General features: G+C 71.5%; 47 protein-coding genes and 1 pseudogene. 25 read left to right on the top strand and 23 right to left on the bottom strand.

Translation table 11 applies throughout. The features are described from left to right. Positions 1–52 precede the first annotated feature (52 nt). The gene (locus ACHUEU_RS12310; RefSeq protein ID WP_394216417.1) at positions 53–817 is read left to right on the top strand and encodes an SDR family NAD(P)-dependent oxidoreductase; all 765 of its coding nucleotides are present in this window, start codon (positions 53–55) and stop codon (positions 815–817) included. 35 nt (positions 818–852) lie between these two features. On the opposite strand, the gene ACHUEU_RS12305 is transcribed toward ACHUEU_RS12310, so the two are convergent. After that, positions 853–2,148, bottom strand: coding sequence for an alpha-L-fucosidase (locus ACHUEU_RS12305; RefSeq protein WP_394216456.1), 1,296 nt, complete (start codon positions 2,146–2,148; stop codon positions 853–855). On the opposite strand from ACHUEU_RS12305, the pseudogene ACHUEU_RS12300 reads away from it, so the two are divergent. From ACHUEU_RS12300 to ACHUEU_RS12290, 3 genes and pseudogenes are all read left to right on the top strand, one after another. Continuing rightward, positions 2,075–2,611 (top strand): annotated as a pseudogene (locus ACHUEU_RS12300) (cation:proton antiporter domain-containing protein); the annotation flags it as partial. The gene ACHUEU_RS12305 and the pseudogene ACHUEU_RS12300 sit on opposite strands and share 74 nt — an antisense overlap. A gap of 62 nt (positions 2,612–2,673) precedes the next feature. Then, positions 2,674–2,853, top strand: a complete 180-nt coding sequence (locus tag ACHUEU_RS12295; RefSeq protein WP_394216416.1) for a hypothetical protein — start codon at positions 2,674–2,676, stop codon at positions 2,851–2,853. After that, positions 2,844–3,824, top strand: a complete 981-nt coding sequence (locus ACHUEU_RS12290; protein ID WP_394216415.1) for an NAD-binding protein — start codon at positions 2,844–2,846, stop codon at positions 3,822–3,824. Before ACHUEU_RS12295 ends, ACHUEU_RS12290 begins: the two co-directional genes overlap by 10 nt. A gap of 43 nt (positions 3,825–3,867) precedes the next feature. Here ACHUEU_RS12290 and ACHUEU_RS12285 read toward each other — a convergent pair whose 3' ends face one another. From ACHUEU_RS12285 to ACHUEU_RS12205, 17 genes are all read right to left on the bottom strand, one after another. Further along, a complete protein-coding gene (locus tag ACHUEU_RS12285; RefSeq protein ID WP_394216414.1) occupies positions 3,868–5,037 on the bottom strand; it encodes a serine hydrolase domain-containing protein in 1,170 nt (389 codons plus the stop codon). A 45-nt stretch (positions 5,038–5,082) separates the two neighbouring features. Then, positions 5,083–5,535: a thioesterase family protein gene (locus tag ACHUEU_RS12280; protein ID WP_394216413.1), complete on the bottom strand. Its 453-nt coding sequence runs from the start codon at positions 5,533–5,535 to the stop codon at positions 5,083–5,085. Then, on the bottom strand, positions 5,532–6,524 hold the full coding sequence (locus ACHUEU_RS12275; RefSeq protein ID WP_394216412.1) for a 3-hydroxyacyl-CoA dehydrogenase NAD-binding domain-containing protein: 993 nt from the start codon (positions 6,522–6,524) through the stop codon (positions 5,532–5,534). Before ACHUEU_RS12275 ends, ACHUEU_RS12280 begins: the two co-directional genes overlap by 4 nt. After that, positions 6,521–7,426, bottom strand: coding sequence for a beta-keto acid cleavage family enzyme (locus ACHUEU_RS12270; RefSeq protein WP_394216411.1), 906 nt, complete (start codon positions 7,424–7,426; stop codon positions 6,521–6,523). Before ACHUEU_RS12270 ends, ACHUEU_RS12275 begins: the two co-directional genes overlap by 4 nt. Before the next feature lie 59 nt (positions 7,427–7,485). Next, positions 7,486–8,394, bottom strand: a complete 909-nt coding sequence (locus ACHUEU_RS12265) for a TetR family transcriptional regulator C-terminal domain-containing protein (RefSeq protein ID WP_394216410.1) — start codon at positions 8,392–8,394, stop codon at positions 7,486–7,488. 74 nt (positions 8,395–8,468) lie between these two features. Continuing rightward, positions 8,469–10,253, bottom strand: a complete 1,785-nt coding sequence (locus ACHUEU_RS12260) for an ABC transporter ATP-binding protein (RefSeq protein WP_394216409.1) — start codon at positions 10,251–10,253, stop codon at positions 8,469–8,471. Next, positions 10,253–11,212, bottom strand: a complete 960-nt coding sequence (locus tag ACHUEU_RS12255) for an ABC transporter permease (RefSeq protein WP_463454940.1) — start codon at positions 11,210–11,212, stop codon at positions 10,253–10,255. Before ACHUEU_RS12255 ends, ACHUEU_RS12260 begins: the two co-directional genes overlap by 1 nt. Beyond that, a complete protein-coding gene (locus tag ACHUEU_RS12250; protein WP_394216408.1) occupies positions 11,212–12,171 on the bottom strand; it encodes an ABC transporter permease in 960 nt (319 codons plus the stop codon). The genes ACHUEU_RS12255 and ACHUEU_RS12250 overlap by 1 nt, the downstream gene beginning before the upstream one ends. Further along, the gene (locus ACHUEU_RS12245; RefSeq protein ID WP_394216407.1) at positions 12,168–13,676 is read right to left on the bottom strand and encodes an ABC transporter substrate-binding protein; all 1,509 of its coding nucleotides are present in this window, start codon (positions 13,674–13,676) and stop codon (positions 12,168–12,170) included. The genes ACHUEU_RS12250 and ACHUEU_RS12245 overlap by 4 nt, the downstream gene beginning before the upstream one ends. 550 nt (positions 13,677–14,226) lie before the next feature. Then, the gene (locus tag ACHUEU_RS12240) at positions 14,227–14,472 is read right to left on the bottom strand and encodes a sulfurtransferase TusA family protein (RefSeq protein ID WP_394216406.1); all 246 of its coding nucleotides are present in this window, start codon (positions 14,470–14,472) and stop codon (positions 14,227–14,229) included. 110 nt (positions 14,473–14,582) lie between these two features. Beyond that, positions 14,583–15,662 (bottom strand): YeeE/YedE family protein, encoded by a 1,080-nt coding sequence (locus ACHUEU_RS12235; protein ID WP_394216405.1) that lies wholly within the window; start codon positions 15,660–15,662, stop codon positions 14,583–14,585. Between the two features lie 127 nt (positions 15,663–15,789). After that, positions 15,790–16,872: an ADP-ribosylglycohydrolase family protein gene (locus ACHUEU_RS12230; protein WP_394216404.1), complete on the bottom strand. Its 1,083-nt coding sequence runs from the start codon at positions 16,870–16,872 to the stop codon at positions 15,790–15,792. A 36-nt stretch (positions 16,873–16,908) separates the two neighbouring features. After that, positions 16,909–17,226 carry a hypothetical protein gene (locus tag ACHUEU_RS12225; protein WP_394216403.1) on the bottom strand — a complete coding sequence of 106 codons (318 nt, stop codon included), beginning with the start codon at positions 17,224–17,226 and terminating at the stop codon, positions 16,909–16,911. 167 nt (positions 17,227–17,393) lie between these two features. After that, entirely contained in the window at positions 17,394–19,433 is a 2,040-nt protein-coding gene (locus tag ACHUEU_RS12220) for a heavy metal translocating P-type ATPase (protein ID WP_394216402.1), read from the bottom strand. Beyond that, positions 19,430–19,804, bottom strand: coding sequence for a Cd(II)/Pb(II)-sensing metalloregulatory transcriptional regulator CmtR (gene cmtR / locus ACHUEU_RS12215; RefSeq protein ID WP_394216401.1), 375 nt, complete (start codon positions 19,802–19,804; stop codon positions 19,430–19,432). The genes ACHUEU_RS12220 and cmtR overlap by 4 nt, the downstream gene beginning before the upstream one ends. Positions 19,805–20,056: 252 nt before the next feature. Then, positions 20,057–21,088 carry a proline racemase family protein gene (locus ACHUEU_RS12210; protein ID WP_394216400.1) on the bottom strand — a complete coding sequence of 344 codons (1,032 nt, stop codon included), beginning with the start codon at positions 21,086–21,088 and terminating at the stop codon, positions 20,057–20,059. Then, the gene (locus ACHUEU_RS12205; protein WP_394216399.1) at positions 21,078–22,187 is read right to left on the bottom strand and encodes an alcohol dehydrogenase family protein; all 1,110 of its coding nucleotides are present in this window, start codon (positions 22,185–22,187) and stop codon (positions 21,078–21,080) included. Before ACHUEU_RS12205 ends, ACHUEU_RS12210 begins: the two co-directional genes overlap by 11 nt. A gap of 257 nt (positions 22,188–22,444) precedes the next feature. On the opposite strand from ACHUEU_RS12205, the gene ACHUEU_RS12200 reads away from it, so the two are divergent. From ACHUEU_RS12200 to ACHUEU_RS12185, 4 genes are all read left to right on the top strand, one after another. Continuing rightward, positions 22,445–23,440, top strand: coding sequence for a LacI family DNA-binding transcriptional regulator (locus tag ACHUEU_RS12200; protein WP_394216398.1), 996 nt, complete (start codon positions 22,445–22,447; stop codon positions 23,438–23,440). Positions 23,441–23,615: 175 nt separating this feature from the next. Further along, a complete protein-coding gene (locus ACHUEU_RS12195) occupies positions 23,616–25,040 on the top strand; it encodes a glycoside hydrolase family 5 protein (RefSeq protein ID WP_394216397.1) in 1,425 nt (474 codons plus the stop codon). 59 nt (positions 25,041–25,099) lie between these two features. Next, positions 25,100–26,500, top strand: a complete 1,401-nt coding sequence (locus tag ACHUEU_RS12190; protein WP_394216396.1) for an MFS transporter — start codon at positions 25,100–25,102, stop codon at positions 26,498–26,500. A 190-nt stretch (positions 26,501–26,690) separates the two neighbouring features. Continuing rightward, complete coding sequence (locus tag ACHUEU_RS12185; RefSeq protein WP_394216395.1) at positions 26,691–27,941, top strand: MFS transporter; 1,251 nt, start codon at positions 26,691–26,693, stop codon at positions 27,939–27,941. 35 nt (positions 27,942–27,976) lie between these two features. Here ACHUEU_RS12185 and ACHUEU_RS12180 read toward each other — a convergent pair whose 3' ends face one another. Continuing rightward, positions 27,977–28,450, bottom strand: coding sequence for a hypothetical protein (locus tag ACHUEU_RS12180; protein ID WP_394216394.1), 474 nt, complete (start codon positions 28,448–28,450; stop codon positions 27,977–27,979). 302 nt (positions 28,451–28,752) lie between these two features. Between ACHUEU_RS12180 and ACHUEU_RS12175 the strand changes: the two genes are divergently transcribed. The 16 genes from ACHUEU_RS12175 to ACHUEU_RS12100 all read left to right on the top strand — a co-directional run bounded on the left by ACHUEU_RS12175 (position 28,753) and on the right by ACHUEU_RS12100 (position 49,693). Further along, positions 28,753–29,421: a TetR/AcrR family transcriptional regulator gene (locus ACHUEU_RS12175; protein WP_394216393.1), complete on the top strand. Its 669-nt coding sequence runs from the start codon at positions 28,753–28,755 to the stop codon at positions 29,419–29,421. Between the two features lie 32 nt (positions 29,422–29,453). After that, entirely contained in the window at positions 29,454–30,596 is a 1,143-nt protein-coding gene (locus ACHUEU_RS12170) for an acyl-CoA dehydrogenase family protein (RefSeq protein ID WP_394216392.1), read from the top strand. A 65-nt stretch (positions 30,597–30,661) separates the two neighbouring features. After that, the gene (locus tag ACHUEU_RS12165) at positions 30,662–31,438 is read left to right on the top strand and encodes a glucose 1-dehydrogenase (protein WP_394216391.1); all 777 of its coding nucleotides are present in this window, start codon (positions 30,662–30,664) and stop codon (positions 31,436–31,438) included. Between the two features lie 50 nt (positions 31,439–31,488). Then, a complete protein-coding gene (locus ACHUEU_RS12160) occupies positions 31,489–32,283 on the top strand; it encodes an enoyl-CoA hydratase/isomerase family protein (protein WP_394216390.1) in 795 nt (264 codons plus the stop codon). 143 nt (positions 32,284–32,426) lie between these two features. Next, complete coding sequence (locus tag ACHUEU_RS12155; protein WP_394216389.1) at positions 32,427–33,671, top strand: alanine racemase; 1,245 nt, start codon at positions 32,427–32,429, stop codon at positions 33,669–33,671. A gap of 37 nt (positions 33,672–33,708) precedes the next feature. After that, on the top strand, positions 33,709–35,403 hold the full coding sequence (locus tag ACHUEU_RS12150) for an N-acyl-D-amino-acid deacylase family protein (protein WP_394216388.1): 1,695 nt from the start codon (positions 33,709–33,711) through the stop codon (positions 35,401–35,403). Next, a complete protein-coding gene (locus tag ACHUEU_RS12145; RefSeq protein WP_394216387.1) occupies positions 35,400–35,780 on the top strand; it encodes a RidA family protein in 381 nt (126 codons plus the stop codon). Before ACHUEU_RS12150 ends, ACHUEU_RS12145 begins: the two co-directional genes overlap by 4 nt. A 158-nt stretch (positions 35,781–35,938) precedes the next feature. After that, a complete protein-coding gene (locus tag ACHUEU_RS12140; protein ID WP_394216386.1) occupies positions 35,939–37,084 on the top strand; it encodes a type III polyketide synthase in 1,146 nt (381 codons plus the stop codon). Then, positions 37,009–37,794: a class I SAM-dependent methyltransferase gene (locus ACHUEU_RS12135; protein WP_394216385.1), complete on the top strand. Its 786-nt coding sequence runs from the start codon at positions 37,009–37,011 to the stop codon at positions 37,792–37,794. Before ACHUEU_RS12140 ends, ACHUEU_RS12135 begins: the two co-directional genes overlap by 76 nt. Next, on the top strand, positions 37,791–39,023 hold the full coding sequence (locus tag ACHUEU_RS12130) for an FAD-dependent oxidoreductase (protein WP_394216384.1): 1,233 nt from the start codon (positions 37,791–37,793) through the stop codon (positions 39,021–39,023). Before ACHUEU_RS12135 ends, ACHUEU_RS12130 begins: the two co-directional genes overlap by 4 nt. Before the next feature lie 65 nt (positions 39,024–39,088). After that, positions 39,089–40,609 carry a DUF3375 domain-containing protein gene (locus ACHUEU_RS12125; protein WP_394216383.1) on the top strand — a complete coding sequence of 507 codons (1,521 nt, stop codon included), beginning with the start codon at positions 39,089–39,091 and terminating at the stop codon, positions 40,607–40,609. Beyond that, positions 40,602–41,291: a DUF4194 domain-containing protein gene (locus ACHUEU_RS12120; protein ID WP_394216382.1), complete on the top strand. Its 690-nt coding sequence runs from the start codon at positions 40,602–40,604 to the stop codon at positions 41,289–41,291. The genes ACHUEU_RS12125 and ACHUEU_RS12120 overlap by 8 nt, the downstream gene beginning before the upstream one ends. Beyond that, positions 41,288–44,731: an ATP-binding protein gene (locus ACHUEU_RS12115; RefSeq protein ID WP_394216381.1), complete on the top strand. Its 3,444-nt coding sequence runs from the start codon at positions 41,288–41,290 to the stop codon at positions 44,729–44,731. The genes ACHUEU_RS12120 and ACHUEU_RS12115 overlap by 4 nt, the downstream gene beginning before the upstream one ends. After that, positions 44,728–45,930, top strand: coding sequence for a Wadjet anti-phage system protein JetD domain-containing protein (locus ACHUEU_RS12110; RefSeq protein WP_394216380.1), 1,203 nt, complete (start codon positions 44,728–44,730; stop codon positions 45,928–45,930). Before ACHUEU_RS12115 ends, ACHUEU_RS12110 begins: the two co-directional genes overlap by 4 nt. A gap of 158 nt (positions 45,931–46,088) precedes the next feature. Continuing rightward, positions 46,089–47,315 (top strand): ATP-binding protein, encoded by a 1,227-nt coding sequence (locus ACHUEU_RS12105; RefSeq protein ID WP_394216379.1) that lies wholly within the window; start codon positions 46,089–46,091, stop codon positions 47,313–47,315. 59 nt (positions 47,316–47,374) lie between these two features. Beyond that, positions 47,375–49,693 carry an AAA family ATPase gene (locus ACHUEU_RS12100; protein ID WP_394216378.1) on the top strand — a complete coding sequence of 773 codons (2,319 nt, stop codon included), beginning with the start codon at positions 47,375–47,377 and terminating at the stop codon, positions 49,691–49,693. Positions 49,694–49,809: 116 nt separating this feature from the next. Here the strand turns inward: ACHUEU_RS12100 and ACHUEU_RS12095 are convergent, their stop codons facing one another. From ACHUEU_RS12095 to ACHUEU_RS12080, 4 genes are all read right to left on the bottom strand, one after another. Further along, the gene (locus ACHUEU_RS12095) at positions 49,810–51,255 is read right to left on the bottom strand and encodes an aldehyde dehydrogenase family protein (protein WP_394216377.1); all 1,446 of its coding nucleotides are present in this window, start codon (positions 51,253–51,255) and stop codon (positions 49,810–49,812) included. A 96-nt stretch (positions 51,256–51,351) separates the two neighbouring features. Further along, positions 51,352–52,872, bottom strand: a complete 1,521-nt coding sequence (locus ACHUEU_RS12090; protein WP_394216376.1) for an APC family permease — start codon at positions 52,870–52,872, stop codon at positions 51,352–51,354. Positions 52,873–52,975: 103 nt separating this feature from the next. Beyond that, positions 52,976–54,007, bottom strand: a complete 1,032-nt coding sequence (locus tag ACHUEU_RS12085; RefSeq protein ID WP_394216375.1) for an AraC-like ligand-binding domain-containing protein — start codon at positions 54,005–54,007, stop codon at positions 52,976–52,978. Between the two features lie 150 nt (positions 54,008–54,157). Then, entirely contained in the window at positions 54,158–54,754 is a 597-nt protein-coding gene (locus ACHUEU_RS12080; RefSeq protein ID WP_394216374.1) for a TetR/AcrR family transcriptional regulator, read from the bottom strand. A gap of 243 nt (positions 54,755–54,997) precedes the next feature. Here ACHUEU_RS12080 and ACHUEU_RS12075 point away from each other — a divergent pair, with 243 nt between their 5' ends. Further along, on the top strand, positions 54,998–56,965 hold the full coding sequence (locus tag ACHUEU_RS12075; RefSeq protein ID WP_394216373.1) for a primary-amine oxidase: 1,968 nt from the start codon (positions 54,998–55,000) through the stop codon (positions 56,963–56,965). The last annotated feature ends 142 nt before the right edge of the window (positions 56,966–57,107 follow it).

The following is a 57,107-nucleotide window of genomic DNA, read 5'->3' as shown; positions in this document are numbered from 1 at the left end:
TCGATCGTACACAGCGGCGGGGGCATGGCCCGGGGCCGCTAGGCTCACGGCCATGACGACGACCTCCCTGATCACCGGTGCCAGCTCCGGCCTGGGCGCCGAGTACGCCCGCCAGCTCACCCGCCGCGGCGACCGCCTCGTGCTCGTCGCCCGCAACACTGCCCGGCTCGAGGAGCTGGCCGCCGAGCTGGAGCAGGCGGGCGCGGGCGGCGTCGAGGTCCTCGGCGCGGACCTCTCCTCCCCCGGCGGCATCGCTGCGGTGGTGGACCGGCTCCACGACGCCGCGAACCCGATCGGCATCCTGATCAACAGCGCCGGCTTCGGGCTCCCGCTCGCCTTCGAGAACAACGACATCGAGGACGAGGCGCGCCACCTCCGCCTCCACACCGAGGTGCCCATGCGGCTCATGCACGCCGTGCTGCCCGGCATGCTGGAGCGCCGCTCCGGCACCATCCTCAACATCGCCTCCGCCGCGGCGGTCATGCCGCGCTCCACCTACGCGGCGGCCAAGTCCTGGCAGGTGATGTTCTCCCGCTGGGCGGGCAGCCACTACCGCTCCCGCGGCGTCACCGTCACCGCGGTCTGCCCCGGCTACACCCATACCGACTTCCATGCCCGCCTGGGCCTGGCCCAGGGCGAGGAGGGCATTCCCGACTGGCTGTGGCTGGAGGCGCCGCGGGTGGTCGAGGAGTCGCTGCGGGACGCGGCACGGGGCAAGACCGTCTCCGTGCCGAGCCGCCGCTACAAGGCGATCGTCGCCGCGGCGCGGCTCGCTCCGACCGGGCTGATGGCGAGGCTCGCCGCGCGGGGACGGTGAGCTGCGCGCGGTGCGGGGCCGCGGGGAGAGCGCCGTCAGCCGGCGCTGCCGGTACGGGCCGCGCTCACCGCGACCGGCACCGCTGCGTCGCCGCCCAGCCCGATCTCGACGCTGCTCGGCCAGTCGTACCCCCGCGGCAGCGCTGCCGCCTCGAGGGTCATCGCGCCCTGGGGTCCCGTGAGGAAGACGGTGCACCGCCCCTGCTTCTCCACCGCACGGGCCCAGCTCGCCCCGGGGATCTCCACGACGCCGAGCCCTCGCGATCCGGCCAGCTTCCCCTTGTGCTCCGCCATGAACCCGCCGAGGGTCTCGAGCACCTGCACCTGCAGCTCAGGCAGCGATCCGTCGGCCCGCGGGCCGACGTTCAGCAGCACCCGCCCGCCGTGCGAGACGGCGTCGACCACGTGCCGCACCGCCTGCGCGCCGCTCATGTAGTGGGAGGCGTCCTCGACCTGGTTGCAGCCGAACGACAGCCCGATGCCGCGGCAGTTCTCCCACGGCCGGCCCTCGGGGATCTGCCCGGCCTGGTACTCGGTGGTGGCGAAGTCCTGATGCGCTCCGCTGAAGCGGTCGTTGATCAGCCCCTCGGGACGCTCGCGGTAGAAGTGCTCGAGCAGCTCGCCGAGACCGCCCGGGGCGAAGTGGGCGTTGTCCTCCGGCCAGCCGATGTCGTTCCAGAGCACGTCCGGCTGATAGCGGTCGATGAGATCGCGCACGTGAGCGGCGCAGTACCTCCCGTACCCGTCATCCCGGGGCCGCTTCCGATCCTGCACGTCCTGGCCGCTGACGAGCGGCTCCGTCGGCCGCGCGTGCCAGTCCAGCCCTCCTGAGTAGTAGACGCCGAACCGCAGGCCGGCCCCGGTGGTCGCCGCCGCGAGCTCGCCGACGAGGTCCCGGCGCGGGCCGCGCCGCACGGTGTTGCGGTCCCCCGTGCCCGGAGCGTCCCAGAGGGTGATCCCGTCGTGATGCTTGGTGGTGGGCACGACGTAGTCGGCGCCCGCGCGGCGGAAGAGGTCCGCCCAGGCCACCGGGTCGAAGTCCGTGGTCTCCCACTGGTCCAGGAAATCGTCGTACGGGGCGCCGCCGTGGACCTGCGCGTGGTGCGCGGCGGCCGGGGCGCCCTCGATGCGGAGCGTGTTGAAGTACCACTCCGCATAGGGGTTGTGGGTGAACCACTCGAGGTCGTCCTCGACCGCGCCCAGCTCGGCCGTGGGCTCCGCCCAGGCCGGCACCGAGTACGCGCCCCAGTGCAGGAAGATGCCCAGCGGGGCATCGCGGAACCACGCGGGCAGACGCTGCGGGAGCGCCTCCCACCTCTCGGTGTCGGTCATCGGGTCGGTCATCGGGTCCAGCTTTCTCCGGGTCGGGAGGTCGGACACCTCCACGGGATACGCAAGAATGTGCCACATGGGCATCGTGGTGACGTACCTGGCGATGATCTTCGGCGGCGGGCTGATCGCGCGAGCGGTCAAGCTGCCGCCGCTGATCGGCTTCCTCGGCGCCGGATTCGCGCTGAACGCGCTCGGGGTGGAGCAGGTCGATGCGCTGTCGGTGCTCGCGGACATCGGGGTGACCCTGATGCTCTTCGCGATCGGGCTGCGGCTCGATCTGCGCAGCCTGCTCGGCAAGCACCTGTGGGTCACCGCCGGGGCGCACATGCTGCTGCTGACGGGCATCGGCACCCTGTTCCTGGCGGGGATGACCGCGCTGGGCATCCTCGGCCCCGAGTCGTGGCAGGTGCTCGCGACACTGGCCCTGGTGCTGTCGTTCTCGAGCACCATCTTCGTGGTGAAGATCCTGCAGGAGCGCGGCGACGAACAGGCTCTCTACGTCTCTACGGCAGCATCTGCATCGGCGTGCTCATCATGCAGGACATCGCGGCCGTCGTGGTCATCTCGATCTCCCGCGGGCAGGCCCCGAGCGTGTACTCGCTCGGCCTGCTGGTGCTCCTCCCGGCGCTGTACTGGGGGACGAGGAACTGGTACCGGCTCGGTCACGGCGACCTGGCGCACTGTTCGGCATCGCGATGGCACTGATCCCCGGGTACGCGCTCTTCGAGTGGTTGGGCCTGTCCGGCAGCCTCGGCGCCCTGGTCATGGGGCTCGTCCTCGCCCCGCATCCCGGTGCGGATCAGCTCTCGCACTCGCTGTTCACGGTGAAGGAGCTGCTGCTGGTGGGCTTCTTCGTCACCATCGGGTTCGCCGGCCTGCCCACCTGGCACAACGTCACCGTCGCGGCAGTGCTGCTGCTGCTCCTGCCCGTGCACGCCCTGGCGTACTGGGGGCTGCTGTGGCTGCTCGGGATGCGCAACCGCACCAGCGTGCTCTCGGCCCTGCTGCTGTCGAACTACTCCGAGTTCGCGCTGATCATCGCCGCGATGGGGGTCTCCGCCGGCTGGCTCTCGCCGCACTGGCTGCTGTCGCTGTCGCTCGCGGTCTCCGCGGGGTTCATCCTCTCCGCCATCGCGAACCCGCGCAGCGTGTCGCTGGCCTCCCGCTTCGCCCAGCGCCTGCCGGCGCGGCCCCCGCACAAGATCCATCCCGAGGACCGACCCATCGAGCTCGGGGAGGCGACCGCGATCGTGCTGGGCATGGGACGCGTCGGACACGCCACCTACCAGCAGCTCAGCGACGCCCACGGCTATACCGTGCTGGGGGTCGAGCACGATCCGCTGCGCGTGCACAAGCTGCGCGAGCTCGGTGTCAACGTCGTCGAGGGCGATGCCACCGACTACGACTTCTGGACCCGGCTGATGGGGTCCAGCACGGTGCGCATCGTGGTGCTGGCCATGCCCGCTCAGCACGCGAACATCGGTGCGCTGCGCGAACTGCGCAGCTTCGGCTACGGCCAGGTCACCGTGGCCGCGGTCGCGTCCTACCAGGAGGACGTCGAGGAGCTCCAGGACCTCGGACTCGACGCGGTCATCCGCCTGTACGAAGGCGCTGGGGAGACGCTCGCGGACCGTTCCGTCACCGCGGATCGCCAGGTCCGCACCACCGGGCGCTGAGCACCGGCCAGGCCGTTCCCCGCACCGTGCGGCGCCGTTGCGGTCACGCCACCTCCGCCAGCACCTCCAGCAGGTCCTTGACCCGTCGGTCCACGTCCTCGCTCTGCATCTCGTTGGGCAGGAAGGAGAAGGCGAGGTCCTGCTCGGGCCAGGCGCCGTGCAGCCCGCCACCGGCACCGGTGTGGCCGAAGGCGGGGCGCACCGGGCCGTAGGTGCCGATGGGGTCATCGAGCTCATAGCCGAGGCCGAAGCGCACCGGCCGGTCGTTGATCGTGTCCGTGCCCTGGGACCAGGTGCGGGTGGCGCGGGCCAGCGTGTCGGCCGGCAGGAGCGGCTCGTCGGCGGCGATGAGCAGGGAGTACAGCTTCGCCATCGCGTCGGCCGTGCCGATCCCGCCGCCGGCGGCGAGCTCCGCGGCGTGGTGGGCGCGGGTGTTGAACGGCGGGTTCTCGGCGGTCAGGCTGCTGCCGTACATCCGGTCCACGATCGCGCGCCGCTCCGGATCGTCCTGCAGATAGGTGGAGATCCGGTAGCCCGCGGCACGGAACACCGGGGCGACCCGCGCCTCCTCCGACTCCGGCAGTCCCAGATGGACATCGAGTCCGAAGGGCTCTGCCAGCTCGGTGCGCAGCAGTTCCCCGACCCCGGATCCGCTGACCCGGCGCAGCACCTCCGCCAGCAGGTAGCCGTAGGTCAGGGCGTGGTAGGCGACCTTCGTGCCCGGTTCCCACAGCGTCGGCTGGGCGGCGAGGCGCTCGGCCATCAGGTGGTTGTCGAGCCTCTCGGCGTCAGTGGCCGGGTCGGGGTCGACGTAGGGCAGGCCGACGGTGTGGTCCAGCAGGTGGTGGATCCGCACCTGCTCCTTGCCGGCCGCGGCGAACTCCGGCCAGTACTGCGCGACCGGGGCCTCGGGGTCCAGCTGCCCCCGGCCGATGAGGAGCGCGGTAAGGGTCGCGGTGAGTCCCTTGGTCCCCGAGAACAGCACCGCCATGGTGTCCGCGGTCCATGGCCGGCCCGGTGCCGCCTGTCCGCCATGCAGCTGCAGCAGCGGCTGCCCGGCGCGGTGGACGGAGAACGCCATCCCACCCCCGGAGGCGGCGAGGTGGCGACCGAAGATCTCGACGAGACGCTCGGCGATGTCGCCGGGCAGCCCGTCGCCGGCGCGGACGGTGACCGCGGACGGCTCACCGGCGGGAACGGTGGATGTGGGCATCGGGGAACTCCTCCTGCAGATATCGGACGGGGGGACGTGCATGGCTCAGACGCGGATCGCGCGTCCGACCCAGTCGGGCCGGGCAGGTCCCGCGGCCGCGACGTCGGCGATCCGGGTTCCGACCGGCTCGGGGAAGGGCGCGGACCGGGCCGGATCCCCGGCCACGTGCAGCGCCAGGATCTCCTCGGTCGCGACCAGCTCCCCGTCCACCCGCATCTCGTGCGCCAGGTGCAGCTTCTTGGCCGCGGAGCCCGCGATCGCGGTGGTCACCACCAGCTCCGCGCCGCGCGACACCTCCTGCAGGTACCGCACATGCGCCTCGACGGTGTACAGCGAGGAGCCGGCCCGCGCGCGCTCGGCGGTGCCCAGTCCGATCTGCTCCATCACCTCGTCGGTGGCGAAGCCGAACACGAGCACGTAGTACGCCTCGGAGAGGTGTCCGTTGTAGTCGATCCACTCCTCGCGCACCTCGGTGCGGTATACGGGCAGCGCACTCATGCCGCGGTGCCCCGGCGCAGCTGCTCGATCGCCTGGCGCACCGCGATGATCGCCTGGTCGCGCTGAGCGACGAGCTGGGGCACGGTGCGCCCGTCGGCCTCGTCATCGCAGCCTGCCACCACGGCGCCGCGCAGCTCGTCGGTCAGCTCCGGAGCCTCCAGCCGGGTCCAGGGGGACTTCAGCGAGGGCCCGAAGTGGTCGAGCATGTGGGCCATCCCGCCGGGCCCGCCGGCCAGGTGGAAGGTGAGCATCGGGCCCTGCAGGGGCCAGCGCAGGCCGGGACCGTCGGTGATCGAGCGGTCGATCTGCTCGACCGTCGCCTCACCGTTGTCCACCATGTGCAGCGCCTCCCGCCACAGCGCCTCCTGTAGACGGTTGGCGATGAAACCGGGCACCTCGTGGTCCATCGTGATCACGGACTTGCCCAGGTGCTCGTACCAGGCCGAGACCCAGTCGACGGCCGCGGGCGAGGTCTGCTCGCCGCCGACCACCTCGACCAGCGGGATCAGGTAGGGCGGGTTGAAGGGGTGGCCGACGACCAGCCGCTCGGGCGAGGCCGCATCCACCGCCATCTCCGTCATCGAGTACCCGGAGGTGGAGGAGGCGATGATGACGCCCGGGGCGGCGTGCGCATCGATGTCCGCCAGCAGCTGCTGCTTCATCTCCAGCACCTCGGGGCCGCTCTCCTGCACGAACTGGGCGCCGTCGAGCGCTTCGGCCAGACCCGTGTGGACGGAGATGGCGTGCTGATCGGCGCCCTCGGCCAGACCCAGCTGGGTCAGCGCGGGCCACGCGGCGTCGATCAGCGCACGGACCCGGTCCCCGGCCTCCGGCGAGGGGTCCCAGGCCCGGACCCGGTAGCCGCGGGAGAGGAAGTAGGCGGCCCAGCCGCCGCCGATGGTGCCGATGCCGACGCAGGCGATCGTGGTGACCTCGGCGACCTCGGGCGGTCGCGGATCGGGGGTGGGAGCAGCGGATGCAGTGGTCATGCGGAGAGAGCCTTCCGGTCGAGCTGGAGGATGTCGCGGGCCTCGTCGGGCGTGGCGACCTGGTCGCCGAGGGAGTCGATGATCTTCCCGGCCTCCTCGACGAGCTGAGCATTGGTGGCCTTGACGCCCTTGCGCAGGTAGAGGTTGTCCTCCAGCCCCACCCGGGCGTGCCCGCCCAGCAGCACCGACTGCGCCACCCAGCGCAGCTGGTCGCGGCCGATGGCGAAGGACGTCCACTGCGCCCCCTCCGGCAGCATGTGCACCATCGCATCCAGCAGGCCGGTGTCGACGGGGGCGCCGTAGGGGATCCCCATGCACAGCTGATACATCGGCGGCGGGGCGATCAGGCCCTCGGCCACCATGACGTTGGCGAACCACAGCTGCCCGGTATCGAAGATCTCCATCTCCGGCTTGACCCCGAGCTCCTTGATGCGGGCGGCGCCCTCACGGAGCATCTCCGGGGTGCTGACGTAGAGCTGGCTGCCCTCGCCGAAGTTCAGCGATCCGCAGTCCAGGGTGCAGATCTCCGGGCGCAGCTTCTCCACATGCGGCAGCCGGTCCAGGCCGCTGACCAGGTCGGTGCCCTCGAGCGTGCCCAGCTCCCGGGTGGGATCGCTGGGGTCGACCGTGAGGTCACCGCCCATGCCGGCGGTGAGGTTGATGACGGGATCGACGTCGCTCTCGCCGATCAGGCGCACCACCTCGCTGTACAGCTCCACGTCGCGCGAGCCCTGCGTGGTCTCGATGTCGCGCACATGAATGTGCACGACGGAGGCGCCGGCGCGGGCGGCGGCGATCGCGTCAGCGGCGATCTGCTCGGGGGTGACAGGTACGTGCTCGCTCTTGGCGGCGGTGTCGCCGGCGCCGGTGACGGCGCAGGTGAGGATGACCTTGCGGCTCATAGGGGGTCCCTTTCGTGGGGGTGGGTCCAGGTATTGGGTGGGTCGGGGTCTCGGGGTGGTCAAGGGCGGGCGACGACGAGGCGTTCGACGAAGCGATGGAGCTGGGAGGCCATCTGCTCGACGCTGATCGTGCCGACCAGCACCTTGATGCCGAGCCCGTCGATCAGGCTGGTCAACTGGGTGGTGAGGTCCTCGAGCGGCTCGGCGGCGAAGACCCCGGACTCCTGCCCCTCGCGCAGCACGTCGTGCACCGTGCGGTACCACCGCTGATAGGCGAAGGCGTGATTCTGCTGGGAGCCGGCGCCGACGGCGACCTCGGACCAGGCCTGCAGCCAGATCGCGAACTCCTGCGCCCGGGCGCCGTCGGCGGGCAGCTGCAGGCCGATGAGGTGCTCGAGCCGTTCGCACGGACCGGAGATCAGGTGCAGGGAGGCGACCTGCCGATCGAAGGCGAGCTTGACCGAGTAGCGCAGCGTCTCCTCGAACAGCTCGCGCTTGCCGGAGAAGTAGTGGTAGACCGCGGCGGTGCTGACCCCGGCCTCGGCGGCGATCTCGGAGATCTTCACCGCGTGCAGGCCGCGGGAGGCGAACAGCTCCCAGGCGGTCTCGACGATCGTCTGCCGCCTGCGCCCCTGCTCCGGAGCCTCACGCCCCCGCCGGGGCAGGCTCGCCGCGGTGGGGACCGCAGCCGGTCCGGAGGCCGAGTCCGAGCCGGAGACCAGCCAGTTCACGGTGACACCGCCGACGGTCGCGATCCGCACCAGCTCGGCCGGGCTGAAGCGGCGAGTGCCCTTCAGCGCCTTGGACAGCTTGGTCTCCTCGAGCTCGATGCGGCGGGCGAACTCGCGCTGGGCCAGACCGGACTCCTCGATGCAGGACCGGACCCGCCCGCGGACGGCCTCCGCGGAGGAGCTCGCGGCCTCCGCGGTGTCCACGGCGGCGGTCATCGGTGTAGGTGATGTCGACATGGTGCCTCCCACTGCGTCGTCGGCTGCTGGGGCGGGCCGTGGCCTCGCGGCCCGATGCCCTCCCCGTCCCGCCCTCAGAGGGTCGGGATGTTCTGCAGCAGCTCCTCGGTGTAACGGTGGTCCGGCGCGGTGAGCACCTGGTCCGTCGGTCCATCGTCGACGATCACGCCGTGGTCCAGCACGGCGACGCGCTCGGCCACGTGGCGGGCCAGGGCGATGTTGTGGGTCACGAAGAGCATCGACAGCCCCCGCTCCTGCCGCAGATGGCTGAGCAGGTCGATGATGCTGGCCTGCACCGAGACGTCCAGTGCCGAGGTGATCTCGTCGCACACCAGCACCTGCGGCATGTTCACCAGCGCCCGGGCGATGGCCGCGCGCTGGCGCTCACCGCCGGAGAGGTCTCCCGGCCGACGGTCGAAGAAGGACCTCCCCAGCCGCACCGAGTCCAGCGCCTCGCGGACCCGATCCCGGCGCTGGGACGCGTTGAGCTCGCCGGACATCTCCAGCGGCACGGCGAGCGACTGGCCCAGCGTGCGGCGCGGGTTCAGTGAGGAGAACGGGGACTGGAAGACGTACTGGATGCCCTGCCGCTGGGCGAGGCTGCGCCGGCGGGTGGACCGCGGCAGCTCCTCCTCCTGGTACCTGACAGAGCCCGACCAGTGGTCCAGCAGGCCGGCGATCGCCCGCGAGAGGGTGGTCTTGCCCGAGCCGGACTCCCCCAGCAGCAAGGTGCACTCGCCGGTGCGCAGGGTGAGGTCGACGCTGGTGAGCACCTGCTTCGTGCCGTAGGACAGCGAGACGTCACGCACTTCGAGCAGGGGATCGCCGGCGGTCGCCTCGGCGGCCGGGGCCGCCGCCGCATCCGCCTCGCGGGGGGTGGCGGTGGTGGCGGGCCGCTCGGCCTCTCCCGCCTCTGCGGCCTGGACGGCCTTGCGGCGCGCCTCGAACTCTCCGATGTTGTTCTTCCCGGCGAGGTCGGGGACGGCGGCGAGCAGGGTGCGGGTATAGCGGTGCTGCGGGGTGCCGAGCACGTCGGCCGTGGGGCCCTCCTCCACCAGTTCGCCCTGGAGCATGACCGCCACGCGGTCGGCGATCTCGGCGACCACCGCGAGGTCGTGGGTGATGTAGAGCCCGGCCACGCTGTTCTTGAGCGTCATCTCGCGGATGGTCTCGAGCACCACGGCCTGGGTGGACACGTCCAACCCGGTGGTCGGCTCGTCGAGCACCAGCACGTCGGGATACATCGCGAAGGCCATCGCGATGCCGATGCGCTGCTGCTGCCCGCCGGAGAGCTCATGGGGCCAGCGGCGCCGGTAGGCGTCGTCGTCCGGCAGTCCGACCTCCCGCAGCACGCCGCGCACGCGCTCGGTCCGCTCGGCGTCGTCGGCTCCGAACTCGTGGATCTTGAGCACCTCGCTGATCTGCTCGCCGACGCGCATGGCCGGGTTCAGCGACAGTGCCGGATCCTGCGGGATGTAGGACACGCGGGAGCCGCGCAGGCGCCGCAGCGCCTCCTCGCCCAGGTCGGTCATCACCGCAGCAGAGGTGTGGTTGGAGGGGTGGACGGTGACCATGCCGCCCGCATGCGTCAGCCCACGACGGAAACGGCCGAGCACGGCCAGTCCCACCGTGGTCTTGCCGGAGCCGGACTCTCCGACCAGCGCGAGCAGCTCGCCCTGGCGCAGGCGCAGATCGACTCCCTGGATGATCGGGCGAGAACCCGAGGTGGTCACGATCCGCAGGTCCTCGATCTCGAGGACGTCGCCGCCGCTCGCGACCGTGCTGTGCCAGGCCGAGCCCTCGACCATGGGCGCGCCGGTGGGTGTGAGGGTCTCCTGGACCCTGCGTGCTCTCGACATCACTTCTCCCCTACGTTCGTGCTCGCGGAGGCCCGCGCGATCGAATCGGCGATCAGGTTGGTCCCGATGGTCAGGACGGCGATCGCGAGGACCGGCAGCATCACGCCCCAGGGCTGCAGCGACAGCGCGATGCGGTTCTCGTTGATCATCAGGCCCCAGTCCGCGGCCGGCGGCTGCATGCCCAGGCCGAGGAAGGACAGCGAGGCGATCGCCGCGATCGAATAGGTCAGCCGCAGCCCGGCCTCGACGGCCAGCGGACCGGTGATGTTGGGCAGGATCTCGCGGAACAGGATCCGCATCCGCGGCGTCGCATACATCTCGGCGGCCCGGATGTAGTCCTCGTTGATGACGTCCAGCGTGGCCGACCTCGTGACCCGGGCGATGCGCGGGGCATGGGTGATGGCGATGACGGTCACCAGCACCCAGGGCTCCGGGCCCAGCACGGTGATGGCCAGCAGCGCGAACACCAGCTGCGGGATCGCCAGCAGCACGTCGTTGGCGCGCATGAGCAGGGAGTCGAGCCTGCCGCCGGCATAGGCGGCGACCATCCCGAACAGCAGCCCCAGGACCAGTCCCAGCGCCGTGGCCAGCACGGAGTAGAGGATCAGCGAGGTGCCGCCGGCCAGGAACCGGCTGAGCACGTCACGGCCGAGGTTGTCGGTGCCGAACGGCCCTGCGTCCTGGAAGGGACGGTCGGCGAACTCCGTGGCGGAGTAGCCGGTCGCCCACGGCAGCAGCAGCGGTCCCAGGAACGCGGCGAGGACGACCAGGGCCGTCAGCGCCACGCCGACCTTCGCCTGACGCTGCGCCCAGAAGCGGGTGAGCACCGAGTTGCGGCGCGTGCTCCCGGTGGGGACGGCCGACCCCTCGGGGCCGGTGGGTTCCGTGGCGGTGGGGTTCGCGACCATCGGGTCGTCGGCTCCCGTGCCGGTGGAGCCTGCATTCATGGCCTGGGACATCACCTGTCACCTCCGGTGCGCAGCTTCGGGTTGGCCAGGATGCCGACGACATCCGCCAGCAGGTTCACGACGATGTAGATGACCGCGACGATCATGGTCACCGCCTGCACCACCTGCACATCGCGATAGTCGACCGCTTCGATGAGGGCCTGGCCGAGCCCGGGATAGCGGAACAGGAACTCGACCACGACCACGCCGCCGGCCATCCACGCCAGCTGGATCGCGACCACCTGGGCGACCGGTCCGATCGCATGGGGCAGGGCGTGGCGCAGGATCACGCGGCGCTCGGGGACGCCCTTGAGCCGGGCCATCTCCACATAGCCGGAGTCGAGCACCTCGAGCATGGTCGCGCGCATCATCCGGGCGATGTACGGGGTCACCACGAGCACCAGCACCGCGGTGGGCAGGATCAGCTGGGCCGGGAAGTCCCAGACCTGCGATCCCGGCGGGGACATGGTCACCGCGGGCAGGATGCTCAGCACGGTGGTGGCGAACAGGGCCACCAGGGCGATGCCGATCACGAACTCGGGCAGGGCCGCGAGCACCAGCGAGATGCCCGTGATCGCGCTGTCCGCGACCCGGCCGCGGCGCAGCGCGGACCAGATGCCCAGCGCGAGACCGGCCGGGATGCTGATCAGCGCGGCGGCGGCCATGAGGAACACCGAGGCGCGGGCCCGATCGGCCAGCAGGTCGATCACCGGCTGGCCGGATGCCGCCGAGATGCCCAGATCACCGGTGACCAGGCCGCCGAGCCAGGACAGGTAGCGCTGCCAGGCGGGCTGATCCAGATGCATCTGCTGGTGCAGGGCGGCGATCCGCTCGGGGGTCGCCTGCTGGCCCAGGATCGCCCGGGCCGGATCCCCCGGCAGGAGCAGGGTCGCACCGAAGACCAGCAGCGAGACTGCCAGCAGGATGACGAGGCTGATGGCCAGCCGACGGACGATGAGCTTGGCGATCATGCGGCCTCTCCGATCCACACGCGGTCCAACCGGAACCCGGACAGCGGGATCCCGGTGCGGTTCTCGACGAAGCCGCCGACATATCCCTGATAGGCGTCGATCTGGTTCGCGAAGCCCCAGATGAGGTAGCCGCCGCGGTCGTACAGGATCTCCTGGGCCTGGGCGATGAGCTCACCCCGGGCCGCGTCGTCGACCTCGGCGCGGGCCTGTTCGACCAGCGCGATGTACTCCTCGTCCTCCCAGTGCGTCTCGTTGAACGGAGCGCCCGGCATCACCGCAGCGTTCGACTGCGCGAGGAAGTTGCGGGTGTACCAGAACGACTGGGAGAAGTCGTAGTTGAGGTAGTCGGTCCAGTAGGCGGTGAGGTCCATGCGGTTGATCGACACGGTGATGCCGGCCTCGGCCGCCTGCTCGGCGAACACCTGCGCGGCTTCGACGACGCCGGCCTGGATGGGGGCGGTGACCAGCTCCACCTCGAGGCCGTCGGGGTATCCCGCCTCCGCCAGCAGCCGCTTCGCCTCGGCGATGTCCTGGGTGCGCTGGGGCAGCTCCCCGGGGTAGGCCGGGTCGAAGGCGGCGAACATGTCATTGGCGATGGTGCCCTTGCCGGAGAGGACCTGCTCGATCATCCCCTCGCGGTGCGCGGCCAGGCGGAAGGCCTGACGCACGCGCTCGTCGTCGAACGGTGCCTTGTCCACGCGCATGGTGAAGGGCAGGTACATGCCGGTCTCGGAGTTGAGGATCTTGATCCGCTGGTCCGAGGCGATGACCTCGGTGAGCGCCGGCGGGATCTGGGCGATGGCGTCGACCTGGTTGGACAGCAGCGAGTTGATCAGCGCATCGGTGTCGTTGAAGTTCAGCAGGCTGACCTCGTCGAGATACGGACCCTCCGCGCCCCAGTAGTGCGGATTGCGGCGCAGCACGGTGGACTGCGCGGCGGTGAAGCTCTCGAGCATGAAGGGCCCGGAGCCCACCGGTGCCGCGACGTCGAAGTCGGTGGGGACGATGATCGAGCTGTACTGGCCGAAGGTCTCGTCCAGTGCGGCGTCGGAGGTGTCGAGCCGGAACTCGAGCGTGCGCTCGTCGAGCTTCACCATCTCCTGGAGATGACTGAGCGAGGCGGCCCCGGACTTGGGGTCCTCGGGGTCGACGATCCGCTCGAAGCTGGAGATGACGTCCTCGACGGTGATCGGGCGCCCGTCGCTGAAGGTGATGTCGTCGCGCAGCTCGGCGGTCCAGACGGTGGCGTCGTCGTTCGGGGTGACGGAGGTGGCGAGCAGGGGCTGCAGGACGTAGTCGTCATCGAAGTACAGCAGCGTGTCGTACATGCTCACGGCCCGGGCGATGTCGCCGAGGTTGGTGGCGATCGCGCCGTCCAGGGTGTCCGAGGCACCGCCGCCGACGAAGCCGACCCGCAGCGATCCACCCTCGACCGGCGGCCCCTCGAGATCGAACTGCTGGGCAGGAGCGGCGGCCCCACCGCACGCAGCGAGAACGGCGCTCACCCCCAGGCCGAGCCCTCCCCCGAGGACTCCGCGACGGGTCGCCGTACCTGCTGCAAGGATCGCGGGGCCCCCTGTCGAGCCCCGAGAACGCCTGTGATCAGGTGTTGCTCCTGCTTGGATCGGCAGTCTCAAGAGTGCCCCACTCCCTCTCGTCCAGTTCGTCGCATCACGGTCCGTCGCATACCGTACGACGCATTTGCGATCATCGCAAGTAGCGCCGAACTATATTTAGCCGGAATCGCAAGTTCGGGCCGTGGGACGCATCGGCTGGGCCCGCTGCGCCGACAGGCATGACGGTGGCGGCTGGGCTCACGACGCCCGTCCGGCCCGCTGCGCCGGCTGGACCCGCGGCGCCGACTGGACCCGCGGCGCCGGTTGGACCCGCGGTGCCGGTTGGACCCGCGGCGCCGACTGGACCCGCGGCGCCGACAGCGATCGTCAGGTCCTGTACCAGGTCGGGGGCGAATCTGGTTCAGAACCTGACGATCGGACGCGCGACGGCCCGGACCCGTCTCGGGGTCCGGGCCGGGGCCGTTCGGGAGGTCGGCGCTCAGGGGGTGGGCGCTGAGGCGCCCTTGCGCACCGTGATGGACCACCCCGCATCGCCCATGCGGTCGAAGGCGACCACCTCGTGGCCGTCCTCCGCGGCCCACTGGGGCAGGGAGTCGGTGGCCTGAGTGCAGTCGAAGCTGATGATCAGGTCATCGCCGGTGTTCAGCTGCTGGATCGCGTTCTTCGCGTCGATCAGCGGGAAGGGGCAGACGGCGCCGTTGGTCTGGAGGGTGAAGGCAGGCACGAGGGGTCCTTTCGGTGGTGCGGGATGTCGGTCAGCGGGGCGGGGCCGGGAGCTCGGGAGGCCGATGGCCAGGAAGCCGGGATCGCGAGGTCGGGGTCCGGGGGTCGGGGTCAGGCGGCGGGGGCGAGCACCGGGGCGGGGCGGCTGCCGGCGGCGGCTTTCTGCGGGCGCACCAGGAAGAACCAGGCGGCGAGCCAGGTGCCGAGCATGATCGCGACGAAGGAGACCCAGCCCTGGTAGCTGAACAGGCTGGTTTCGACCAGGGAGTTGCCGATGGTGCAGCCGCCGGCGAGCGCGGCACCCACGCCCATGGCCAGGCCGCCGCCGGCGCTGCGCCGGATGGTGGTCGCATCCGGCACCCGCCAGCGGAACTCGCCGGTGAGCTTCGCGGCGATGAAGGAGCCCACCAGGATGCCGAGCACGAGCATCACGGACCAGTCCACGAGGGTCACGTCGCCGGTGGTGAGGAAGGTGATGATCTTGGCCGAGGGGGTGGTGATGCCCAGGCCCCCGTTGCGGCCGGCGGCGGTGGAGAGCACCCAGGCGGCGATCGCGAGGAGCCCCAGCAGCACGCCGCCCACCCAAGGGTTCCAGGGGATGTCGGCGAGGTAGTGGCCGAGGCCCGTGCGGCGGGCGGGCAGGCGCACGCTCCGACGATCGGCATGGCGGGCGGCGCGGCGGCGCACCTGGCGCACCACCAGCACGGCGACCAGGGCGGAGAAGAGGACGGTCGGCACCCAGACGCTGACCCCGAGGGTCTCCTGAATGGTCGCGTCGCCCACGGTGCGGGCACGGGCCGCCTCGGTGAAGCCGCTGAGCGGACCGTACTTCATGACTGCGGCGAACAGGGCGTAGAAGACCAGCGCCACCCAGGAGCCGATCAGGCCCTCGCCGGCGCGGTAGTAGGTGCCCGTCGCGCAGCCGCCGGCCATGATGATGCCGATACCGAACAGCAGCCCGCCGCCGATCACGGCCAGCGGCGCGAAGGTGGCGGGCTCCGGGGCGATGACGCCCATGCCCGTCAGCGCCGCAACACCGATGGCCTGGATGGCGATGGCGAGGAGGAAGGGGACGAAGTAGCGCGCCGAGCGGGCCATGTACAGGTCCCGGAACGCACCTGTGACACAGAACCGGGAGCGCTGCAGGATGTAGCCGAGAATGGCGCCGAGGAGGAGGCCGGTGAAGATCATGCCCGGAACGCTAGCTTATGAGAGCCATAAGCAGCACCCCTGTGTCGCCGGATGAACGCCTGCCCCTGGCAGGTTCGTCGCCGCCAGAAAGCTGTCGCCAGTGTGCTCGCGACTGCCAGGGGACCCGTCAGGGGACCGGGTCACCCTCCTCAGGAACAGGTACCTGGTGGCACCTTTGGCGATGGGATCCGTCGAGGATCTCCACTGCCAGCTCCCGCAGCCCGGCGCCGTCGTAGCCCGGCCAGCCGTGGACGACCGCGGTCCACTCGCTCGGGATCGCGTCGGCGCCGCACCAGGCTCCCAGCAGCGAGCCGGCGATCGCGGCGATGGTGTCCGTGTCGTCGCCCAGCGCTACTGCCGCTGCGACGCCCTCGCGATAGGTGGTTTCGGCATGCTGCCCCGCGGCGGCCCCGCTCACGTGCTCGGTACCGCCGGAGGCGGCGTCGGCCGCGGCCCGGCCCTGCTCCACTGCATGGAGCGCGGCATGCAGTGCCATCACGGTGAACCCGTTCGAGGCCAGCGCCGCCGGGGCGCCGTCGCGCCAGGAGCCATCGGCCAGGGCCTGCCAGGCGTGACGGCGCTCGGGCGGCAGCAGGTCCAGGGCGAGCGGCTGATGCGCGGTGCCGTCGATCACGGAGGCCCGGATCGCCTCGCACCACAGCACGCAGGAGTCCCCGGCCAGCGGATCGGCATGGGTGAGTTCAGCGACCGCTCGGGCGGCGCGGGCGGTGCGCTCCGGATCCTGGACGAAGGCGAGCGCCACCGGGGCGGTGCGCATCAGGGCACCGTTGCCGGCGGTGCGACCGGTGCGCTGGTGCAGCTGGGCGGCGATCGAGGTCATCCGCGCGGCCAGGCCGGGACCGCCATCATCCGACCGCAGCGCGCCGAGCACCTGGCGAGTCTGGGTGCCGACGTCGGTCGCGCCCTCTCGCACCCACCCGAGGAAACCGCGCGCGATCGCATCCAGTCCCTCCGAGGAGTCGATCGGGACGCCCGCGGCGGCGACGCGGGCGATGCACAGCGCCATCTGGGTGTCGTCGGACCACTCCCCCGGGGCGTACGGGCCGAGCCCGCCGCCGATCATCTCCGGGCCCCGTCGCGGATCGTACGGGGCGGAGGCGAACTCGTAGGGGACGCCGGCGGCGTCACCGCAGGCCAGGCCCAGCAGGACACCGGCGGCGCGGTCGGCAGGGGTGGTGACGGCTCTCATGGAAGCACCGTAGGCCGTGCCGCCCGTCTCGTGGGCTCAGCTCATCGTGCGCTTGCCGCGCTGGGCGGCCTTGTCGCGGATCCCCTGGACCATGCGGCCGAGGCCGGAGGTGTCCTCCTCTTCCACGGGGGTCTCGACGAAATCAACGAGGGAGCGCATGGTCGCCAGGTCGATGCTGTGCATGCCCTCGGCGAGGAGCTCACCGATCCGGGCGCCGACCAGGCTCTCCAGGTTGTCGGCGGCTGCGGCGCCACGGGTCTCGCGCGCGGCCTCGAGCCGCTGCTGAAGGAGCGTGGCGGCAACGGGGCTGGCGGGAATCGGGTCGGGATGGCCGGCGACGGTGATCTGGTCCATGGTGCGTTCCTCAGGTCGAGAACCCCTGCGCATGATGGTGAGGGCAACGCATGGGTGCCGGGCTGCTGCGGCCGGCTGCTCCGCACAGTACCGGGAATCCCACCGAGATCACGATGACGCCGGAAGACGGGACGATGGGGCGCGCGACACCGTGAGCACGCGAGCTCTCACCCGACCGGCACTCCGCTCCGCTGCGCGGTCCCGGATCGCGCGCTCACCTCGCGCCGGCCACGCACCCCACCCCCGGTACGCGCCGCGCGCATGCCGTTGGCGATGACGACCACCTCGGCCGCCTCGTGGATCAGCACCACGGCCGCCAGGCCCAGCACCCCGAGGAGTGCCAGCGGGAAGAGCACCACCATGATCGCGAGGGCGAGGGCGATGTTCCCGGTCATGATCCGGCGGCCGCGGCGGGCGTGGGCGAGCGCGGCGGGGAGCTGCTGCAGTTCGGTGCCGGTGAAGACGACATCGGCCGATTCCACGGCGGCGGCCGTGCCGGTGACGCCGATCGCGATCCCGACGGTCGCCGAGGCGAGGGCTGGGGCGTCGTTGATCCCGTCGCCGACCATCGCCGTCGGCGCCTGGGCGGCGAGCCGGCGGACGTGGGCGGCCTTTTCGGCCGGCAGCTGCTCGGCGTGGACCTCGTCGATCCCCGCCGCTTCGGCGATCGCACGGGCGGTGAGGGCGTGGTCGCCGGTGAGCATCACGGTGCGGATCCCCTGGGCATGCAGGGCGGCGACCGTCGAGGCCGCTTCGGGGCGCAGTTCATCGCGCACCCCGAGCGCGCCGATCACGCGGCCGTCCTCCTCGACCATGATGAGGCTCATCCCCCGGGCGGCCATGTCCTCGGTGCGGGTGGCGAGCGGGCCGGGGGCGATCCAGCGCGGACTGCCCACCCGGATCGCGCGCCCGGCGACCTGGCCGGTGAGGCCGCGGCCCGAGGACTCCTGGACCTCCGCGGCCTGTGCAGCACTCTCCCCGGTGGCGTCGGCCGCGGCGAGGACGGCGCTGGCCAGCGGGTGGGAGCTGCTGGATTCCAGGGCGGCGGCGAGCGCGAGGATCTCCTCGCGGCGGCGGCCCTCGGCCGTCGCGACCTCCGCCACTTCCGGCTTGTTGCGGGTGAGGGTCCCGGTCTTGTCCAGGGCGACGGTCCGGATCGTGCCCAGCTGCTCGAAGGCGGCCCCGGACTTGATCACCACGCCGAACCTGCTGGCCGCGCCGATCGAGGAGATCACCGTGACCGGCACCGCGATCGCCATCGCGCAGGGCGAGGCGGCGACCAGCACCACCAGCGCCCGCTCGATCCAGGTGCCGGGCTCACCGGTGACCAGGCCGACGAGCGCGACCAGGGCGGAGACCACCAGCACGACGGGCACCAGCGGTCGGGCGATCCGGTCGGCGAGCCGGGCTCGCTCCCCCTTCGCGGCGTGCGCCTGGTCCACCAGGCGCACGATCTGGGTCAGCGAGTTGTCGCGGCCGTCGGCGGTGGCGCGCAGGGACATCGAGCCGGAGCCGTTCAGGGAACCGGCGTGCACCTCGTCGCCGGGTCCCACCTCGACCGGGATCGACTCCCCCGTGATCGCCGAGGTGTCGAGCCAGGAGCGGCCCTCGAGGATCACCCCGTCGGTGGCGACCCGGTCGCCGGCACCGAGCAGCAGCACATCCCCGGTGCGGAGCTCGGCGGCGGGGACGCTCTCGGGACCGGTGGCCCGGGAGACGCGCGCGGTCTCGGGGATCAGCGCGAGCAGGGAGCGCAGCCCCTGTTTCGCGCGGTCCATCGAACGGTCCTCGAGCGCTTCGGCGAGGGAGAACAGGAAGGCGAGGGCCGCCGCCTCCCCGACGTGACCCAGCAGCACCGCGCCCAGCGCCGCGAGGGTCATCAGCAGCCCGACACCGAGCCGGGCGAGGCCACGGCCCTGCACCAGGCGGGCCAGGGTGCCGGGCACGAAGGTCCAGGCACCGGCGGCGAGTGCCAGGGCGTGCACGACGAGCCCGGCGAGGTCCAGGCCCGTCCAGACCAGCAGCAGGCCGGCCACCCACAGCACGCCCGCGGCGAGCGGCAGCGCCAGGGAGCGGTCCCGCCACCACGGCGCACGGTCCTCGAGCTCGAGCGTCTCGCCGGGGGCGGCGGCGGCGTCGCAGCAGACATCCGCAGTGGGCACGGGCGGTGGGGCCGTCTTCACCGGGCCGCAGCAGTCGTCGCTCATCGACCCGTCTCTGTGAGGTCGGCCGGGGTGCTGCAGCACAGCGGTACCGTGCAGTGCTCATCGGTGCAGGGGAGTCCGTCGTCCACCGCCAGCACCGTCTGGACCAGGGCGCCGATCGCGGCGGTGAGATGCGCGTCGGCGATCTCGTAGCGGGTGCGTCGGCCCTCCGGGACGGCGACGACGATCCCGCAGCCGCGCAGGCACGCCAGGTGGTTCGAGACGTTCGTGCGGGTCAGGTCCAGCTCGGCGGCGAGCACGGCCGGGTAGCCGGGTTCCTCGAGCAGCGACAGCAGGATGCGGGAGCGGGTGGGATCGGCCATCGCACGGCCCAGCCGGTTCATGACATCGAGACGGGAAGCTCTGGTCAGCATGCACTGACCATACAGGGTTTGCTGACCATTGCGCAGGAGTCGCGTTCGCTCCGCCCGCGAGGAGGTGGGTGCTCCTGCGCCTCCTGCTGCCGCGAGCAGGCAGGGCGAGGGCCGGTGGTCGTGATCCGCCGTGTCACGCACGGGCTGGTGGCGAGGGGAGCTGGCATATCTGCCAGCTCACCGCACCAGCGGCCCGTCGGCGACACGGCCCTGGCGCCCGGCATCCGCACCGAGGGAGGGCGGCGCCACTGGTCAGCCGCTCAGCACCCCTGCCAGGTCCGAGGCGTCCACCAGCGGGTCGTCCAGGTCCACGGTGAGGCGGGAGCGAGCCATCAGCCGGGCGGTGCCGGTGATGGTCGAGTCCCAGGCGGGGAAGCCACCGACGGTGGTGGGTCCGAGCACGGTGCCCACGAAGCGGTTGCCGCGCGGGGAGATGGTCTCCAGGGTGTCGCCGGGTCCGAGCTCGCCGTCCCCGGCCAGCAGTGCGAGCCGGGCGGAGGTGCCGGTGCCCGTGGGGCTGCGGCAGATCACGCCGGGATGCACGTAGGTGGCAGAGCGGGAATGGGCCGTGCCGTCCTCCCGACGGCGCACCCGGCCCATGAAGTGGACGAAGGGCAGCGGGCCGACGTCCCCCAGCGAGGGATGCTCCTGGCGCAGCCCGGGTCGGGCCGTGCGCACGAAGGCGTCGCCGACGGCGGTCAGTGCGATCTGCTCGTCGGCCGTGAGCTCGAAGCCGTGCTCCGCCGCGCGGATCATCGCGTAGTACGCACCGCTCCACACCAGGTCGAACACCACCGGTCCGTGCTCGGGCACCTCGACCCGCAGGCCGCGCTCGGCGACGTAGGCGGGCTCGCCCTGGGTGGTGACCTGCTCGACCCGCCCGTCGGCCGTGGTCGCGGTGATGCGGGCCAGCCCTGCCGGGGACTCCAGCACGATCCGCTGCTCGCCGCCGGTCATCTCGATCATCCCGCTCTCCAGCAGGGCGGTGGCGACGCAGAGCGTGTTGGAGCCGGAGTACATGGGGTACCCCATCGCCTCCATGATGATGAAGCCGGCCTGTGCCTGGGGATGGCTGGGCGGGACGATCAGGTCCACCGACATCGCCGGGTCGCCGTAGGGCTCCGAGAGCAGCAGGCGACGCAGCCCGTCCCCCTCGCGCTGCAGCCAGCGGGCCTGCTCGAGCACGCTCGCCCCGGGAAGCGCCCGGATACCGGCGGTGACCACGCGGCTCACGTCCCCGCCGGACTGGGCGTCGATCAGGGTGATGCTGCGTTCACGGCGCATGGGGCGCCCCGATGCTCTCCCAGTGACGGTCCGGGACCACCACCAGCTTGCCGATGAAGCGCTTGGCGAGGAAGGTGCGCTGCGCCTCGTGCAGCTCCGAGAGGCGGAACGTGCGCTCCAGCAGGGGCCGGATCCGCCCGGTCTCGATATAGCCGATAAGGCGGCGGAAGGCGGTGCGGGTGCCCTGGGAGGAGCCGTGCAGCTCGAGGTGCTTGAGGTACATGGTGCGCAGGTCCAGCTGGACCACCGGGCCGCCGATCGCGCCGGCGGTCGTGTACCGGCCCTCCGGCCGCAGGATCCGCAGCAGGTCGTTGAACATCTCCCCGCCCACCAGGTCGGCGACCACGTCGATCGGCCCGCCGGCGGTGCGGGCGACCTCACCGACCAGGTCCTCGCCGCCGCGCAGCACCACGTCCTCGGCGCCGATGTCCCGCAGTGCCTGCTCCTTGCCGGCGCTGGTGAGCGCGTACGGGATCGCGCCACGCACCCGCGCGAGCTGGATCAGTGCCGATCCCACCCCGCCCGAAGCGCCGGTGATCAGGATGTTCTCCCCCTCGGCGAGGCGGGCGCGGTCCAGCATCTGCTCGGCGGTGAGATAGGCGCAGCAGAAGGTCGCCAGGCCCGCGTCGGGGATATCGGCGGTGATCTGGTGGGCGTTGGCGGCCGGCACCGCCACGTAGTCGGCGAAGCCGCCGTCCCGGCCGTGGCCGATGTAGTCGATGTCCGCCAGGGAGTCATCGCCCTCGGGGCGGTGGTAGAGGCTGAAGTCGACCATCACCCGCTGGCCGATCCGGTCCCGGCGCACCCCGCCTCCGACCGCGGCGATGCGGCCGACGATGTCCGCTCCCTGGATGCGGGGGAACTCCAGGGTGGAGCGGCCGCGCCGCCAGCTGGAGACCTCCGAGGGATCGGTCTCGGACCCGTACGCGCCCTCGCGCACCCAGATGTCGGTGTTGTTCATCCCGCAGGCGTGCACGTCGATCAGCACCTCCCCCGGCGCCGGGGCGGGAGTGCGCGCCTCCCGGGTGTGGACGAGCTGGTCCAGGCCGCCGTGGCCCATCAGCCGCATGGCCTGCATAGTGCCGGGTATCGCCGCCATCGGAGCCCCTCCTGTCCGGGGGCGCGTCAGCACGCACCCGCGCCGCTGAGCCCAGCATCTCACCGCAGGACGTCCCCGGTCCAGAGATGCTGCCGGGCCCACCCGCCGAGATCGTCCCGGGAAGAATTGACACCCGCCGGTCAACCCGGTTCTATAGCCACTCACCGCACCGTTTCGGGGGGAGGGGACCTGTCCCGAACTGCGACGACGCCGAAGAGCTCTGGCCCGCCGACGACCTCACCCCGGAGGTGACCCGCATGAGCACCCTCGACAAGGCGCTCCACGGCGATGCCGTCCGCCGGGGCGACGCCGGTGCCGAGAGCACTCGGTTCCAGAACGCCACGGCCGCCGGGGCGCCGCGGGCAACTCCGCGCTACGACGCCCGCTCGCCGGGGTCGGTGCGCGCCGGTGCCGTCGGCCTGGTGGTGGCTCGAGACCCCGAGATCCTCGCCAGCGACACCTTCTTCCCGGGGTTCATCGCCGGCTGCGAGCGGGTGCTCGCCGCCCACGGCATGGGCCTGATCCTGCATACGGCCACCAGCGAGGAGGCGGAGCGCACCGCCTACGAGCATCTGGCCGCGGGCCGCGCCGACGGGGTGATCCTGCTGGATGTGCGTGTGGGCGATCCACGCTTCGCGCTGATGGCAGAGCTCGGCCTGCCCGCTGTGGTGCTCAGTGCTCGCGCCCCGGGCCTCGAGGAGACCTGGGGGCTGCCCACGATCTACTCCGACGACTCCTCCGCTGTCGAGGAGCTCGTCGAGCTCTTCGCCGAGGCGGGCCACACCCGGATCGCGCACGTCTCCGGGCCTTCACGCTTCATCCACGCCCGGGTGCGCGGCGCGGCCTTCAGCGCCGCGATGCGGGCGCGGGGCCTGGACGATTCGCTCGTGGTCGAGGGCGACTTCACCGCCGAGTCCGGCCGCGATGCCACCGCGCAGCTGCTGGACCTGCCCCAGCCTCCCACCGGCATCCTGTACGCCAACGACCAGATGGCGATCGCGGGCCTCTCCCTCGCCAACAGCCACGGGATCCGCGTCCCGCAGGAGCTCTCGCTCACCGGCTACGACGACAACGCGCTCGCCGCCCACCTCTCCCCGGGCCTCACCACCGTCGCCACCGCCGATCAGCAGCGTGGGGAGCTCGCGCTGACCACCCTGCTCTCCGTCATCGCCGGGGAGCGCCCGGAGAACGTCCTCGCCGTCCACACCACCGTCGTCCCGCGCGGCAGCGTCGCCCCTCCGCCCCAGCCCTGAACGCCACCGCCCGCCGACTGCTCGCCCCCTCGCCGCCCTGGTGAGGTCCCTCCGCAGCGGGCCGTCATCCATTCCCCGATTCCCCGAGTGCCCCCTCCGGGGAGCGACTACCGTGGAGTCACCGCGGCGCAGCGCAGCGCCTGCGGGGCTCACCGAGTCGAGGGGGGACAGGGCCATGTCGCTTTCCACCGAGGGGTCGACGCTCGTCGACGAGCACGGTCGCCAACGGATCCTGCATGGCATCAACCTGGTCGCCAAGGGCAGTCCCGGCGCGACCGATCCCTCCGCGTTCCGCGGCGGCTGGACCGCTGCGGACCTCGCCCAGCTGCGCGAGCTCGGCCTGGACAGCGTGCGCCTGGGCGTGAACTGGTCGGCGACCGAGCCCCGACCCGGCGAATACTCCCCGGAGCACCTGGACTGGCTCGCCCAGCAGCTGGACCTGCTGCACGCCGCCGGGCTCGCGGTGATCCTCGACGGGCACCAGGACCTGTTCTCGCAGTCCTTCGGCAACGGCGCCCCGGCCTGGGCGACCCTGACGGCGCAGCGGTTCGAGGCCACCGCACTGTGGTCGGACGCCTATCTCTCCTCCCCCGCCGTGCACGAGGCCTGTGACGCCTTCTGGGCCGACGCCCCCGCCGCGGACGGCGTCGGGATCCGCACCCGCTTCGTGGCGATGTGGGGGATGCTCGCCCAGCGGTTCGCCGCGCATCCGGCGGTGATCGGGTACGACGTGCTGAACGAGCCGACCCCGGGCTCCGCCGCGCCGCAGCTGTTCGGGGCGATCATCCACGTCTTCGCCGAGCTCACCGGCCAGGACCCGGAGGAGGTGAGGGCTGACTTCGCCGACCCTGCCGCCAAGCTCTCCCAGCTCGCCCAGCTCGAGGACCCCTCCCTGCATCGCGCCCTCGGGGATCGGGTCGCGCCGATGCTGGCCGAGTTCGAGCAGGGCCCTGTCCATGCGCTGTACACCGCGGCGGCGCGAGCGATCCGGGAGGCGGATCCGCGCGGCCTGATCCTGCGCGAGCACGACTACTTCGGCAACATCGGCATCCCCGCCGCGATCCCGCCGCTGCCGGATCCGGCCTGGGTGTACTCGCCCCACGGCTACGACCTGGTGGTGGACACCGCGGCGATGCCGCAGGCCAGCGACACCCGCGTGACCATGATCTTCGAGCGCGCCGCGGAGACCGGCGAGGGTCTCGGCGTGCCGGTGATCGTCGGCGAATGGGGCGCGTTCGCGACCCATGAGGGCATCGCGCGGCACGCCGATGCGCAGCTGGAGCTGTTCGATGCCCGAGCCTGGAGCTGGTTCTACTGGTGCTGGGAGCCGGGGTTCGCGACCACGGAGGCGGCGGCGCGGCTGCGTCGGCCGCGGCCCCGCGCCGTGGCCGGGCGGGATCTGCGGGCCGGCACCTCCGCGGGTGGGGGCTGGCGTGCGGCCTGGACCGGGAGGGACTGCGATGCGCCGAGCGAGTTCTGGATCCCGCCGGAGCGGGAGGTCGAGCACCTCGTCGACGGTCGCCGCCAGGAGCTGCGGCGGGAGCACGCCACGGTGCTGCTGGCCCCCGGGGCCGGCGAGCACCGGCTGCGGGTGAGCTGAGATGACCGCCTCGACGTCCCACCCGCTCGCGAGTGCGGGGCGAGCCGGGGGAGTCTGAGATGGCGATGCCGCTGAAGCGGCGGCTGCTGCTGGCCACGCCGCTGCCGGCGGCGTGGATGTCCTCGGTGATCATCCACAACGTCTACGTGAAGTTCTACACCGACGTGGTGGGGATGGATCCGCGGTACGTGGGCTGGGTGTACCTGATCTTCAACATCTGGAACGTGCTGAACGATCCGGTGTTCGGGGTGCTGCTGGACAAGATGCGCTACCGCCCGGGCAAGGGCAAGTTCCTGCTGGTGATGCGGGTGACGATCCCCTTCCTCCTGCTGGGCCTGGTGCTGATGGCGTGGACGCCGTCGTCCTGGTCGCAGGCCGCGATCTTCACCGTGTTCCTCATCGAGCTGTTCCTGTTCGACGTCGCCTCGACGCTGTACCTGATCTCTGCGACCAGCTATGTCTACCTCGCCGCCCCCACCCGCGAGGACCGGATCGACGTCGAGGTCGCCCGGGCCTGGATCGGGAACGTCATCTCCGCGGTCGCGACCGTGGTCGCCACCCAGATGCTGGTGGGCGACGCCGTCACCGAGCGGATCACGCTGAACGTGATGCTGATGGGCGTGGTGCTGGTCAACGGCGCCGTCTACGCGTTCGCGGCCTGGGCTCTGCGCGACCCGCCGGAGCTGTACGAGCTGGGCGACGGCGGCGCAGCACCGGTGACCGCCTCCCGCCTGCTCACGGACCTGCGCTCCGTCGTGCGGATGCGCGCCTTCTGGGCGCTGTTCTTCCACGGCATGCTGTTCATGGCCCCGATGGGGATCTATTTCACCGCGTTCCTGTACTTCATGGACCATGTCGTCCGCTCCACCGGCATCCAGGCCACCCTTGCGGACACCGCTTCGATGCTCGTCGTGCTGGTGCTGCTGCCGCTGATCGCGCGGGGCATCAAGCGCCTGGGCTCGCGCACTGCGATGTGGGTCGCGGCGCTGCCCTACCTCGGCGGCTTCACGCTCCTGCTGCTCTGGGCCGATACCTGGTGGAACGTGCTGCTGTGCTACGTACTGATCATGACCGGCAGATACACGGTCTCCACCGCCACCACCGCGCTGGATGCCGCGCTGATCGACCACAACGAACGCCTCACCGGGGTGCGCAAGGCGGGGTCGATCGCCTCGGTCCGGGCGCTGCTGACCGCCCCGATCGCGGGGGTGCAGATGGTGCTGTACATGGCGATCCTCACCGCCGGCGGCTACGACATCACCGCCGCGGTGCAGTCTCCGCAGACCCAGGAGGCGATCCGCCTGGCCACCGCCGGGGTGCCGATCCTCTTCGCCCTGGTGGGCCTGGTCCCGCTGCTCTTCCTGCCCTACGACCGGGCGCGGGAGCGAGCGCTCAGCGAGTGGTCGCGGGCACGCCGCCCCGAGGAGGGCACGGCGGTGGCAGCGGACACGGCCGGCTGATCGCTCGAGAGACCGCTCCCGCGCAGCACCCGACCGTGCACATCGCCGAATGCATCACATGCCGGCCGGGGCCGCGGCAATGGTCACTGTGCACTGGCCGCGGCCGGGGCGCCGGGCCTAGGATCGGGAGGTACTCATCGCTTCCAGCGTCGGCAGCGTGTCCGTCCCGACCCGCGCTGGAGGCTCCTTGATGTCGCATACGCCGACGCCATCCGCACCGCTGCCGCCCGGCCGCCTGCGGCTGGTCATCGTCGCGATGTCGCTGGGCGCCTTCGCGATCGGCACCACCGAGTTCGCGAGCATGGGGCTCCTGCCCCAGATCGCCCGCGACCTCGAGGTGTCCATCCCGCAGGCCGGCATGCTCATCACCCTGTACGCGCTCGGCGTGGTGATCGGTGCACCGCTGGTGACGATCGCGGCGGTGCGGATCCCCCGCGCCCGGCTGCTGGTGCTGCTGATCGGCCTGATCGGACTGGGGAACCTGCTCTCCGCGATCGCGCCGGACTTCGCCACGCTGGCCGGCGCCCGCTTCATCGCGGGGCTCCCCCACGGCGCCTACTTCGGGGTCGCCTCACTGGTCGCCGCCCGTCTCTCCCCGCCCGGGCGCCGCGCCCGCTCGGTGTCGCTGGTGATGCTGGGCCTGACGGTCGCCACCATGATCGGGGTCCCGGCCTCCACCGCGCTCGGCCAGCAGGTGGGCTGGCGCTCGGCCTACGTGATCGTGGTGGTGATCGCCGCCGCGACCACCCTGGCGATCTGGCGCCTGGTGCCCGAGCCCGAGGGGGCCGGCGTCACCGGTTCGATCCGCGGGGAGCTCGGCGCCCTGCGCCGCGGCCAGGTGTGGTTCGCGCTCGGGATCGGCGCCATCGGCTTCGGTGGCATGTTCGCCGTGTACAGCTACATCGGTGAGATCGTGCCAGGCGTGATGGGCCTCGGAGAGCGCGCCGTGCCGCTGGCGCTGTTCGTGTTCGGCCTCGGCATGACGCTGGGCAACCTCCTCGCCGGCCGCCTCGCGGATCGCAGCGTCTACGGCACCATCTTCCTGGGCCTGCTCGGCATGGCGCTCAGCCTCGCCGTCTTCGGCCTGGTGGCCGAGAACGCGATCGCCGGGATGGCGCTGCTGCTGGCGATCGCGATCACCTCCCAGCTGATGGGTCCCTCCCTGCAGCTGTTCCTGCTGGACGCCTCCCCCGACGCCCCCTCGCTGGCCGCGGCCCTGCACCACTCGGCGCTGAACATCGGCAACTCCCTGGGCGCGGCCCTCGGCGCGGCCGTGCTCGCCGCAGGATGGGGCCTGCTGGCCCCGGCCTGGACCGGCGTGGTGCTCGCCGTGCTGGGCCTCGGGATCGCCGGCTGGTCGTTCACGGTGCACCGCCGGCAGCACGCCCGCCGGGCCGCGGCGCCGGCGTCCGCCGAGGGAGAGCTGTCGGTGACGGCCTGATCCCCAGCAGGCTCGACCCTCCCGTGCGAGGGTGATCAGAGACCCCGACTCCCGCGCATGAGGGCATCGCTCTCGGTGCCGACCAGGGGCTTGCCCGTCGGCCGCACCCAACCGTCCTCCCGGACGAGCCAGCCGTGGCGGGTGAGCATGTCCCAGGCCTGCTGGACCCGGGAGTCCGTGCCGTAGGGATGCCAGAACCAGCCGTCGGAGCCCTCGCGGCACGACTCCTCGATCCGCTGGCGATCGACGGCGTACAGAGCACCCAGCTTCGTGGTCCGACACCCGTCCCCGACGAATTCCAGCAGATGACGGGCCACCCGGAGGAACGGCAGCTGCGCGGCCTCCGCCGCCATCGCGAGCCGACCCGCCTCCTCCGAGGGTTCCTCCCTCGGGGCCGGGGCGTCGCCGAGGAACCAGGGGCGGGGCCGGTCCGGCGGTGCCGGGGGTACACCGGCGAAGTCCTCGCCGAAGAAGTCAGCGGCCGTGGGCACTGCGTCATCGATCGTCATGGGTCGAGCGTGATGGACGCGCCGGCGGGCACGCCATGGACCCTCACCGGGTGTGGACGAAGGGGCCGCGGGGAGGAACGGTCCCCCGTGCTGGGGCGCCGACGTCCGCATCGACGCTCGCCCGGTCATGCCGAGACGGCCCGACCGGTGGGGTGATGCCCAGCGTCGGCGGGCCCCGCCCTGCCCCTTGACGCGACCCGGTGACCCGCACCACACTCACAGATGAATGGTCATTCATTTCTGCTGAGCGATGTTCTCACGTCTCTCAGCCCGACGGTGTCGCTGCACCAGGAGGAGGGCCCGTGCCCCGTCAGGATGCTGCGATCGCTCCGCAGGAGGCCGCTCGCGCCGCACGCTCCGATGCACGCCGGCGGCAGATCCTGCGCGCGGCCGTGCCGCTGATGGAGCGCAGCGGCTCCCCTGCGGTGTCCATGCAGGCGATCGCCGACGAGGCCGAGGTCTCCGTCGGCCTCATCTACCGATACTTCGCGAGCAAGCAGGAGCTCGTGCAGGCCGTGACCGAGGGCGTGCTCGATGACATGGCACGGATGCTCGCGGAGACGGTCGAGCCGGAGGAGGACCCGGTCCGCCAGATCGCCGGTGCCTTCGCCACCTATTGCACCGTCATCCGGGACAGCCGTCAGGCGGTGATGCTCACCTATCGCGAATCCAACACCCTGGACGAGGCGGGACGCAGCGTGGTCAAGGACCTCGAGATCCGCACCGTCGAGCCGTTGCGCAGCGCCGTCGACACCGCTGTCGAGCAGGGTCTGCTGCGCCCGATCCACGCCGAGCTGTTCGCCTACGACCTGCTGACCGTGGCCCATTCCTGGGCGCTGAAGCACTGGTACTTCGCGCCACGGATGACCTTCGAGGAGTTCCTGCGCTCCCAGACCGCACTGCTGCTGTCCACCGCGATCCTCCCCGAGCACCGCCACCGCTACCCCGATCTGCTCGGCGACCTCGCATAGGGCTGCCGCCACCCACCGCCCCAGGAGGCCACATGGATTTCGTCATCGACGACGCGATGCAGGGCTATATCGACGCGGCCGCCGAGGTCGCCGCCCAGATCGCCCCCACTCAGCAGCAGCGGGAACAGGACCGGGTGATCGCCCCGGAGCTGCGGCGCCGGATGGGCGAGCTGGGGCTGATCGCCCCGGAACTGCCCTCGACCCTCGGCGGCCGGGACGAGCGTGCGCTGGCCTCCGGGATGATCGCCGAGCAGATCGCCCGCGGTGACCTCACCGTCGCCTACGTGCAGATCATCAGCTCCCTGGTGGGGCAGGTCCTGGTCCGCAACGCCCGGCCCGAGGTGGCCGCCCGCTGGATCCCGCGGATCACCAGCGGCGAGGACCTGGTGGCGATCGGACTCTCGGAGCCGGGCGCCGGCTCCGATGCCGGCAATCCCTCGATGACGGCCCGGCCCGAGCAGGGCGGCTGGGTGCTGGAGGGCACCAAGTCGATGTCCTTCGCGATGGATGCGCGGGCCGCCGTCATCTTCGCCCGCACCGAGCCGGGGCACCGCGGCAAGGGCATCACCGCCTTCCTGGTGGAGCTGGACCGCGAGGGGATCCGGCGCCGCCGCGCCCCGGACCTGGGGACCCGGGCCGTGGGCCGCGGTTTCATCGACTTCGAGCGCACCTGGATCCCTGCCCAGAACCAGCTCGGTGCGCTCGGAGAGGGGTTCACGCAGGTGATGCAGGGCTTCGACTTCTCCCGCGCGCTGATCGGCCTGCAGGTGATCGGCACCGCCCAGGTCACCCTCGAGGAGACCTGGGAGTACACCGGGACCCGCACCGCCTTCGACCAGCCGCTGAGCTCCTTCCAGGGCGTCGCCTTCCCGCTGGCCGAGGCGGAGACGCTGCTGGCCGCCGCGCGACTGCTCTGCCAGCGGACCCTCTGGCTGAAGGACTCCGGGCTGCCGCACACCAAGGAGGCCGCGATGTGCAAGTGGTCGGCCCCGAAGACGGCGTACGACGTCATCCACCAGTGCCTGCTCAGCCACGGACAGTACGGCTACCTCACGGACCGGCCCCTCGAGCAGCGACTGCGCGACGTGCTGGGACTGCAGATCGGCGACGGCACCGCCCAGATCATGAAGCTGGTCATCGCCCGCCACACCGTGGACCGCGAGCTCGCCCCGTGACCGCGGCACCCGACCCCGGCCACGACGCGAGGACCGCACCGAGAACCGACCCGAGGAGCACCGCCATGGCCGAGACCCCGGCCCCCACCACCAACGACCAGGACCTCACCGGCCGCATCTGCCTCGTCACCGGCGCCGCCGGCGGCATCGGCCGGGGCATCGCCGCGAAGCTCACCGCCGAGGGCGCGATCGTGGTGGTCGCCGACCTCGACGGGGAGGCGGCGCAGCAGGTCGCCGCGGAGCTCGGCGGCCACGCCCTCGCCGTCCGCGTCGACATCGCGGACAGAGCCTCCGTGGACGCGATGACCGCGCAGGTCGTAGACCGCTTCGGCCGGATCGACGTGCTGGTCAACAACGCCGGCTGGGACAAGGTGGGCCCGTTCCTGGACCAGGATCCCGCACTCTGGGACCGCATCATCGGGATCAATCTCGTCGGCACCCTGCACTGCAGCCAGTCGGTGGTGCGGGTGATGACGGAACAGGGGTACGGCACCGTCGTGAACATCGCCTCGGACGCGGCCCGGGTGGGCTCCAGCGGCGAGGCCGTGTACTCGGCGTGCAAGGGCGGGATCGTCGCCTTCACCAAGACCCTCGCCCGCGAGAGCGCCCGCGCCGGCATCACCGCGAACGTCGTCTGCCCCGGCCCGGCGGACACCCCGCTGTTCGACGCCATCTCCCAGGACAGCCCCACGCTGCGCGCTTCGCTCGAACGAGCGATCCCGCTGCGCCGCCTCGCCCAGCCGGAGGATCTCGCCAACGCCGTCGCGTTCCTCGCCTCGCCCGCCTCCCACTACATCACCGGCCAGACCCTGTCCGTCTCCGGCGGACTCACGATGGCCTGAGACCCCAGGCCCTCCTACGCCCTGGCCATCCCGAGCAGAGAGAGCAGACCATGACGGATCCGCAGTCCCCGCCCCTCACGACGCTCCGCACCGAGGTGAGAGACCGGATCGGCACGATCACGCTGCACCGTCCGGAGCAGCGCAACGCCCTGAACCAGGCCCTGCTCGCGGAGCTCTCCGCCGTGCTGGACGCCTGGGAGGCCGACGCCGCCGTGCAGGGGATCATCATCACCGGCAGCGGCCCGCAGGCCTTCGCGGCCGGGGCCGATATCTCCGAGGTCGCGGCCTGGGGCGTCACCGATGGGCTGGCCGCGACCATGCAGCGCCTCTACGACCGGCTCCAGGACTTCCCCAAGCCCACCCTCGCCGCGCTGGGCGGCGTCGCGATGGGCGGCGGGCTCGAGCTGGCGATGAGCTGCGACCTCCGGATCGCCGCCGAGGAGGCGCGGATGGGCCTGCCGGAGGTGGGACTCGGGGTGCTGCCCAGCGCCGGCGGCACCCAGCGGCTCTCCCGCCTGGTGGGCACCGGCCGGGCGCTCGAGATGATCCTGACCGGCAGGGCGCTGAGTGCCGAGCAGGCCGAACGGTACGGCCTGGTGACCACGGTGGTGCCCGCGGCGGACCTGCTGCCCACCGCGGCGGAGATCATGAGGAGGATCCTCGCCAAGGGCCCGCTGGCCGTACGGCTCGCCAAGATGGTCATCGGCCCCGGTCACGATACGGATCAGCGCACCGGGCTGCTGCTGGAGCAGCTGGCGCAGACGCTGCTGTTCACCACCGCGGACAAGGCCGAGGGCACGGCGGCGTTCCTGGAGAAGCGGGCACCGGATTTCGACGGGCGGTGACGAGATCCGCCAGCAGGTGCTCGGCGGGGTGGGCGATCTCGGCGATGCGATGGCCCGTCTCCCTGCGTGTGCGCGGCTTGAACTTCTCCCCCGGGCCCCGGAGACTCGCAGTCGTCTCTTCCCCGAGCCGAGCGAGGCCATCGATGCCCGAGCACGTCCCGTCCACCACCGAACGCACCGTCCAGCCCGGCGACAAATCCTTCCCCGCCGAGCTCGTGGGCCGCCCGATCACCGCGCTGGAGGCACCCCTCAGCAGCTTCTCCACCCCGCTGCTCGTGCTCGACGAGTCGGCGATCGCCCACAATCTGCAGGTCATGGCGCGGTGGGCGGAGCAGCGCGGTCTCGAGCTGATGCCGCACGGGAAGACCACCATGGCGCCGGCGCTGTGGGCGCGGCAGCTGACGGCCGGCTGCACCGGGATCACGGTCGCCACCGGCTGGCAGGCGGATCTCGCGCTGCGGGAGGGGATCCGGACGGTGCAGCTGGCGAACACCTGCACCGATCCCGCGCTGCTGCGCCGGCTCGCCGCCCACCTGGCGGAGCATCCCGAGCAGGAGCTGGTGTGCTGGGCGGACAGCCTCGCCACCATCGACCTGCTCGAACGCGAGCTGCCGGCCGGTGCCTCCCTCGGGGTGCTGGTGGAGCTGGGCGCCGACGGGGCCCGCACCGGAGCGCGTGAGGAGGCGACGGCCCGGGAGATCGGCGAGCGCATCGCCGCCTCCGCGGTGCTGCACCTGGTCGGCGCGGCCGGGTATGAGGGCGCGATCGCCCATGACCGCTCCCCCGCCTCCCTGGCTGCGGTCTCCGCCTACTGCGCGGCCCTGGCCGCGCTCGCGGAGTCGCTGCGCCCGCTGATCGCGGGGACCCCCTGGGTGAGCGCCGGCGGCAGTGCCTACTTCGATCTGGTGGCCGAGGCGTTCGCGCCGCTGAGGGACATGCGCAGGATCCTCCGCTCGGGCGCGTACATCGTCCACGACTCCGGCTTCTACCGCGGGATCTCCCCGCTGGACACCGCCCGTGGCCTCCCCGAGCACGAGGCGCTGCTGCCGGGGATGCACGCCCGCGCCCGGGTGGTCTCGATGCCGGAGCCCGGGCTGGCCCTGCTCGATGCCGGGAAGCGCGACGTGCCCTACGACGAGGGTCTGCCCGTCCCGCTCGGCGTCGCCACCGCGCTCGGCGGTCCGGAGCGTCCGCTGGAGGGGGAGATCACGGCCCTGAACGACCAGCACGCCTTCATCCACCACACCGGTGCGACGGAGCTCGCCCTCGGGGACGTGGTCACGCTCGGGCTGTCCCATCCGTGCACGGCCTTCGACAAGTGGCGGCTGATCCCGGTCGTGGACCCCGCGACCGGCACGGTGCACGAGGCCGTGGAGACGTTCTTCTGAGGGCGCGAGCGAGGTCCCAGCCGATGAGCACCCCCCGATGAGCGCCGTGCTGCTCCGCGGCGGCCGGGTCGTCACCCCGGACGGCCTGGTCCGGGCCGACGTGCTCGTCGAGGGCGCGCGGATCACCGCCGTCGGCCGCATCGACCCCTCCCGCACCCGGGAAGCGCAGGTGCTCGAGGCCGAGGGGCGCCTGGTGATGCCCGGATTCATCGACGCCCATTCCCACGCCGAGGGGGCCGTGTTCGAGCCCGAGGTGCAGCTGGCGCTCCTGCGTCAGGGGGTGACCAGCGTGATCGGCGGGCAGGACGGCGTCTCCTACGCCCCCGGCGACGGCGCCTGGGCGAGTGAGTACTTCGCGGCGATCAACGGCCCCCACCCCACCTTCCGCGGCGGCTCGGTGGCCGATCTGCTGCGCACCTACGACGGCGCGGTGCCGCTGAACGTCGCCTACCTGGTGCCCGCCGGGACCGTGCGCCAGCAGGTGATGGGCGGCGCCGCGGGCCCGGCCGGCCCCGCCGAGCGCGCGGCGATGACGGCGCTGGTCGCCCGCGCGGTGGCCGACGGGGCGGTGGGGCTCTCGAGCGGACTGGACTACACCCCGGGCCTGTTCGCGGAGGCCGAGGAGATCGCGGCGCTGTGCGCTCCTCTCGCCGCCGCCGGGTTGCCGTACGTCACGCATATGCGCGGCGGCTACGAGGAGAACTCGCAGGTGGGGATCGAGGAGGCAGCCCATATCAGCCGCACCGCCGGGGTGGCGGTGCACATCTCCCACTTCCATACCCGGGCCGCGGAGGCCGAGCGGCTGCTGGGCCTCCTCGCACGGGAGGGCGTGGCGGCGAGCTTCGACGCCTACCCGTACACGCGCGGCTGCTCCCTGCTGGGGATGACCCTGCTGCCACCGGCGCTGAACGCGATGGCTCCCGGGGAGGCGAGCGCGCTGCTGCGGGACCCCGCCCGGCGGGAGCTGCTGCGTCGCGATTGGTTCCCCGCCGTGGCGCAGCATCCGAGCCTCGGGCCGGACTGGCCGGAGCTGCTCACGATCGCCCACACCGTCGCCGAGGAGTTCGCCTGGGCTCCCGGGCTCACCCTCGCGCAGGTCGCTGTGCGTCGCGGCACCGATCCGATCGAGGCGGCGCTGGACCTGCTGGCGGCGTCCGCGCTCGAGGTGAACGTGGTGATGGCGGTGCGCGACCAGCGCCCGGTGGAGGACCTGGGAAGGCTGCTGGCCCATCCGCAGCATCTCGGAGGGTCCGACGGGATCTTCATCGGCGCCCATCCGCATCCTCGATCCCGCGGCACCTTCGCCTCCTACCTCGCCACCTACGTGCGCGAGCACGGCGTCCTCGACTGGAGCCAGGCGGCGCAGCACCTCTCCTCCGGCGCGGCGGAGCGCTTCCGGCTCGGCGACCGCGGCGCCGTCGCCGCGGGGTTCCTGGCCGATCTGGTGCTCGTGGATCCCGCAGCCGTCAGCGATCGCGCCACCTACCAGGACCCGCTGGCGATCGCCGAGGGGATCGAGGACGTGCTGGTGGCCGGGCGGCCCGTGCTCGCCGACGGCCGCCTGACCGGTGAGCTGCCCGGTCGCGGACTGCGCGCCGCATCCCGCAGACCGCTGCCGGACACCGCCACCGCCCCGCAGCCCGACGACGTAGCCTGCTCGGTCCCGCCGAGCCCACGGGGCAGCGCCCCGGCCGCGCCGACGCACCGCCCACCACCTCAAGGAGCACCATGAGCCACAAGCACCCCCTCCGCAGCGACGACGCCCCGCAGCCCGCGGGCCCCTACAGCCAGGCGATCGTGACCGGCGACCTGCTGTTCACCGCCGGTCTCGGCCCGCAGCACCCGGCCACGGGCGAGGTCGCCGCCTCCGTCGGCGAGCAGACCCGGCAGGTGCTGCGGAACCTCGAGGCGGTGCTCGCCGAGAGCGGCGCCACCCTCGACGATGCGCTGAAGGCCACCGTGCACCTCGCCGATCTCGCGGATGTCCCGGAGTTCAACGAGGCGTACCGCGAGTTCTTCACCGAGCCGTACCCGGTGCGCACCACCGTCGGCTCCCAGCTGGACAGCATCCTGGTCGAGATCGACCTGGTGGCCCGGATCCCCAGCTGACCCCGGCCCGGCGGCGGGCCCGGCGCGCCGCGATCCCGCCGCCGGTCCGAGCGGTCAGTCCCTTGGGACATCCCGACCGGGGGCGTACCGTGCGAGGCGGGACACGCACCCCACCGCCGGGGCCTGGTCGCTGTCCCCGCCGACGACAGGAGACCAGCATGGGCCCGAACGTCACGATGCGGTCGCTGGAGACCGCCGTCCCCGCCACCGAGCTCCGCCAGTCCGAGGTGCGCGATGCGCTCGCCGCGCAGCCGGACCTCACCCGCCTCGGGAAGCGCCTGATCAGCACCTCCTTCGATGTCTCCGGCATCGAACGCCGCTTCAGCGCCCTGTCCGAATGGCACGGGGTGGCCGACGGCGAGGAACCGGTGTTCTTCGAGGCCGGGACCGGGCGGTTCCTGCACCCGCCCACCGGTGCCCGCAATCAGGTCTACGAACGGGAGGCCACCGCACTGTACGAACGGGTCGCGGCCGCCGCGCTCGAGGCCGCGGAGGGGATCTCCGCTGCGGACGTCACCCACGTCATCACGGTCTCCTGCACGGGCTTCTTCGCCCCCGGCCCCGACTACCGGATCGTCCGCTCCCTCGGCCTGGACTCGTCCGTGCAGCGCTACCACCTGGGGTTCATGGGCTGCTATGCGGCGCTGCCGGCCCTCCGTCAGGCCCAGACGATCTGCCGCGCCGATCCGGACGCGGTGGTGCTGATGGCCACCGTCGAGCTCTGCACCCTGCACGTGCGCCCCTCGAACGATCCCGACACCATCGTCGGCTCGTCCCTGTTCGCCGACGGCGCCGCCGCCGCGATCATCACCGGGAAGGACCTGCCCGCGAGCACGCCGCTGCTGGAGCTGGACCACTTCGAGACGGTGCTGACCCCGGTCGGCGAGGAGGCGATGGCCTGGCGCATCGGCGACCATGGCTTCGAGATGGTGCTGGGCACCTACGTCCCCCACATCATCGACGAGCACATCACGGGCGCTCTCGAGCCGCTGTTCGCGCATGAGCCCGAGCTCGCGGGGCTGCCTCACCGCGACATCGAGCACTGGGCGATCCATCCCGGCGGGCGCAGCATCCTGGACAAGGTCGAGGCCAAGCTCGACCTCACCGAGTCCCAGCTGGTCCCCGCCCGGGAGACCCTGCGCGACTTCGGCAACATGTCCAGCGCGACCGTGATGTTCGTGCTCCAGCGGATCCTGCGCTCGGCGACCGCCGGCCGCCGGGAGCGGGTGTGCGCGATGGCCTTCGGGCCGGGTCTGACGGTGGAGACGGCGCTGCTGAGCACCCTCGGCGCGCCCGCCCCGTGATCCTGCCCTCCCTCGCCGCGCGGGACGAGCACGCGCGGGAGCGGATGGACGACCCTTCGTGCGATCCGCGCCGGCTCGCCCGCACCTACGCCTCCTTCCGTCCGGTCAACGCCGCGGTCGCCGGCTGGCGCCAGGCCTACCGCCGCCACCTGCGGCCGCACCTGCGGGCCGAGGGGCCGACGACTCTGCTGGACGTCGGCTGCGGCGGCGGGGACGTGGCCCGGGCCCTGGCCCGCTGGGCGCGCCGGGACGGCTACGACCTGCGCGTGACCGGGATCGATCCTGATCCGCGGGCCCATGACTGGGCCCGGTGCCGGCCTCCCGTCACGGGGGTGCGGTTCCGCCGGAAGCTCTCCAGCGAGCTGGTCGCCGCCGGCGAGCGCTTCGACCTGGTGATCTCCAACCACCTGCTCCATCACCTCAGCCAGGAGCAGCGGGACGGCCTGCTCGAGGACTCCGCCCGCCTGGCCCGCCGCGCGGTGGTGCACAGCGACATCCGCCGCGGCCGGCTCGCCTATGCCCTGTTCTCCGTGGCCACCTGGCCGCTGTTCCCCGGCACCTTCATCCGCGAGGACGGCCTCACCTCGATCCGCCGCAGCTTCACCGCTCCCGAGCTGCGCGCCCGGGTCCCGTCCGGCTGGACGGTGAGCACGCCGGGACGCTTCCGACTGCTGCTCCTGCACGACGCACTCGCCCCGGCGCGGCGATGACGGTCCCCGTCGCGCAGGACGAGTGCGCCGTGCTGATCGTCGGGGCCGGGCCGACGGGTCTGCTGCTGGCCTGCCTGCTCGCCCGGCGCGGGGTGGAGGTGCGCGTGCTGGAGCGACGCACCGAGGCCCCGGTCAGCTCACGCGCGATCGGCCTGCACCCGCCGGCGCTGCGCGCCCTGGCCGAGATCGGCCTGGAGCGGGAGGCGGTCGCCCTCGGCGAGCGGATCCGCGTGGGCCGTGCGCGGTGCCGGGACCGGGAGCTGGGCTCGGTGGACTTCGCCCGGGCCGATCCGCGCCGTCCCCACGTGCTCGCCCTGCCCCAGACCCTCACCGAGGACCTGCTGGCCCGGCGACTCGCGGCGCTCGCCCCCTCGGCGCTGCGGCGGGGCTGGGAGCTGACGGACCTGCAGGAATCCGCGCGCACGGTCGCACTCACCGCGAGAGACAGCGGCGGAGGCAGCGGCACCCTCCAGCTGCGGGCGGGCCTGGTCGTCGGCGCCGACGGCTCCCGCTCCCGGGTGCGCTCCCTGCTCGGGATCACCACCAGCGGATGCGACTATCCCGATACCTACCTGATGGGGGACCTCCGCGATCCCGCGGCCACGGGCGACGCGGGCGGCGGGCGCGAGGCGGTCGTGCATCTCGAGCCCGGCGGGGTCGTGGAGTCCTTCCCGCTGCCCGGCGGCCGGCGGCGCTGGGTCGTGCACACGGGGAGAGCCGGCACCGATCCCTCCCCCGCGCGGCTGGTCGCCCTGGTCCGCGAACGCACCGGCACCGTCCTGGACCCGGCGACGACCACCATGCTCAGCGCCTTCACCGTGCGCCGCCGCACGGCGCGGCGCCTGCTGACCGGGCGCTGCGTGCTGCTGGGCGATGCCGCGCACGAGGTCAGCCCGATCGGCGGGCAGGGCATCACGCTGGCCTGGCTGGACGCCCTCGACCTCGCCCCGCTGCTGGCGCGGCGCCTCGCCGAGGACCGCAGCGGTGCGCTGCAGGATGACCCCGCCTGGTGCCGCGCCGAGCGGAGGATCCGCTGTCGGGCCCGGCTCGCCGGCGCGGTCGCGGCGGCCAACACCGTGCTCGGCCGACCGGCCGGGGCGAGAGTCTCGACGCTGCGCGCCCTGGCGGTGCGGGTACTGCTGGCCACGCCGCTGCGGCGCGGGCTGGCGTGGGCGTACTCGATGGGATGGGTGCGAGTGCGCGGCCCGGATGTCGGCCCACCTCCGTAGGCTGTGCTCGTCCCCGCGGGTCCCTTTCCGGCCCGTGCCCCTCGACCCAGGTGAGGAGAGTCCCGATGACCGGCGTCGCCCGTGCGCTCGAGAACCGCGCCCTGTTCGAGGGCTACGGCGTGCTCAAGCTCCTGCGCACCGACCACGCACCCACCACCCTGGGTCTGCTCGGTGAACACCTGGCCGGTAATGTGCGCACCCGCACGGCGGCCGATCTCTACGACCTGCTCACCGCGGACCTGGAGGAGCTGCGATTCCATGGGCTCGATCTGCCCCGCACGGCCCAGCAGTACTGCGCGAGCTGGGTCAGCCAGGGCTTCCTCACCCGGCGCGCCGCGCGGGAGGAGCGCACAGAAGAGTTCGCCCTCACGGAAGAGGCGCATGGTGCGCTTCGGGTGATCGACCAGTTGCACACCCCGCGCGATGCCGTGACCCGCTCGCGCCTCGCGCTGCTGACGGAGCGCCTCGCCGCCCTCGCCCGCGACACCGATCCCGACGCCGCCGGTCGCCTGGACGCCCTCCGTACCGAACGTGACCGTCTCGAGGAGCAGATAGCGACAGTGCTCGAGCTGGGCGCCGATCCTCTGCCCCCGGCCCAAGCGCTCGAGGCCGCGGAGGAGCTCTACTCGCTCGCTATCGACGTCCCCTCGGACTTCACCCGGGTGCGGGGCGAGCTGGAGCGACTGCACCGCCGACTGCGCCTCGACCTGGTCGAGCACGAGGGATCGCAAGGCGAGATCCTCGAACAGCTGTTCCTCGGCGTCGACGCGATCGAGGACTCCGAGGCGGGGCGCTCCTTCGCAGCGTTCCACAGCATGCTCATCGACCCCATCCAGGAGTCCCGCTTCCACGAGGCGGTCGATGCACTCGCCTCCCGCCCCTTCGTCGCCCGCTTCGGACGCGAGCGGATCTTGTACCTGCAGTCCTATCTCTCGCGCCTGCAGCGGGAATCGCACCAGGTGCGCCACGCCATGATCGACCTGTCCCGGTCGCTCCGGGAATTCGTCCGCTCCCGCCAGTTCGAGGAGTTCCGCGCGCTCGCGGACCGTCTCCGTCGGCCGCAGCGGATCGGTCTGGAGATCGCCCCGCACGTGCGCCCGCACATGAAGCTGGGAGTGGCTCTCACCCTGTCGACCTTCACCCCACGGTCCATCGGCCAGCTGCGCCTGCTGGTCCCCTCCGACGTCACCGCCGAGGATGATTTCGCGCCCGCGGCCGCCGGCGCTGTGCTGGATCTCGAGGCGCTGCGCGCCACGGTGCGGGAATCGGAGATCGACCTGGCCGAGCTGACCGATGCAGTCGACGATGTGCTGACCCGTCGACCGTCGGCCACCATCGCCGAGGTGCTTCAGGAGCATCCCGCCACTCAGGGCCTCGCCTCGATCGTCGGCCTGCTGGTGCTGGCCCACCGCCATGGTGAGCGCACCCCCGAGGCCGAGGACGCCGCCGAGTCCGTGCGCTGGCGGGTGGCCGGCCCCGGCTCCGCGGGCAGCACCGCCGACGACGGCTCGCCCGGCCTCTCACGCAGCGCCCGCATCACCTCCTATCGCTTCACCCGACCCCTCAGGGAGCCCTCCCGTGACTGACCTCGACCTCACCGATGACCGGGTCGTCCTGTGGCCCGGCGACCCCGGCACCCTGCCGTTGGAGGTGCGCCGCACACTGGTGGCGCTGCTGCGCGGCCCGTACATCTCCCATCGGCGTGACTCTCTGGTCTGGTCGGCGCTGCTGGCCCACGAGACCGTGGTGCGCCGACACCTCGGGGACCTGCTGCTCGAGCTCGTGATCGACGCCGACGCCGAGGTCGCCTTCTCCCGCAACCTGGTGCCCGATCCGGATTTCGACCGTCACGTCCCGAGCGTGCTGCGCAAGGCCGCGCTGAGCTTCATCGACTCCGCACTGCTGCTCCATCTGCGCCATCTGCTGCTCCAGGGCGCGGCGCAGAACGAGCGGGTGGTCGTAGGCCGCGACGAGATCGACGCACACATGCAGGCCTACGCGACCTCCTCCGGCAACGACCCGGCGCAGTTCGCCAAGCGGCTGACGGCCAGCCTGAAGCGGATGCGGGACTGGTCGATCCTGCTCACCACCGACACCGAGGAGCGCTGGGAGGTGTCCTCGGTCCTCGCCCTGATCCTCACCCCTGAGGAGATCGGCGGGATCGAGGCCGAGTACGAGCGGCTCCGGGACCACGGGGCGCCCGATGGCGAGACCGCGGACCAGGAGAACGAGAGCGCGCCCGAGGACGAGGACGAGGAGATGGCATGACCCAGATCGGACTCGACCTCGACACGGCACAGGACGAAGCATCGCAGACCCCGGGGGTGCCCGCGCCCGGCCAGATGCGGCTGGCCCGCCTGCAGCTGCACAACTGGGGCACCTTCGACAAGAGCCACGATCTGCCCGTCCCCCGCTCCGGCCTGCTGCTGACCGGTGAATCGGGCTCCGGGAAATCCTCGATCCTGGACGCGCTCAGCGCCGTCCTCATGAAACCCGGAGAGACCCGCTTCAACGCCGCCGCCCAGGACGGGCCCGCCGGGGACCGCGACCGCACCCCGATGAGCTACGTGCGCGGTGCCTATCGCCGCCACGCGGACGAAGCCACCGGAGAGGTGCGCCCCGGCTACCTGCGCGAGGCCACCACCGTCTCCGGCATCGCGCTGACCTTCGAGAACGGACAGGGCCGGGTCGTCACCGCAGTGCGGGTGATGCACGTGGCCGGCCGCTCCGCCACCGCCGCTGACCTCCGTTCCGCGTTCCTGCTGTTCGACCGAGCCCTCGAGCTCGCGGAGGTGCTGACCCTCAGCGGCTCCGGCATCGACCGTCGCCGGCTGCGCCGCGCGCTCTCACCCCTGGTCGCCGAGGAGACGTACCCGAAGTTCGGGGTGCAGCTGCGCCGTCTTGCCGGGATCGGCAGCGAGGACGCCCAGCGCCTGCTGCACCGCACCCAGTCCGCGAAGTCCCTCACCTCGCTCGATGACCTGCTGCGTGGTTTCATGCTCGAGACCCCGTCCACCTTCACGCAGGCGGATCTGGCCGTCGAGCATTTCCGGGCGCTGCAGGACGCGCACGCCACTGTCGTCGACGCACGCGAGCAGATCGAGACGCTGCTGCCTCAGCGCACGCACTGGGAGGCCCACCGCGCCGCGACCGGGCAGCAGACTCACCTCACCGCCTTGCTCGGCTCCGTCGGCACCTACCGGTACACGATGCTCGCCGAGCTCTCCGCCCGTGACCTGGAGTCCCATCGCGCCCAGCTCGAGGCGACGGGTGCCGCGCTCACCCGGGCGGACCGCGCCGAGGCCGACGCCCGCGAGGTCGAGCACGGTGCCCGGCAGGCGCTGGACGATCGCGGCGGCGCGGCGCTGCAGGTGCTCGAGAGCCGGATCGAGACCGCCGGGGATCACCTGGAGCGGACCCGTCGGGCCCTCGACCGCCTCGCCCCGCTGCTGGAGAGGCTCGGCTCCCCGCTCCCCATGCGGGCCGAGGACCTCGCCTCCGCGCATGCCACGGCGCGCCGGGAGCAGCAACGGATCCTCGAGCAGACCGCCCAGCTCGCTGAGGGGGCCGGGCCCGTGCACGTCGCGCGCGAGGACTGCTCGCGCCGCATCGCGGCGACGCTCTCCGAGATTCGTTCGCTCCAGGAGCGGCGCTCGAACCTCCCCTCCCGTCTGGTGACGGTGCGGGACGAGCTCGCGCGAGAGGCCGGGGCATCCGCCGCCTCCCTGCCCTTCGTCGGGGAGCTGATGGATGTGCGGGACGAGGCCTGGCAGGGAGCCGTCGAGCGCCTGCTGGGTGGCTTGGCGACCACGATCCTGGTTCCCGAACGCCTCTACCCTGCGGTCGCCGCTGCCGTGGACGATCGGCACTGGGGGACGCGGGTCTCCTACGAGCGGGTGCGCGAGCACGCCCGCTCCCGGGACGACGACTCACCCCGCTCCGACCGCACGGTGCTGTCCGTGCTGCAGCTGACCGAGTCCCCGTTCCGTGAGTGGCTGCGTCGCCGGATCGCCACCGGATTCCCGCACGAGCTGGTCGACGACGCGCGCGAGATGGCCCGTCACGAGAAGGCGCTCAGCCGTGCCGGCCAGATGAAGAACGGCGACAGGCATGTCAAGGACGACCGCCACCGGATCGACGACCGGCAGCGCTGGGTGATCGGCACGAGCAATGATGCGCTGCTGGAGCTGCTGCGCGGCGAGCTCGAGGCGAGCCGCACCGAGCTGGCTCACCAGGAGGAGTCCCTGGCCGGGCTCGAGCGCGAGCGCCGCGCCCTGACGACCCGGGACCAGGACCTCGTCCAGCTGCTGGCGATCAGCTGGGACGAGATCGACCGCGAGGACGCCGCCCGCCGCCATGAGGAGCTCCACGCGCAGCGCCGCGCCCTGCTCGCCGACGCTGACCTCGCCCAGCTCCAGGCCGTCCACCAGCGGGCGACCACCGAGCTCGAGGAGGCGCGCTCCGCCCGGGACCGGGCCCGCGGCGCCCACCACGACGCCCAGCAGGCTGTCGGCGACGCCGAGACGGACCGCCAGCAGGCCCGCACCGAGCTCGCGGGACTCACTCTGGATCCCGATCACCGGGTGGAGTTCGAGCGCCGGGTCCGCACCCGGCGCGGCATCGTGGATCGCAGCCAGCTGGCCGACGTCATCAGCACCATGAACGACGGCATCCGCGACGACCTGGATCACGCACGGGATACGCTGCGCACCAGCGAGTCCGCCCTGGCTTCGGCCCGAATCCTCTACCTGCGGCGCTGGGCGGAACGGTCCGTCAACCTGGTCGACACCCTCGAGGCGACACCGGACTTCCTGGCGATCCTGTCCCGACTGGAGGCGGATCGTCTTCCCGAGTTCGAGGACCGGTTCCGCACGATGCTGCGCACCCAGTCGCAGAACAACATCGGCCAGCTGCGGGCGGACATCAGCCACGCGATCCGCGATGTGCAGCAGCGCCTGGCGCCCGTGGACGAATCGCTGCGCGCCACCCCCTTCGACTCCGAACGGAAGACCTGGCTGACGCTGGTCGCCCACCAGAAGCTCAGCGAGGAGGTCAAGGCCTTCCTCGCCGAACTGCTCGCGATCACCCAGGGCGCCTTCGATCAGGGCGAGCAGGACTTCGCCGCGGACGAGGCGCGGTTCGCGCGCATGGACACGCTGCTGCGCCGGCTCGGCTCGGTGGAGACCACCGACCGCTCCTGGCGCGCCCGCGTGCTGGACACCCGGCGCCACGTCGAGTTCTCTGCTCACGAGCTCGACGCCTCCGGTGCGACGGTGGACGTCTATCGCGGCTCCGACGGCCGCTCGGGCGGGCAACGACAGCGCCTGGTGACGTTCTGCCTCGCCGCCGCGCTGCGCTACCAGCTGACCGAGACGGCAGAGGGGATACCCCCGTACGGGCTGGTGGTGCTCGACGAGGCCTTCGACAAGACCGACGTCCACTTCACCCGGGCGGGCCTGGAGGTGTTCCGCTCCTTCGGCTTCCAGCTGCTGCTGGCGACGCCGCTGAAGATGCTGCAGACGATCGAGGAGTACGTCGGCGGGGCGGCCGTGGTCGCGAATCCGAGCGGCCGGGCCTCGAGCCTGGCGGCGGTGGAGTTCACCGCGGACGAGAACGCCCACGCCGCCGAGGCGGGCCGCCGGGTGAGCCCGGACGAGGAGCTGGGCAGGCCGATGAGTAGGTCCGAAGGCGGAGAGATCGAGGGATGAGGGGCCCCGACCACGTCCAGGGTGTGATTCGCCGCCGCTGGGACCGCAGCGTCCCGCAATGGCTTGCCACGCCCACCGAGGCGCGCCTCGCGCTCCCGCTGCACCCTCCGACCTCGTCGCAAGCGCTCGCGGAGCCCGCCGCGGTCGCCGCCTGGATCGAGGCCTGGCACACGGCCCCGGTGGTGCTGCGCGAGCACGCCGTCTGGGAGGAACGGCGCTGGGCGCAGCTCGGCACGCAACGGATACCCGTGCGCTGGGAGGCGACCGGCGCCGAGACCCTCCTGCGCGGCGCCGGCGACGCGGCCCAGCGCGAGGCTGCGCTGCTCAGCGCCCGCTTCGAAGCCGCCGTCGCGCTGCTCACGCAGCACTCGGAGCTCGCGCCCGACGCTGCGCGCCACGCGGTCGCGTCAGCTGTCGACCGTTTCCGAGTGCAGTGGCTGCGGATGAGCGACGCCGACGCCGAGCTGTCGATCCACGTGGCTGACTGGTTGCTCCAGCACCCTGACTCTGGCCTGCGCATCCGCCAGATCCCCTTCCCCGGGATGCACACCAAATGGCTGCGGGACCGCCGTGCCCTGGTGTCCCGGCTCGTCGGTGCCGTTCGGGCCGACGGCTCCGTGGAGCTCGGCCTCGCTCCGGCCCCGGTATTCCACGACCTGCTCATCCTCGACCCGGGGTACCGACCGGCGAGCACCGGCCCCGCCTTCCCGCGCGCCTCCCGGATCGCGCTCGCGGATCTGCCGGGGATCCCGCTCTCGCCCGAGGTCGTGATCGTCTGCGAGAACGCGGAGACGGTGCAGGTACTGCCCGACATCCCGGGCTCGGTCGCACTCAGCGGCAGCGGCTATGGGATCGCGGAGCTGCTCGCCGTCCCCTGGGTGCGCTCCGTGCCGGTGGTCTACTGGGGAGACATCGACGCCGACGGATTCCGGATCCTGGACCGCGCCCGCCATCACCATCCGCGGGTGAGCAGTGTCCTCATGGACGATACGACTCTGGAGACGCATCGCGAGCTCGTCGTCCCTTCCCCGCCCCGGCCACCGGCGGCGCTGACCGGCCTGTCCCCAGCCGAGCTCGCGCTGCACGATGCGCTCAGCGTCTCCGGGGACCGCCTGGAGCAGGAGCGGATCGAGCTGAGGTATGCAGTGGCGGCGCTGCGCACAGGGGTGGGATCCATTCACGCTGTCACGTCGGACTGAGGTCCGTCCACTCGCCACACGGAGCCGACCCTCCCTCGTGCTCAGGGCGGGAGGAACCATCCTCTCAGCTGCGCGATGTGGACAACACCCGGGACTTACAATCTTTAGGTAGGTTTACCTCATTCCAATAAAGCCCCCTAAGCATCCTAAGGACCAGCGTGGACCCCGTCACCAACCCCTACACCCCCAACGCAGGCGCCCGCCCCGATGTCCTCGCTGGCCGCGACGATCAGCTGACGTCCTTCTCCGTCTTGCTCCGACGCGTCACACGAGGCCGAGCAGGCCGGTCAATGATCATCACCGGGCTGCGCGGCGTCGGAAAGACGGTGCTGCTCGGCCAGTTCCGGGACAAAGCTCTGGAACAGGGTTGGAGCGTCCTCGACCATGAGGTGTCCAAGCACGATGATGACGATTTTCGTCGGCTCTTCGCGCTGAAGTTGAGAACGGCTCTTCTCGACCTCGCACCCCGCGCGCGCTGGACTGACAGGTTCAGAAAGGCCGCGGCCGCTCTGTCATCCTTCACGATCAGCGTGGATCAGGCCGGACAGTTCCAAGCCGGACTGAATGTCGACGCGATCGAGGGGCTCGCCGATCACGGCGACCTCTCCATGGACCTCACCGATGTGTTCGTCGCTCTCGGTGAAGCGGCGAAGGAGCGAGGCCGAGGCGTGGTGATCCTTCTCGATGAGGTGCAATTCCTGACGCACGGCCAGCTCGAAGCCGTGATCCTCGCTCTGCACAGGACGGTGCAGCGCTCCCTGCCGATCGTGCTGGTCGGCGCGGGGCTCCCACAGGTCCCCGAGCTCGCCGGAGACGCGAAGTCCTACGCCGAACGACTCTTCACCTTTCCCACCATTGCGAATCTCTCTGATGAGGACTCTCACCACGCCCTCAGGGAGCCAGCCCGTATGGAGGACGCAGACTACGACGACGAAGCACTCGAGCGAGCCTTCGAGGTCACCGGCGGCTATCCGTACTTCATCCAGGAGCTCGGGTGGGCAGCCTGGGGGGTTGCGGACGCAAGCCCGATAACTCGGGCCGACGTGGAGGACGCGATCGATCACTACCAAGCAAAGCTCGATTCCTCATTCTTCCGTGTGCGACTGGACCGTGCGACGGAGTTGCAGACCGCATATCTACGGGCCATGGCCGAGCTCGGACCAGAACCGCAGAAGGCATCAGACGTCGCCGCGCTGCTCGACAGGGAGTCCACGCAGCTCGGCCCTACTCGAGCAGAGCTGATCGACATGGGCCTTCTCTACACACCTACACATGGGTACGCCGCCTTCACCGTCCCCCACTTCGACAAGTTCATGCGGCGAGCGATACCGGAGCTGATCATCCCCGCGAAGCGGCAGCGTCGCCCACCACGAACGGCATCCTGACCCACGGCCCACACACCGCGCGGACACACCATCTCGCCGCTCTCCGGGACAATGGGCATATGGCCCCCACCCTCACCCTCACCGACGAGTTCCAGGACGCCCTGGATCACCTGCACGCCGGGGACCATCTCTTCCTCACCGGTCGGGCGGGGACCGGCAAGTCCACGCTGATCCGGCACTTCCTGGAGACCACGGAGCGTTCCGCGATCACGGTCGCCCCCACCGGGATCGCGGCGTTGAATGTGGACGGGTACACGATCCACCGGCTGTTCTCCTTCCCGCTCGGGGTCAGCGAGGAGCTGGTGCGCGGGGGCGACTACTACCCCGGCCGCTTCGCGAGGGCGCTCGCGGCGCTGGACACGCTGATCGTCGACGAGGCCTCGATGGTGCGGGCGGACCTGTTCGATGCGCTGACCGCGGCGCTCGAGCGCTTCGGCCCGAAGCCCGGCACGCCCTTCGGCGGGGTGCAGCTGGTGCTGGTCGGGGACCTCTACCAGCTGCCGCCGGTGGTCACGGATGCGGAGGCCGCCTTCATCGAGGGCCGCTTCGGCACCCCGTTCTTCTTCTCCGCCCGCTCCTTCGACCGCGACACCTTCCCCGTCGTCGAGCTCACCACGGTGTTCCGCCAGCTCGGGGACGACCGCCTGGTGGATCTGCTGAACGCCGTGCGTGAGGGCGCCCTGCTCGAGGACGCCCGCCACGAGCTGAACCGGCGCACGGATCCGGATTTCGACCCCCCGCTGGAGGAGTTCTGGCTGACGCTGGCGACCACGAACCGGATCGTCGGTGCCCGCAATCGGCAGCAGCTCGAGCGCCTGCCGGATCCTGCCCGGTCCTTCACTGCGGCGATCCGCGGCCGGACCGACGGCTTCGAGCACCCCACCGAGGCGACGCTCCGCCTGGCCGTCGGCGCCCAGGTCATGATGCTCACCAACGACCCCTCGGACCGCTGGGTCAACGGCACCCTGGGACGGATCATCGCTCTCACCGAGGACACCGCCGACGCCGACGGGCCGGTGGTCACCGTCCAGCTGCGCGATGGCCGCACCGTCGAGGTGCCGCCGCACACCTGGGACATCACCCGTCCCAGCGTGCAGGGCGGCGCGCTGGTGCACGAGGTGGTCGGCACCTTCACCCAGCTGCCGATGAAGCTGGCCTGGGCGATCACCATCCACAAGTCCCAGGGGCAGACCCTCGATCGCGTGCTGGTGGACCTCACCGGCGGCACCTTCGCCAACGGTCAGCTGTACGTGGCGCTGTCGCGCTGCACCAGCCTGGAGGGGCTGGTGCTGAAGCGGGACGTGCTGCCGCGCGACCTGAAATCCGATACCCGGGTGCGACGCTTCCTCGCCGCGCACGCCGCGCCGGCGGAGGAGCTCGGCGAGGTGTACCTGGCCGTGCTCACCGTCGGCAATGACGGGGACCGCTACCGGGCCCGGCCGGTGGAGATCGCGGTGGTCACCGACGAGGGCGATGAGGCCACCACCGTCATCAACCCCACCAGTGACCTGTTCGCCGCGCGCACCGATTTCGGGATCACCACCCGGGACGTGCAGCTGGCGCCGCTGCTGGCCGAGGCCTGGCGGGCCCTGTCACCGCTGCTGGCCGGGCGGGTGCCGATCGGGGCGCGGATCGATCAGCAGCTGGCGTGGATCGACTTCGAGCTCAAGCGCAACGGGATCGTGGCACAGATACCGCTGGGGATCGACCTGCCCACCGTCGCCCTCTCCCTCGCCGACCGCACCGGGCTGCGCGCCCCGACGGCGCTCGAGCGCGCCCGGACGGTGCGTGCAGCGGTGCAGCAGCTGCGGGCCGAGGACGCGATGCCGAGCGTCGGCGGGACCGCCTTCCCACAGCTGCTGCGCGGGAGCGGCTACCTGCTGGCCCGCAGCACCGGGGCCGACGGGACGGACGGTCCGGAAGGGTTCGTCGTGGGCGGGAACCTCTCCGCCGAGGACGACGCCGCCCAGGTGCTCGCCGACGCCCTCGGAACGGCATGGGAGCGGGTGCTGCACCCTGACGAGATCGTGACGGACCGCTTGCGTGCCGTCGAGCAGCACTACGGGGTCCACGTGCTCCCCGAGGACTTCGCGCTCGAGGAGCAGAGCACGCTCGAGGCGATGCTGGTGCCCGGGGCGCGGGTCTGCTTCACCGGCGAGGTGGTCTCCGACGTCCATGGCGTCATGGGACGGGACCGGATGGAGCGTCTCGCCGAAGATCGCGGCCTGCGGGCCGTCGCCACCGTCACCAAGACGAAGACCGACGTCCTGGTGGTCGCCGAGCTCGGCACCCAGTCCCACAAGACCAAGAACGCCGTGAAGTGGGGCAAGCCCGTGATCGCGGCCGAGGACTTCCTGGACTGGGCACAGCCGGACTGAGCACGAGTGCGCGTCCCGGGCCCGGGCCCGGGACGCGCTGCATTCACGGCTGCCCCGTCGTGGCCCGAGTGGATTCGGCGGGGCGTACGGCGCAGTGGATTCCGGTCGCGCTCAGATCACCAGCTGGTGACCTTGGGCAGAGCGACCGACTTCAGCCCCTCCACCCCGAACTCCAGACCCTGCCCCGATTCCTTGATCCCGCCGAAGGGCATCCGGGGATCCACGGCGCCGTGCTTGTTGATCCAGGTGGTGCCGGCCTCGATTCGTGAGGCCACCTCACGAGCGCGATCGATGTCCGAGCCCCAGACCGAGGAGCCCAGGCCCACGTCGAGACCGTTGGCCCAGGCGATGGCCTGGTCCAGCTCGGTGTACTTCACGATCGGCAGCACGGGGCCGAACTGCTCCTCCGCCACCAGCGGATTGTCGTTGTCGATGTCCGCGACCAGCGTGGTCGGGTAGAAGTGACCGGTCCGGTCCGCCACCGGGTCGCCGCCGAGCAGGATGGTGGCCCCGGCGCTGCGGGCCTTCTCCACCAGGTCCGCCACGATGTCGTACTGGGCCCGGTTCTGCAGCGGACCGAGCACGTTCTGCTCCTCCAGTCCGACGCCCATCGGCATCTTCTCGGCGACCGCCACGAGCGCCCGGCACACCTGCTCGTACTGCGACTCGTGCACGTACAGCCGCTTCATCGCCGCACAGGTCTGGCCGGTGTTGATGAACGCACCCCAGAACAGGTCCTCGGCGATCGCCTCCGGATCCGCATCGGGCAGCACGATCCCGGCGTCGTTGCCGCCCAGCTCCAGGGTCAGGCGCTTCACCGAGTCCGCCGCCGAGCGCATGATCGCCTTGCCGGTGGCCGTGGAGCCGGTGAACATCACCTTGTCCACCCCGTCGTGCGCCGTCAGAGCCGCTCCGAGGGCTCCGTCACCGGGCAGCACCTGCAGCAGACCCTCCGGCAGCACCTGGTTCATCACGGCCACCAGCGCGGAGACGGACAGCGGCGTGTACTCGCTCGGCTTGAGCACGACGGCGTTGCCCATCCGCAGCGAGGGCGCGATCTGCCAGACGGAGATCATCATCGGCCAGTTCCACGGACCGACCGCCCCGACGACGCCCACCGGCACGTACTCGAGCACGGCCGTGCCGGACTCGTCATCGACGAGCACCTCCGGCTCCAGCTCGAAGGCCGCATTGGCCCGCAGCCAGGCCGCGCAGGCCCCGACCTCGAATCGGGCGTTCGGTCCGTTCAGCGGCTTGCCCTGCTCCCGGGACAGCAGCGTGGCCAGGGCCTCTGCCGAGGCCTCGATCGCCTCGGCCGCACGGTTCAGGACCTCCGAGCGCTCGGCGTGGCTCGTGCCGGCCCAGGCGCGCTGCGCCTCCCGCGCGGTCGCTACCGCGCGGTCCACATCCGCCACGCCGCGCTGCGGGGCTCGGCCGACCAGCTCTCCGGTGGCCGGGTCCAGGATCTCCACCCCGTCACCGGCGGGGGCCTCGATCGCCGCCAGCAGGGCGGCGACGTCGCTCAGATCGGTGGCATCATTCTTCGTCGTCTGACTGGTCATGGTGTTCCTTTCCTCAATTCTCTGCAGGGCAGTGCGGGGGTGGGGTGCGGTCGGTCGGTGCTCCCGGTCGGCGGGGGCCGGCCGGCGGTGGGGAGGTCACTCCAGCCCACCGCCCGCGCCGATGCCGCGGTAGGTCTGCGGGCGCCCGCTGCGCAGCCACAGCGCCCAGACGGTGCCGACCAGTCCCGGTGCGAGCACCACGGCGGGCAGCAGCCAGCTCAGCACGCTGTCCCCCTGCAGACCGATCAGCACGTCGAAGTTCACCATGATCACGAGGAACAGCGCGAGGAGTCCGACGGCGGCCAGCGCGGGGGCGATGACACGGGTCCAGGTCGAGTACTCGCCGGAGAAGCCGCGCAGGTATCCCAGGACCGCGAGGGAGGTCAGGGCCATCAGCAGGACCAGACCGAAGGCACCGGTGTTCGTCAACCAGGTGAACAGCGTGACCACCGGGAACAGGGGATCCTCCGAGCGGGAACCGACCGCGGCGAACACGAGGATGACCACGAGTGCCAGACCCGACTGGGTCAGGGACCCTGCCACGGGCGCCCCCGAACGGCGACCGGTGCGACCCAGCCATCTCGGGAGCACACGCTCCCGCCCCAGGGCGAAGAAGTAGCGGGAGACGATGTTGTGGAAAGCCACCAGCGCGGCGAACAGGCTCGTGATGAACAGCAGGTTCGCCAGCGTCACGAACCACTCCGCGGAGTGCTCGGCGAGGAGGACGAACATCAGGTCCGGTCCGAACTCCTGCGCACGGGAGACGACCTGGGAGGGGCCCTCGCCGATCACCATGGCCCAGGAGGAGAAGGCGTAGAACAGCGCGATGATGCTGATGGCGATCAGGGTGGCGACGCCGGCGGTGCGGCGAGGATCCTTGACCTCCTCGTTGTAGATCGCGCCGGATTCGAAGCCCATGAACGCCGCGATCGAGAACGCGAGCGCTGCTCCCACCCCGGTGGCGAACAGCTGATCGGGGACCAGCCCGTCCGCGGTGATCCCTGCGGGCGCTGCGCCGAGAGCGAGCACGTCATAGATGATCACCACGAGGAACTCGAGGCTCACCACGATGCCGAGCACCTTGGCGGAGAGGTCGACCCGGTTCAGCCCCATGACGCCCACGACCACCCAGCCGAGCAGCGCGCAGATCCACCAGGACAGCGAGATGCCCATGACGCCGTCGAGGAACATGGACAGCGCGAAACCGAACAGGCCGGCGATCCCGATCTGCATCGCGTTGTAGGCGACGACGGCGACGAGGGAGGCCCCCACCCCGACCGGCTTGCCGAGGCCCTTGGCGATATAGGCGTAGAACGCGCCGGCATTGTGGACATGACGGCTCATGGCGGCGTAGCCGATGGAGAACAGCACCAGGACGACGCCGAGCACCAGGAAGGACAGCGGGACGCCGACCAAGGTGGTCACGCCGAAGTTGCTGGGCACCCCGCCGGCCACCACGGTGAGCGGGGCGGAGGCGGCGATGATCATGAAGACCAGGGCGGGGATGCCGATGCGGCGTGCGCCCAGCTGATCGCGGCCGCCGGCAGCGCCCGCGGTGCCGGCGGCTTCTGCTGTGGTCGTTCCGGCACCGTGCCGGGAACTCGAGGGCGTGGTCATGATCGTCTCCTTTGACGGACGGCTCCGGGACCGGAGGAGAGCGGTCGGCGGTGCTGTCGCCGCTCCGCGATGTGCTCCCCAGCAGACTGCCCCGGAACCGCCATCAGGCGCTTGGCCCGTGGAGCACGTCGCTTGACGATGCGTGCCGGCTCAGGTCCGAGACCGCGACCGCTCCCAGATGCTGCTGCCGGTACTGCGTCGGGGAGAGCCCGAACTCCGCGCGGAACAGACGGGAGAAGTGGGCCGGGTCCGGAAGCCCCCAGCGCGACCCGATCCCGGCGACCGGCACCTCCCGGCACAGGGGATCCTGCAGGTCGTGGCGGCATCGCTCCAGCCGTCGCTCCCGGATCCACCGGGAGACCGTGCGATCGGTGGTCGCGAACAGCTGGTGCAGCGCCCGGGTGGACATGAAATGCGCCGTGGCGATCATGTCCGGGTCGAGATCCGGGTCGGCCAACCGGGCTTCGATGAAGCGGTGGATCCGCCGCAGCAGCCGGGCCTGCCTGTTGCCGGCGGCCGGGTCCCTGGAGTACAGCTCATCCGCCAGGACGGTGGACAGCAGATCGACCACGTTCACGGCGAGACGATGGCCGATCGGGCCGTCCAGCGCGGGCAGCATGGAGCCGATCTGGGTGATGAAGGGGGCCACCGCCCGCCCCAGTCGGTGACCGGCCCCCATCGTGGTGGCCGTCATCTCGCCGACGTCCTCCTCCGCGAGGCCGGTCATCTGCCGGGGGAACATCAGCACCAGGGTGGAGAAGTCCTGCTCGAACGCGAGCGTGTACGGACGCTGCGTGTCATAGATCGCCAGGTCCCCCGGGGACAGCACGGTCTCCCGACCATCCTGGACCAGCAGCCCGTGCCCGCTGACCTGCAGATTCAGTTTGTAGTAGCCGGAAGGCGCCTCCGGCGCCGCCGACCCTCGCGCCGCCTGCGCGGCCACCAGCTCCGGGGTGCGCAGCACGGTGTGCGCACCGGCGTCGACCTTCATGATGGCGAGCTCCTGCAGCTGCCTCCCTGCGAGCTGCCCGCGGAAGGAGCCGGGCCGGTCGCGCTCCACCTCCAGCGGCACGAAGGACTCGGAGACGAGTCGGCGCCACCTGTCGAACGCGCTGGTGCTCTCCTGCTGGTACACGACGGCCCTCCTCGAGTCGACAGCCGGGGCGCCGTCGCCATGGCGCGGCTCACATCGTCGCCCACTGTAGGTCCGGCGGCGCGAAAAATCTCGCTTTCTCTCCACCGGGAGGAAATCGGGTGCGTCGAGGGGGCCGAGCCGCCGTCCCCGTCAGGCGCAGGCGCGCAGACGATCCAGCTGGGAGCCCAGCTGTCCCGTCAGCACGGCGGAGGTCATGCCCGAGGGGTCCAGCACTGCGGTGATCTGCGTTCCGAGCATGAAGTTCAGCAGTGCATCCGCAGTGGCCGGGATCTCGACCCGCGTCCCGAGGTCTCCGCTCTCCCGCGCCTGCTCCAGCCAACCGGTCAGGGCGCGCCGCCATTCGTCCATCGAGAGGTTGTTCAGCTCTGCGGCGTGGCGATCATGCGCCGCCTGCTGCCAGAAGGAGATCACGACTCGCGCCTCGTCCAATCGCTCCTCGTCCAGCGGGAGGACCTCGCGGCCGAAGGCCTCCAGGGCGGCCAGACCGCGCAGCCCCCGCGCGGCGACGCCGACGCGCCGATTGGTCCGCTCGAACACGTGGAAGTACGTGGCCTCGATCAGCGCCGCCTTCGTCGCGAAATAGGGCTTCAGCGCACCGTTGGCGAAGCCGGCCTCCGCCGCGATCTGACGCATGGTCGCCCCCGGGAGGCCGTTCCTGGCGATGATCCGCCAGGTGGCCTCCACCAGCTGCTCCCGCCGCTCACCGTGGTCCACGATCTTGGGCATGACCTCCCCTTCCCTCCGCGGTCAAGTCTCGCACCGATCTCACCGCAGGCGGCGCAGCAACGCGGACCGGGCGCTTCCTCCGCGCGCCGGGAGCAGTCCACTCCTTGCGGGACGCCGACGGAGTGCCTATCGTCTACACGTGTAGAGACTCAGGTGATCCACTTCATACCCTGGGCGCCGCTCGGCGTCGCGACGCTGCGACCCGATAGCTCCGTTTCTCCCCGCCATCCGAAAGGGACGAGCATGACTTCCACTGATACCGCCACCGGCACAGAGCCGGCCACGACGGCCGGCCACTACTCGCTGCAGACCGCGGAGGAGATCACCGCAGTCCGAGAGATCCTCACCGGGGCCGGCCTGTTCGGCTCGTCGACCCGCATCGCCTACCTCGGCCTTTTCGAACCCGCTCGCGGCACGGCTGCGGACCTCGCCGTCGCGCGCCGGTTCCGGGTGTTCCTGCTCGATGTCGACGACCACCGCTCCCATGAGGTGGTCGTCTCCGTCACCGACGGGACGGTCGAGTCGCACATCGAGCTGGACACGGCGGCCACCGGCGAGCTGCCGGTCCTCGAGGAGGAGTTCGAGGTCGTCGAGGAGGTGCTGGCCCAGGACGAGAAATGGCTCGCCGCCCTGCAGCGGCGCGGCCTGCCCGTCGAGGAGGTGCGTGTCGCACCCCTGTCCGCAGGGGTCTACGAGTATCCGGAGGAGAAGGGGCGGCGCATCCTGCGTGGCCTGGCGTTCCATCAGCAGCACGAGACCGACTCCGCCTGGGCGCATCCGATCGACGGTCTCGTGGCCTACGTGGACGTGTCCCACCGCACGGTGGACCAGGTCCTGGATCTCGAGACGGTCCCCGTGCCCGCCGAGCACGGGAACTACACCGACCCGGCCCTGACCGGTCCGCTCCGCAGCACGCAGAGGCCGATCGAGATCACCCAGCCGGAGGGGCCCTCCTTCACCGTCACCGAGGGCAACCACGTCGAGTGGGAGAACTGGTCACTCGACGTCGGCTTCGACATGCGCGAAGGCGTCATCCTGCACAACATCGCCTTCCAGGACCAGGGCCGCAGGCGGACCATCCTGGACCGGGCGGCGATCGCCGAGATGGTCGTCCCCTATGGCGACCCGTCACCGATCCGGTCCTGGCAGAACTACTTCGACACGGGCGAGTACCTGGTGGGCCAGTGGGCCAATTCGCTCGAACTGGGCTGCGACTGCCTGGGAGACATCACCTACCTCTCCCCCTGGGTCGCGAACAACACCGGCGAGCCGCGGCAGATCAAGAACGGGATCTGCCTGCACGAGGAGGACTGGTCGATCCTCTCCAAGCACTCCGATCTGTGGTCGGGCGTCAGCTACACCCGGCGGAACCGACGCCTGGTGATCTCGTTCTTCACCACCGTGGGCAATTACGATTACGGCTTCTACTGGTACCTCTACCTGGACGGCACCATCGAGTTCGAGGCGAAGGCCACGGGCGTCGTGTTCACGTCGGCGCTGCCCGACGGGCCGACGGACTACGCCTCAGAACTGGCTCCCGGCCTGGGCGCCCCGTTCCATCAGCACATGTTCTCGGCCCGGCTGGACTTCTCCCTGGACGGCACCCCCTCCCGCGTGGAGGAGGAGGACGCGGTGCGGCTGCCGATATCGACGCAGAACCCGCGCGGCAATGCCTTCACCCGTCGACGCACCGTCCTGGCCACGGAGAAGCAGGCCCAGCGCCACGCCGACCAGTCCGTCAACCGCACCTGGGTGGTCTCCAGCGCGGAGGCCACGAATCGCCTGGGACATCCCGTGGCCTACAAGCTGCACCCCGAGGGACTGCCCACGCTGCTGGCCGCAGAGGGTTCGTCGATCCACGAACGCGCCGCCTTCGCCTCCAAGGCACTCTGGGTCACGCCGTATCGCGAGGAGGAGCGGTATCCGACGGGCGACTTCCCGAACCAGCACGCCGGCGGCGCCGGGCTTCCGGCGTGGACCGCGGCTGACCGCAACGTGGACGGCGAAGACCTGGTGCTCTGGCATACCTTCGGCCTCACCCATTTCCCCCGCCCCGAGGATTGGCCGATCATGCCGGTCGATCGGGTCGGCTTCCGTCTCCGTCCGGAGGGCTTCTTCGACCGCTCCCCCGTTCTTGACGTCCCCGCACCCGCCAGCAGCCATTGCGGAGCCCCCGATGACGACGCGGCAGGGAGCACCTGCACCTGCTGAGCAGCGCCGTCCGGCCGGGAGAGATCGGGCTGCCTCCCGGCCGGACGCAGCCAGCCGGCACGCGCCGCGCAGGGCGCCGTTCTCGGGCATGAAAAAAGGGAGTGGAGGAGGCGAACACCCCGCAGGGGTTCCAGCACTCCTC

The sequence above is a fragment of the Brachybacterium vulturis genome, assembly GCF_043641765.1.
GTDB classification, from domain to species: domain Bacteria; phylum Actinomycetota; class Actinomycetes; order Actinomycetales; family Dermabacteraceae; genus Brachybacterium; species Brachybacterium vulturis_A.
Note: the sequence above shows the minus strand (reverse complement) of the source record. Positions and strands in the feature narration are given on the sequence as shown.

What these genes read in the sequence shown, in the direction of transcription:
- ACHUEU_RS12310 (WP_394216417.1), top strand. Translation starts at nt 53, where the DNA reads ATGACGACGACCTCCCTGATCACCGGTGCCAGCTCCGGCCTGGGCGCC.
- ACHUEU_RS12305 (WP_394216456.1), bottom strand. Translation starts at nt 2,148, where the DNA reads ATGACCGACACCGAGAGGTGGGAGGCGCTCCCGCAGCGTCTGCCCGCG.
- ACHUEU_RS12290 (WP_394216415.1), top strand. Translation starts at nt 2,844, where the DNA reads ATGGCACTGATCCCCGGGTACGCGCTCTTCGAGTGGTTGGGCCTGTCC.
- ACHUEU_RS12285 (WP_394216414.1), bottom strand. Translation starts at nt 5,037, where the DNA reads ATGCCCACATCCACCGTTCCCGCCGGTGAGCCGTCCGCGGTCACCGTC.
- ACHUEU_RS12280 (WP_394216413.1), bottom strand. Translation starts at nt 5,535, where the DNA reads ATGAGTGCGCTGCCCGTATACCGCACCGAGGTGCGCGAGGAGTGGATC.
- ACHUEU_RS12275 (WP_394216412.1), bottom strand. Translation starts at nt 6,524, where the DNA reads ATGACCACTGCATCCGCTGCTCCCACCCCCGATCCGCGACCGCCCGAG.
- ACHUEU_RS12270 (WP_394216411.1), bottom strand. Translation starts at nt 7,426, where the DNA reads ATGAGCCGCAAGGTCATCCTCACCTGCGCCGTCACCGGCGCCGGCGAC.
- ACHUEU_RS12265 (WP_394216410.1), bottom strand. Translation starts at nt 8,394, where the DNA reads ATGTCGACATCACCTACACCGATGACCGCCGCCGTGGACACCGCGGAG.
- ACHUEU_RS12260 (WP_394216409.1), bottom strand. Translation starts at nt 10,253, where the DNA reads ATGTCGAGAGCACGCAGGGTCCAGGAGACCCTCACACCCACCGGCGCG.
- ACHUEU_RS12255 (WP_463454940.1), bottom strand. Translation starts at nt 11,212, where the DNA reads ATGTCCCAGGCCATGAATGCAGGCTCCACCGGCACGGGAGCCGACGAC.
- ACHUEU_RS12250 (WP_394216408.1), bottom strand. Translation starts at nt 12,171, where the DNA reads ATGATCGCCAAGCTCATCGTCCGTCGGCTGGCCATCAGCCTCGTCATC.
- ACHUEU_RS12235 (WP_394216405.1), bottom strand. Translation starts at nt 15,662, where the DNA reads ATGATCTTCACCGGCCTCCTCCTCGGCGCCATTCTCGGCTACATCCTG.
- ACHUEU_RS12230 (WP_394216404.1), bottom strand. Translation starts at nt 16,872, where the DNA reads ATGAGAGCCGTCACCACCCCTGCCGACCGCGCCGCCGGTGTCCTGCTG.
- ACHUEU_RS12225 (WP_394216403.1), bottom strand. Translation starts at nt 17,226, where the DNA reads ATGGACCAGATCACCGTCGCCGGCCATCCCGACCCGATTCCCGCCAGC.
- ACHUEU_RS12220 (WP_394216402.1), bottom strand. Translation starts at nt 19,433, where the DNA reads ATGAGCGACGACTGCTGCGGCCCGGTGAAGACGGCCCCACCGCCCGTG.
- cmtR (WP_394216401.1), bottom strand. Translation starts at nt 19,804, where the DNA reads ATGCTGACCAGAGCTTCCCGTCTCGATGTCATGAACCGGCTGGGCCGT.
- ACHUEU_RS12210 (WP_394216400.1), bottom strand. Translation starts at nt 21,088, where the DNA reads ATGCGCCGTGAACGCAGCATCACCCTGATCGACGCCCAGTCCGGCGGG.
- ACHUEU_RS12205 (WP_394216399.1), bottom strand. Translation starts at nt 22,187, where the DNA reads ATGGCGGCGATACCCGGCACTATGCAGGCCATGCGGCTGATGGGCCAC.
- ACHUEU_RS12200 (WP_394216398.1), top strand. Translation starts at nt 22,445, where the DNA reads ATGAGCACCCTCGACAAGGCGCTCCACGGCGATGCCGTCCGCCGGGGC.
- ACHUEU_RS12195 (WP_394216397.1), top strand. Translation starts at nt 23,616, where the DNA reads ATGTCGCTTTCCACCGAGGGGTCGACGCTCGTCGACGAGCACGGTCGC.
- ACHUEU_RS12190 (WP_394216396.1), top strand. Translation starts at nt 25,100, where the DNA reads ATGGCGATGCCGCTGAAGCGGCGGCTGCTGCTGGCCACGCCGCTGCCG.
- ACHUEU_RS12185 (WP_394216395.1), top strand. Translation starts at nt 26,691, where the DNA reads ATGTCGCATACGCCGACGCCATCCGCACCGCTGCCGCCCGGCCGCCTG.
- ACHUEU_RS12180 (WP_394216394.1), bottom strand. Translation starts at nt 28,450, where the DNA reads ATGACGATCGATGACGCAGTGCCCACGGCCGCTGACTTCTTCGGCGAG.
- ACHUEU_RS12170 (WP_394216392.1), top strand. Translation starts at nt 29,454, where the DNA reads ATGGATTTCGTCATCGACGACGCGATGCAGGGCTATATCGACGCGGCC.
- ACHUEU_RS12165 (WP_394216391.1), top strand. Translation starts at nt 30,662, where the DNA reads ATGGCCGAGACCCCGGCCCCCACCACCAACGACCAGGACCTCACCGGC.
- ACHUEU_RS12160 (WP_394216390.1), top strand. Translation starts at nt 31,489, where the DNA reads ATGACGGATCCGCAGTCCCCGCCCCTCACGACGCTCCGCACCGAGGTG.
- ACHUEU_RS12155 (WP_394216389.1), top strand. Translation starts at nt 32,427, where the DNA reads ATGCCCGAGCACGTCCCGTCCACCACCGAACGCACCGTCCAGCCCGGC.
- ACHUEU_RS12150 (WP_394216388.1), top strand. Translation starts at nt 33,709, where the DNA reads ATGAGCGCCGTGCTGCTCCGCGGCGGCCGGGTCGTCACCCCGGACGGC.
- ACHUEU_RS12145 (WP_394216387.1), top strand. Translation starts at nt 35,400, where the DNA reads ATGAGCCACAAGCACCCCCTCCGCAGCGACGACGCCCCGCAGCCCGCG.
- ACHUEU_RS12140 (WP_394216386.1), top strand. Translation starts at nt 35,939, where the DNA reads ATGGGCCCGAACGTCACGATGCGGTCGCTGGAGACCGCCGTCCCCGCC.
- ACHUEU_RS12130 (WP_394216384.1), top strand. Translation starts at nt 37,791, where the DNA reads ATGACGGTCCCCGTCGCGCAGGACGAGTGCGCCGTGCTGATCGTCGGG.
- ACHUEU_RS12125 (WP_394216383.1), top strand. Translation starts at nt 39,089, where the DNA reads ATGACCGGCGTCGCCCGTGCGCTCGAGAACCGCGCCCTGTTCGAGGGC.
- ACHUEU_RS12115 (WP_394216381.1), top strand. Translation starts at nt 41,288, where the DNA reads ATGACCCAGATCGGACTCGACCTCGACACGGCACAGGACGAAGCATCG.
- ACHUEU_RS12110 (WP_394216380.1), top strand. Translation starts at nt 44,728, where the DNA reads ATGAGGGGCCCCGACCACGTCCAGGGTGTGATTCGCCGCCGCTGGGAC.
- ACHUEU_RS12100 (WP_394216378.1), top strand. Translation starts at nt 47,375, where the DNA reads ATGGCCCCCACCCTCACCCTCACCGACGAGTTCCAGGACGCCCTGGAT.
- ACHUEU_RS12095 (WP_394216377.1), bottom strand. Translation starts at nt 51,255, where the DNA reads ATGACCAGTCAGACGACGAAGAATGATGCCACCGATCTGAGCGACGTC.
- ACHUEU_RS12090 (WP_394216376.1), bottom strand. Translation starts at nt 52,872, where the DNA reads ATGACCACGCCCTCGAGTTCCCGGCACGGTGCCGGAACGACCACAGCA.
- ACHUEU_RS12080 (WP_394216374.1), bottom strand. Translation starts at nt 54,754, where the DNA reads ATGCCCAAGATCGTGGACCACGGTGAGCGGCGGGAGCAGCTGGTGGAG.
- ACHUEU_RS12075 (WP_394216373.1), top strand. Translation starts at nt 54,998, where the DNA reads ATGACTTCCACTGATACCGCCACCGGCACAGAGCCGGCCACGACGGCC.